The sequence below is a fragment of the Micrococcus sp. IITD107 genome (assembly GCF_041927415.1).
In the GTDB taxonomy this organism is placed as follows: domain Bacteria; phylum Actinomycetota; class Actinomycetes; order Actinomycetales; family Micrococcaceae; genus Citricoccus; species Citricoccus terreus.
In genome coordinates this window covers 168,164-225,568 of sequence record NZ_JBHFFN010000001.1, presented here as the reverse complement: position 1 = coordinate 225,568, position 57,405 = coordinate 168,164, and the positions used below count along the sequence as shown (strand labels likewise).

The 57,405-nt window shown below is 69.4% G+C and carries 50 protein-coding genes and 1 tRNA gene (2 of these 51 only partly in view); 11 read left to right on the top strand and 40 right to left on the bottom strand.

The features are described from left to right. The 3 genes in view from ACEXHE_RS01060 to ACEXHE_RS01050 are tightly spaced (each overlapping or abutting the next) and all read right to left on the bottom strand, a layout consistent with a single transcriptional unit that may run on beyond the window. Positions 1-244, bottom strand: the start of a protein-coding gene (locus ACEXHE_RS01060; protein ID WP_356965966.1) for a transglutaminase domain-containing protein. Its footprint begins 620 nt before the window's first position; the window shows 244 of its 864 coding nt (coding positions 1-244); its start codon is at positions 242-244; its stop codon lies beyond the left edge, outside the window. After that, on the bottom strand, positions 234-3,434 hold the full coding sequence (locus tag ACEXHE_RS01055) for an AAA family ATPase (protein WP_374784409.1): 3,201 nt from the start codon (positions 3,432-3,434) through the stop codon (positions 234-236). The genes ACEXHE_RS01060 and ACEXHE_RS01055 overlap by 11 nt, the downstream gene beginning before the upstream one ends. Next, a complete protein-coding gene (locus ACEXHE_RS01050; RefSeq protein WP_374784408.1) occupies positions 3,431-4,666 on the bottom strand; it encodes an exonuclease SbcCD subunit D in 1,236 nt (411 codons plus the stop codon). The genes ACEXHE_RS01055 and ACEXHE_RS01050 overlap by 4 nt, the downstream gene beginning before the upstream one ends. Positions 4,667-4,732: 66 nt before the next feature. On the opposite strand from ACEXHE_RS01050, the gene ACEXHE_RS01045 reads away from it, so the two are divergent. Further along, entirely contained in the window at positions 4,733-5,842 is a 1,110-nt protein-coding gene (locus ACEXHE_RS01045; protein ID WP_374784407.1) for an ADP-ribosylglycohydrolase family protein, read from the top strand. Positions 5,843-5,877: 35 nt separating this feature from the next. Here ACEXHE_RS01045 and ACEXHE_RS01040 read toward each other — a convergent pair whose 3' ends face one another. From ACEXHE_RS01040 to clpS, 7 genes are read right to left on the bottom strand one after another with little or no spacing between them, the layout of a single operon-like run. Next, entirely contained in the window at positions 5,878-6,942 is a 1,065-nt protein-coding gene (locus ACEXHE_RS01040) for an exonuclease domain-containing protein (protein ID WP_356965959.1), read from the bottom strand. Continuing rightward, positions 6,942-7,604: an RdgB/HAM1 family non-canonical purine NTP pyrophosphatase gene (rdgB, locus tag ACEXHE_RS01035; RefSeq protein WP_374784406.1), complete on the bottom strand. Its 663-nt coding sequence runs from the start codon at positions 7,602-7,604 to the stop codon at positions 6,942-6,944. The genes ACEXHE_RS01040 and rdgB overlap by 1 nt, the downstream gene beginning before the upstream one ends. Continuing rightward, the gene (gene rph / locus ACEXHE_RS01030; protein ID WP_374784405.1) at positions 7,601-8,383 is read right to left on the bottom strand and encodes a ribonuclease PH; all 783 of its coding nucleotides are present in this window, start codon (positions 8,381-8,383) and stop codon (positions 7,601-7,603) included. Before rph ends, rdgB begins: the two co-directional genes overlap by 4 nt. Before the next feature lie 19 nt (positions 8,384-8,402). After that, positions 8,403-9,218 carry an MBL fold metallo-hydrolase gene (locus ACEXHE_RS01025; RefSeq protein ID WP_374784404.1) on the bottom strand — a complete coding sequence of 272 codons (816 nt, stop codon included), beginning with the start codon at positions 9,216-9,218 and terminating at the stop codon, positions 8,403-8,405. Then, the gene (murI, locus tag ACEXHE_RS01020; protein WP_374784403.1) at positions 9,215-10,249 is read right to left on the bottom strand and encodes a glutamate racemase; all 1,035 of its coding nucleotides are present in this window, start codon (positions 10,247-10,249) and stop codon (positions 9,215-9,217) included. The genes ACEXHE_RS01025 and murI overlap by 4 nt, the downstream gene beginning before the upstream one ends. Positions 10,250-10,265: 16 nt before the next feature. After that, a complete protein-coding gene (locus ACEXHE_RS01015; protein ID WP_260061868.1) occupies positions 10,266-10,979 on the bottom strand; it encodes a DUF2017 domain-containing protein in 714 nt (237 codons plus the stop codon). Position 10,980: 1 nt separating this feature from the next. Beyond that, entirely contained in the window at positions 10,981-11,331 is a 351-nt protein-coding gene (gene clpS, locus ACEXHE_RS01010) for an ATP-dependent Clp protease adapter ClpS (protein ID WP_091694606.1), read from the bottom strand. 76 nt (positions 11,332-11,407) lie between these two features. Here clpS and ACEXHE_RS01005 point away from each other — a divergent pair, with 76 nt between their 5' ends. After that, positions 11,408-12,745: a nicotinate phosphoribosyltransferase gene (locus tag ACEXHE_RS01005; protein WP_374784832.1), complete on the top strand. Its 1,338-nt coding sequence runs from the start codon at positions 11,408-11,410 to the stop codon at positions 12,743-12,745. Positions 12,746-12,833: 88 nt separating this feature from the next. Next, positions 12,834-13,505: an isochorismatase family protein gene (locus ACEXHE_RS01000; protein ID WP_374784402.1), complete on the top strand. Its 672-nt coding sequence runs from the start codon at positions 12,834-12,836 to the stop codon at positions 13,503-13,505. A gap of 3 nt (positions 13,506-13,508) precedes the next feature. On the opposite strand, the gene ACEXHE_RS00995 is transcribed toward ACEXHE_RS01000, so the two are convergent. The 6 genes from ACEXHE_RS00995 to ACEXHE_RS00970 form a co-directional block, all read right to left on the bottom strand. Beyond that, a complete protein-coding gene (locus tag ACEXHE_RS00995; protein WP_374784401.1) occupies positions 13,509-15,350 on the bottom strand; it encodes a DEAD/DEAH box helicase in 1,842 nt (613 codons plus the stop codon). 229 nt (positions 15,351-15,579) lie between these two features. After that, entirely contained in the window at positions 15,580-15,930 is a 351-nt protein-coding gene (locus tag ACEXHE_RS00990; RefSeq protein ID WP_091694619.1) for a DUF3039 domain-containing protein, read from the bottom strand. Between the two features lie 50 nt (positions 15,931-15,980). Beyond that, positions 15,981-17,552: a hypothetical protein gene (locus ACEXHE_RS00985; protein WP_374784400.1), complete on the bottom strand. Its 1,572-nt coding sequence runs from the start codon at positions 17,550-17,552 to the stop codon at positions 15,981-15,983. Further along, positions 17,537-18,394: an ABC transporter ATP-binding protein gene (locus ACEXHE_RS00980; RefSeq protein WP_091694627.1), complete on the bottom strand. Its 858-nt coding sequence runs from the start codon at positions 18,392-18,394 to the stop codon at positions 17,537-17,539. Before ACEXHE_RS00980 ends, ACEXHE_RS00985 begins: the two co-directional genes overlap by 16 nt. 84 nt (positions 18,395-18,478) lie before the next feature. Further along, a complete protein-coding gene (locus tag ACEXHE_RS00975; RefSeq protein WP_374784399.1) occupies positions 18,479-19,441 on the bottom strand; it encodes a tetratricopeptide repeat protein in 963 nt (320 codons plus the stop codon). Positions 19,442-19,492: 51 nt separating this feature from the next. Continuing rightward, positions 19,493-21,229, bottom strand: a complete 1,737-nt coding sequence (locus tag ACEXHE_RS00970) for a hypothetical protein (RefSeq protein WP_374784398.1) — start codon at positions 21,227-21,229, stop codon at positions 19,493-19,495. A gap of 446 nt (positions 21,230-21,675) precedes the next feature. Here ACEXHE_RS00970 and ACEXHE_RS00965 point away from each other — a divergent pair, with 446 nt between their 5' ends. Continuing rightward, positions 21,676-22,773 (top strand): AI-2E family transporter, encoded by a 1,098-nt coding sequence (locus ACEXHE_RS00965; protein ID WP_285179191.1) that lies wholly within the window; start codon positions 21,676-21,678, stop codon positions 22,771-22,773. A 2-nt stretch (positions 22,774-22,775) separates the two neighbouring features. Here ACEXHE_RS00965 and ACEXHE_RS00960 read toward each other — a convergent pair whose 3' ends face one another. Beyond that, a complete protein-coding gene (locus tag ACEXHE_RS00960; RefSeq protein WP_091694643.1) occupies positions 22,776-23,138 on the bottom strand; it encodes a hypothetical protein in 363 nt (120 codons plus the stop codon). Between the two features lie 40 nt (positions 23,139-23,178). On the opposite strand from ACEXHE_RS00960, the gene nucS reads away from it, so the two are divergent. Then, on the top strand, positions 23,179-23,874 hold the full coding sequence (nucS, locus tag ACEXHE_RS00955) for an endonuclease NucS (RefSeq protein ID WP_091694646.1): 696 nt from the start codon (positions 23,179-23,181) through the stop codon (positions 23,872-23,874). A gap of 130 nt (positions 23,875-24,004) precedes the next feature. Here nucS and ACEXHE_RS00950 read toward each other — a convergent pair whose 3' ends face one another. The 20 genes from ACEXHE_RS00950 to argS form a co-directional block, all read right to left on the bottom strand. After that, positions 24,005-24,451: a DUF2550 family protein gene (locus ACEXHE_RS00950; RefSeq protein WP_177227816.1), complete on the bottom strand. Its 447-nt coding sequence runs from the start codon at positions 24,449-24,451 to the stop codon at positions 24,005-24,007. A 1-nt stretch (position 24,452) separates the two neighbouring features. After that, positions 24,453-24,740, bottom strand: a complete 288-nt coding sequence (locus ACEXHE_RS00945) for a F0F1 ATP synthase subunit epsilon (RefSeq protein ID WP_091694654.1) — start codon at positions 24,738-24,740, stop codon at positions 24,453-24,455. 3 nt (positions 24,741-24,743) lie between these two features. Next, positions 24,744-26,201 carry a F0F1 ATP synthase subunit beta gene (gene atpD, locus ACEXHE_RS00940; protein WP_091694657.1) on the bottom strand — a complete coding sequence of 486 codons (1,458 nt, stop codon included), beginning with the start codon at positions 26,199-26,201 and terminating at the stop codon, positions 24,744-24,746. A gap of 46 nt (positions 26,202-26,247) precedes the next feature. Next, positions 26,248-27,141 (bottom strand): F0F1 ATP synthase subunit gamma, encoded by an 894-nt coding sequence (locus ACEXHE_RS00935; protein ID WP_374784397.1) that lies wholly within the window; start codon positions 27,139-27,141, stop codon positions 26,248-26,250. A gap of 66 nt (positions 27,142-27,207) precedes the next feature. After that, positions 27,208-28,845 carry a F0F1 ATP synthase subunit alpha gene (atpA, locus tag ACEXHE_RS00930; protein ID WP_277244584.1) on the bottom strand — a complete coding sequence of 546 codons (1,638 nt, stop codon included), beginning with the start codon at positions 28,843-28,845 and terminating at the stop codon, positions 27,208-27,210. A gap of 89 nt (positions 28,846-28,934) precedes the next feature. Then, positions 28,935-29,744, bottom strand: a complete 810-nt coding sequence (locus ACEXHE_RS00925; RefSeq protein ID WP_091694669.1) for a F0F1 ATP synthase subunit delta — start codon at positions 29,742-29,744, stop codon at positions 28,935-28,937. After that, positions 29,744-30,313, bottom strand: a complete 570-nt coding sequence (locus ACEXHE_RS00920) for a F0F1 ATP synthase subunit B (RefSeq protein ID WP_091694672.1) — start codon at positions 30,311-30,313, stop codon at positions 29,744-29,746. The genes ACEXHE_RS00925 and ACEXHE_RS00920 overlap by 1 nt, the downstream gene beginning before the upstream one ends. A 67-nt stretch (positions 30,314-30,380) precedes the next feature. Continuing rightward, the gene (locus tag ACEXHE_RS00915) at positions 30,381-30,590 is read right to left on the bottom strand and encodes an ATP synthase F0 subunit C (RefSeq protein ID WP_091694676.1); all 210 of its coding nucleotides are present in this window, start codon (positions 30,588-30,590) and stop codon (positions 30,381-30,383) included. Between the two features lie 155 nt (positions 30,591-30,745). Continuing rightward, positions 30,746-31,558: a F0F1 ATP synthase subunit A gene (atpB, locus tag ACEXHE_RS00910; protein WP_091694681.1), complete on the bottom strand. Its 813-nt coding sequence runs from the start codon at positions 31,556-31,558 to the stop codon at positions 30,746-30,748. A gap of 240 nt (positions 31,559-31,798) precedes the next feature. Then, complete coding sequence (locus tag ACEXHE_RS00905) at positions 31,799-32,227, bottom strand: hypothetical protein (RefSeq protein WP_374784396.1); 429 nt, start codon at positions 32,225-32,227, stop codon at positions 31,799-31,801. Further along, on the bottom strand, positions 32,224-33,339 hold the full coding sequence (locus ACEXHE_RS00900) for an MraY family glycosyltransferase (protein ID WP_374784395.1): 1,116 nt from the start codon (positions 33,337-33,339) through the stop codon (positions 32,224-32,226). The genes ACEXHE_RS00905 and ACEXHE_RS00900 overlap by 4 nt, the downstream gene beginning before the upstream one ends. Continuing rightward, positions 33,336-34,076, bottom strand: coding sequence for an L-threonylcarbamoyladenylate synthase (locus ACEXHE_RS00895; protein ID WP_356965926.1), 741 nt, complete (start codon positions 34,074-34,076; stop codon positions 33,336-33,338). The genes ACEXHE_RS00900 and ACEXHE_RS00895 overlap by 4 nt, the downstream gene beginning before the upstream one ends. Beyond that, positions 34,073-35,014 (bottom strand): N5-glutamine methyltransferase family protein, encoded by a 942-nt coding sequence (locus tag ACEXHE_RS00890; protein WP_374784394.1) that lies wholly within the window; start codon positions 35,012-35,014, stop codon positions 34,073-34,075. Before ACEXHE_RS00890 ends, ACEXHE_RS00895 begins: the two co-directional genes overlap by 4 nt. Positions 35,015-35,017: 3 nt before the next feature. Then, entirely contained in the window at positions 35,018-36,109 is a 1,092-nt protein-coding gene (prfA, locus tag ACEXHE_RS00885) for a peptide chain release factor 1 (protein WP_091694693.1), read from the bottom strand. A gap of 132 nt (positions 36,110-36,241) precedes the next feature. Continuing rightward, on the bottom strand, positions 36,242-38,395 hold the full coding sequence (gene rho, locus ACEXHE_RS00880; RefSeq protein ID WP_374784393.1) for a transcription termination factor Rho: 2,154 nt from the start codon (positions 38,393-38,395) through the stop codon (positions 36,242-36,244). 317 nt (positions 38,396-38,712) lie between these two features. Then, a complete protein-coding gene (gene thrB, locus ACEXHE_RS00875; protein WP_374784392.1) occupies positions 38,713-39,699 on the bottom strand; it encodes a homoserine kinase in 987 nt (328 codons plus the stop codon). Then, entirely contained in the window at positions 39,699-40,811 is a 1,113-nt protein-coding gene (gene thrC, locus ACEXHE_RS00870) for a threonine synthase (protein WP_260062566.1), read from the bottom strand. The genes thrB and thrC overlap by 1 nt, the downstream gene beginning before the upstream one ends. 2 nt (positions 40,812-40,813) lie before the next feature. Next, positions 40,814-42,154: a homoserine dehydrogenase gene (locus ACEXHE_RS00865; protein ID WP_374784391.1), complete on the bottom strand. Its 1,341-nt coding sequence runs from the start codon at positions 42,152-42,154 to the stop codon at positions 40,814-40,816. Positions 42,155-42,180: 26 nt separating this feature from the next. After that, positions 42,181-43,665, bottom strand: coding sequence for a diaminopimelate decarboxylase family protein (locus ACEXHE_RS00860; RefSeq protein WP_374784390.1), 1,485 nt, complete (start codon positions 43,663-43,665; stop codon positions 42,181-42,183). Beyond that, the gene (argS, locus tag ACEXHE_RS00855) at positions 43,665-45,326 is read right to left on the bottom strand and encodes an arginine--tRNA ligase (protein ID WP_285180149.1); all 1,662 of its coding nucleotides are present in this window, start codon (positions 45,324-45,326) and stop codon (positions 43,665-43,667) included. The genes ACEXHE_RS00860 and argS overlap by 1 nt, the downstream gene beginning before the upstream one ends. 153 nt (positions 45,327-45,479) lie before the next feature. Between argS and ACEXHE_RS00850 the strand changes: the two genes are divergently transcribed. The 5 genes from ACEXHE_RS00850 to ACEXHE_RS00830 all read left to right on the top strand — a co-directional run bounded on the left by ACEXHE_RS00850 (position 45,480) and on the right by ACEXHE_RS00830 (position 50,219). Beyond that, positions 45,480-45,555 (top strand) — tRNA-Arg (locus tag ACEXHE_RS00850). A gap of 103 nt (positions 45,556-45,658) precedes the next feature. Then, on the top strand, positions 45,659-46,819 hold the full coding sequence (locus ACEXHE_RS00845; RefSeq protein ID WP_374784389.1) for a hypothetical protein: 1,161 nt from the start codon (positions 45,659-45,661) through the stop codon (positions 46,817-46,819). A gap of 64 nt (positions 46,820-46,883) precedes the next feature. Beyond that, positions 46,884-47,471 (top strand): DNA-3-methyladenine glycosylase I, encoded by a 588-nt coding sequence (locus ACEXHE_RS00840; RefSeq protein ID WP_218154304.1) that lies wholly within the window; start codon positions 46,884-46,886, stop codon positions 47,469-47,471. Between the two features lie 220 nt (positions 47,472-47,691). Further along, complete coding sequence (locus ACEXHE_RS00835) at positions 47,692-49,095, top strand: NAD-dependent succinate-semialdehyde dehydrogenase (RefSeq protein ID WP_091694723.1); 1,404 nt, start codon at positions 47,692-47,694, stop codon at positions 49,093-49,095. A gap of 182 nt (positions 49,096-49,277) precedes the next feature. Further along, positions 49,278-50,219 (top strand): N-acetyltransferase, encoded by a 942-nt coding sequence (locus tag ACEXHE_RS00830; protein ID WP_177227818.1) that lies wholly within the window; start codon positions 49,278-49,280, stop codon positions 50,217-50,219. Between the two features lie 100 nt (positions 50,220-50,319). Here ACEXHE_RS00830 and putP read toward each other — a convergent pair whose 3' ends face one another. Beyond that, positions 50,320-51,843: a sodium/proline symporter PutP gene (gene putP / locus ACEXHE_RS00825; protein WP_374784388.1), complete on the bottom strand. Its 1,524-nt coding sequence runs from the start codon at positions 51,841-51,843 to the stop codon at positions 50,320-50,322. 245 nt (positions 51,844-52,088) lie between these two features. Between putP and hrpA the strand changes: the two genes are divergently transcribed. Further along, complete coding sequence (hrpA, locus tag ACEXHE_RS00820; RefSeq protein WP_374784387.1) at positions 52,089-56,249, top strand: ATP-dependent RNA helicase HrpA; 4,161 nt, start codon at positions 52,089-52,091, stop codon at positions 56,247-56,249. A 31-nt stretch (positions 56,250-56,280) separates the two neighbouring features. Here hrpA and ACEXHE_RS00815 read toward each other — a convergent pair whose 3' ends face one another. Both ACEXHE_RS00815 and ACEXHE_RS00810 read right to left on the bottom strand, forming a co-directional pair. Next, positions 56,281-56,718 carry an HIT family protein gene (locus ACEXHE_RS00815; protein ID WP_091694739.1) on the bottom strand — a complete coding sequence of 146 codons (438 nt, stop codon included), beginning with the start codon at positions 56,716-56,718 and terminating at the stop codon, positions 56,281-56,283. A gap of 57 nt (positions 56,719-56,775) precedes the next feature. Then, positions 56,776-57,405 carry the 3' portion of a sulfurtransferase gene (locus ACEXHE_RS00810; protein WP_285180084.1) on the bottom strand. 315 nt of this gene lie beyond the right edge of the window, so the window shows 630 of its 945 coding nt (coding positions 316-945); the start codon falls outside the window, past its right edge; its stop codon occupies positions 56,776-56,778.

Genomic DNA, 57,405 nt, shown 5'->3' with positions numbered 1-57,405 from the left:
CGGGCTCGGACCCACGTGGCGGGCGGGGCGCTGCCTCGAAGTCCTCCGGAATGTCGATGACATGGAGCCGCCCCCCATGGTGGTCCTGCACTTCGACAGCCGAGATCTCACCGTGCGGAGAGATCACCCGCAGCGACTCCTGATCACAGGTCACGCCCTCGGCCTCGGCGACGGCGATGGCGAAGACCATGCGGGTGCCGGGACTGGGGCGGACGGTCAAGGTGGAGCGGACGTCACGAAGCATGCTGTCCAGGGTAGTCCTCCCCGCCCGTGGGCAGAACCACCGTCAGGTGTGATCCCTGGCGGGTCTTGGTGACCTCGAGACGGCAGGGGATCTCCTGGCGCATCCGGTCGACGTGGCTGACCAGTCCCAGCGTCCGGCCACCCGCCTGGAGACCGTCCAACACCTCCATGACCTGTTCCAAGGTCTGGGCATCCAGGGAACCGAAACCCTCGTCCACGAACAGCGTGTCCATCTCCACTCCCCCGGCCTCTGCCTGAACGGTGTCGGCCAGCCCCAGCGCCAAGGCCAGCGAGGCCATGAACGTCTCTCCCCCCGACAGGCTCGAGGCCGGGCGGAGCGTGTCCGTGTAGAGGTCCCTCACCACCAGGTCCAGGCCGCGACGACGTGCTCCGCCGGTGATGGAGTCATCATGGACCAGCTCGTAGCGGCCGTCCGTCATGGTCAGCAGCCGCTCGGTGGCGGCCTGCGCCACATCTTCGAGGCGTCCGGTCAGCACGTAGCTGGCCAGCCGCATGCTGTACTCGTTCTCACCGCCACCCCGGACCAGCTTGAGCAGCTCCTCGACCTCCACGGCTCGCGCACGCTGGTCGGCCGACCTCGCACCGACCTCCTGCAGGGTGCGGCACTGCTGGTCGATCTGCTGCTGCAGCGCATCCATCCCCCCGGCGGCGGACAGGGCGGCGTGTTCACGCTCGGTGGACTCCAGCGCGGACTGCCGGGCCGCTTCGATCTGCTCCGCTTCAGGAACGGCCACGCCCTGGCGCAGCAGCTCCTGCCCCTGGACCACATCGGCGGTTCGGGCCAGCTCGGCCAGGGCCGCACGCTCCTGGTCCCAGGCCTGGACCGCCGAGGACAGCTCCTGATGGAGCGGCTCGTCCAGCAGAGCAGCTCGAGCGTGGTCCAGATCGGTGTACCCACTGGCGGCGATGTCGCGTGCCAGCGAAGCCTGCTCCGTGCTCACGGTCGCCTCGCGCAGGGTCAGGTCTTCGCCCGCCGCCAGGGCGGTCTGCACTCGTCCGCGGGCCCGGATCAGCTCCTCACGCAGCTCAGCCAGGCTCGATCGTCCCTGGAGGGCAGCGCTGATCTGACGGCGCAGCCGATCCCGTTCCTCGCCCTGATGCTCCATGCGGGTCTGCAGCTGGGCCCGGGCCTGACCTTCCTGGTCCTGCCGTGTACGTCGCTCACCGAGCTGCGCCTCGAGCTGGCGCAGCTGAGCCTGCGTGCGGTCCAGCTCCGAGGCGGCCAGTTCGGCTCGCTGCTGGGCCTCCTGCGCGGCGGCAGCCTGCTCCTCGGCCTCATGCAGGCTCAGACCGGCGGCGACGACCTGCGTCTGCCCCACCTGACGTCGCAGATCGTCCAGCACGCGCTGGGCCTGCTCCCGCCGCGTCTCCGCTGTGCGCCAGGCATCGTGGGCACGCTCCTGTGCGGCACTGGACAGATCAAGAGCGGGGTGATGGGCGTCGTCCTCGGTGTCCTCCGGCGGGGTGGCACCCGACGGGTCGGGATGCTCGGCAGAGCCGCACACGGGACAGGGCTGGTCCGGCACCAGCTCTGCAGCGAGCAGGGCGGCCGCGTTGTCCAGGCGCCTCTGCACCAGATCCAGCCAGTGCTGTCTGGTGTCCTGTGCCGTGTCCGTCACCGATCGCAGCGACTGCTCGGCGTCCCTGACCTCGTCTGCAAGTTCCTGCATCCGCCGCGCAGCGGTCACCCGGCTGACGGCCTGAGCGGTGGTCTCCGCCGCCTGGTCCAGCCCGGCGGCGGTTCCGGTGAGCCCTTGCGCACTCTCCTGCAGGCCACTGACCCGGTCCTGCATCTGCTCGATCTCGATGCCCCATGCCTCGATCCGTGCGGCTGCCTCCTGATCCTGCTGTGCTCCGGTGGACAGCTCTGACTCGAGCTCGGCGGCCCGACGATCATCCGCCACGTGCTGGTCCGCGGCCTCCACAGCTCGGTCGGCCTGTGCCAGGACATCACGGAACCCGGCGACCACCCGCGCCAGGTCCTCACCACCCTCCTGTCCGCCTCCGGAGGCGCTCACGCCAGCCGCCTTCTCCCAGCCCACGCACAGCTCCTCGCCTCGCGCGGCGGCGACAGCCTCGTCCCACGTCTGGCGCGCCGTCTGGGCCGCCCCGGCAGCCCGTTCCACGTCCCGTGCCCGGCGCACCAACGGCGTAGCCATCCGGTGCCGCTCCAGCCGATCACGGCTGCTCTCGATCCGGTCTGCGGCGGCCCGGTGACGCTCGTCCCGCTCGGCCCAGGCCACGGCCGCCGTCACCGCCGTGCGGTGGGTCTCGAGCCGGGTGAGCTCCTCCCGGGCGTGTGCCGCCTGAACCCGGGCCGCCTCCACCTGCCGCTGGGCGGCCTCGACGGCACCGGCAACGGCTCGGGAGGCCCGGACGGACCAGTCTTCGTCCGTCCACTGCGTCCGGTCGAACGTGGCTGAGGTGGCCTCCTCCGACCGCTCCTCTGCGGCCTCGTCCTCACCGACGGCGACCCAGTCCACGCCCAACCGGCGCGTGAGCGCCTGATCGATCTCCTCCCGCAGCCGATCGGTGAGCTGCTGGTCCTGCCGGACGGCGTCGGCCAGCAGCTGGTGGCGTGCGGCCAGGTCCTTCTCCACGTGGTCGAACCGTCCGGTGCCGAAGAGACGGCGCAGCAGGATCTCCTTGTCCTTGGAGTCCGCGCGCAGGAACCGTGCGAACTCCCCCTGGGGCAGCATGACCACGTGCATGAACTGCTCCGAGTCCAGCGGCAGCACCGTGCCCAACAGCTGACCGATCTCATCCGCCCGCACGGAGAGCTCCGTCCAGGTGCCGTCCCGCAGCTCACGCAGCTGTGCACCGGCCTTCTCCTCGGTGTACTGGGACCCGTCGCTGCTGCGACGTTTCCGGGGGCGCAGGTACTTGGGCCAGCGCAGGATCTCGAATCTGCGGCCGCCCAGGGTCACCTCCAGCAGCACCTCCGGCCGGGTTCCCGGCGCGGCATGCGTGCTGGCCAGGGTGTCCACGGAGCGCCGCCCGGGAATGCTGCCGTAGAGGGCGAAGCACACGGCCGAGAGCACCGTGGACTTTCCGGCTCCGGTGGGCCCGTCCAGCAGGAACAGCCCTGCGTCGTTGAGCGGCTCCAGGTCCACGGTCTCCCGTCCGGCGAACGGGCCGAAGGCCTGCAGCTCGATGCGGTGGATCCTCATGCGCTCTGCTCCTGACGTGCGGCCGCGAGCGCCTGGCGCAGCAGCTCGGTCTCTCCGGACGTGGCGGGCCGGCCCCGCACGTGGTCCACGAACCCGGTGCAGAGGGCGAGGTCGTCTCCCTCGGCCCGCCGCAGCCGTTCGGCGTAGGTGCCGGCGGTGCGCCGAGGCCCTCCGGCGGGGGCCAGGATGAAGTTCAGCAGCCCAGGGAAGCGCTCCTTGAGCCGGGCGTAGGCCAAGGGCGGTCTGATGGCATCGGTGATGGTGATCTGACACCAGGCCTCCTCCGCCCACGCCAGGGTGGGATCGGTCAGCAGGGTCTCCACCTCTCCGCGCAGCACGGCCAGCCTCCGTCCGGCGCTCCAGTCCACCTCCTCTACCGCCGTCACCGTGCCCCCCGCCGTGGAGATCAGCAGGCCGCCCTTGCGGTGCTGGTGCTCGGAGAAGGAGTAGGGCAGGGGCGACCCGCTGTAGCGCACCGTCTCGGAGAGCCGCTGACGGCCATGCAGGTGCCCCAGAGCCGTGTAGTCGATCCCCTCGAACACCCGCAGGGGCACCTGGCCGAGCCCGCCCACCTGAGGTGCGTGGCCGCCGTCGGGCTCTGCTGTCCCTGTCACCTGGCCCTGAGGCGAGCCGGCCTCGGCGCCGATGTCCCGCTCACTGTCCGAACCCTCACCGCCGGCGGCGAACAGGTGTGCCATGACCACGGTGCACAGTCCCTCCGGATGGTCTGCGGCGCGGGCGGCGGAGTCAGCGCGCACCCGGTCCATGGCCTCCTGCATCACGGCGGTGTGGTGTGGCTCGACCTCCCACTGCTGGCCCTGGTGGCGGGGCTCGAGGTAGGGCACACCGTAGACGGCGACCGTGCCGCCGTCTGGGTCCGGCGCCAGCACCGGATCGGTGATCTGCTCGGCCCGGGTGCGCACGTGCACTCCGGAGGCGGCCATCAGCGCACCCCCGAAGCCCAGCCTGACCGCAGAGTCATGGTTGCCGCTGGTCAGCACCACCTGCGCCCCAGCTTCCCGCAGCTCCGCCAACGCCTCGTCCAGCACCTGGACGGCGTCCGCCGAGGGCAGCGCCCGGTCATACACGTCTCCGGCGACCAGCACGAGGTCGACCCCGCGGTCCCGCACGATCTGGGCCATCTGGGAGAGGACCTCACGCTGGGCGTCCAGCAGGCCGGTGCCGTGGAAGGAGCGGCCGATGTGCCAGTCGGAGGTGTGGAGGATCAGCATGCACACCACGGTAGCGGTGCCCCCGGACGCGTTAGCGTGTCCTGACTCCGACCTAGCATGGGGACCATGACCAACGGCACTGATCCTGACTATCCCTCCCGGGTGCTCGGCGTGCTCTTCGGCGGAGCCGCCGGTGACGCCCTGGGCTACACCGTGGAGTTCTCCGACCAGCAGCAGATCCTGGCCCGTCATCCGGAGGGCCTGTTCCGCCCGGACCAGGTCCAGGGAGTGCGGCTGGACGGCTCCGGCCAGCGGCTGCCGATCAGTGACGACACCCAGATGACCCTCTATGTGCTGGACGGGCTGCTGGAGTGGATCGAGTGGGCCAACGACGGCCAGATGGCCGACCCGGCCGCGAGTGTGTGGCTGGCCTGTCTGCGCTGGTGGAAGACGCAGAACGGCCGCTTCCCGGACGGGGCGCCGCAGCCGCCGGACCGGTGGATCGATGCCCACACGGAGCTGCATGTCCAGCGTGCTCCGGGCAACGCCTGCCTGTCCGGGCTGGACCGCCCGGACATGGGGCTGCTCGGCGACCCGAGCAACCCGGACTCCAAGGGGTGCGGGACGGTGATGCGCTCAGCGCCGTACGGCATGGTCCCCCGGCTGGAGGACCATCTGGTGGTCTCGCTGGCCCGGCAGGGCGCAGTGCTGACACATGGACACCCGGCGGCCTGGACGTCCTCGGCGGCGTTCGCGCTGATGATCTCTGCCCTGATGGGTGGGCGCTCCCTGCAGGACGCGGTCCGGGCCGGCCGGGACTGGCTCAGAGGACTCCCGGAGAAGGATCCCGACGGCGGCACGCTCGCCGCGCTGGAACGAGCGGTGACGCTGGCCGCGGGTGGGCAGGAAGGACCGGATGGGACCTCGCCGGAGGGGCTGCTGCCCGGTGAACTCGGCGAAGGGTGGGTGGCCGAGGAGGCGCTGGCGATCGCAGTGTACTCCGTGCTGGCCACCCAGGCAGGTTCGGCCACCGCACACGAGCACGCCGAGCGGGCGCTGCGTCTGGCGGTGACCCATGGCGGCGATTCGGACTCCACGGCCTCCCTGGCCGGGCAGCTGCTCGGTGCCCGCTACGGTATGGCGATCTTCGGGGAGGACGCTGAGGTGCCGGTCTGGATCACCGAGCACGCCGTGGTCGCCGAAGCCGCACGCCGCTGGGCCGCCGCCACCCACTGACGGGGTCCACTGGTCCGAGCAGCCCGCGCCCGGCGTCAGCGGGAGAGCTCGGGCCAGTTGCCGTCCAGCATCTGCAGGAACTCCGGTTCGGAGATCAGCTCCACGCGCTGTCCCCGGGCGCGCCGTGCGAGGGCCTCGCGGGTCTTGCGGTGCAGCACGGCACCGCCGACGGGCCGGTCGGCACCGCGGTCCAGATCCTCGGAGCGGAATCCGTCTCCCACCACCAGCAGGGTGGTGGCCGCCCCCACCCGGCTGGCCGGCCGGGCACCGCAGGCGGCGGCACGCACCTTGGCCTGCTGGCGGGGCATGCCCAGGTTCCCGGTGAAGACCACGTGGTGGCCGAACAGCGGATGCGACGGGTCAGCGTCCGGTGCGGGATCCGGGTTGGGCCCTTCGTCGGGCCAGTGCATCAGATCGGGCATTCGCGCCTCGTGCGGCAGTTCCACGGTCGCGTCGAACACCGGTCCCAGCTGCCGGGCCTGACGGGTGGCCCGGGAGAGGTGTCCCTGCCCGGCTGCCCGCGGGGTCAACTGCCGGCGCTGCAGCCCGTGGTCGGCCAGCAGGGCATCCAGGCTGCGCTGGGTCCCGTCCGTCCGGGACCGCCGTTCGATGTCGATCACGATCCACGCGCAGGCCTCCGCGTCGGCCAGGGCGTCATGGTGCCGGGCCACCGGGTGTCCGGCCTCCTCGGCGGCCCGGGGCAGCGCGTAGGAGGGCAGGTCGTACCCCTTGCGTGCCAGGACCAGGCTGCAGGCATAGTCCAGTGCCGGCACATCCCGTCCAGAGACCTCGAGCGCAGACTCGATCACCCCCAGGTCGAAGCCGGCGTTGTGGGCCACCAGCGGATCCTCGCCCACGAACTCCAGGAGCTGGTCGAACACCTCGGCGAACCGGGGAGCGCGGGCCACCTGTTCGGGGCGGATCCCGTGGATCATCACGTTGCGGGGGTCGAAACGGTCGAACCCTCGTGGCGGGCGCATCATCCAGTGCGCCCGCTCCACCGGTTCGCCGGCGCGCACCCGCACCACGCCCACCGAGCAGGGTGACCCCCGGAACCCGTTGGCGGTCTCGAAGTCCAGGGCGGTGAAGTCCAGTGACATCAGTGCGCGCTGGGTGCAGACTGCCCCTGGTCCAGGGCGTCCACCAGATGCGGGAGCAGGGCTCGGAAGGCCTGCCCCCGGTGGCTGATCCGGTTCTTGTGCTCAGCACTGATCTGAGCGCAGGACTCCTGCAGTCCGTCCGGCTGGAGAATCGGGTCGTAGCCGAACCCGCCGTCCCCGTGCGGTTCGGTCAGCAGGGTCCCGCTCAGTTCGCCCAGCTCCACGTGGTCACCGCCGCCGGGCACGGCCAGCGCGGCAGCACAGATGAAGGCCGCACCACGGTGGGCCGGGCCGATGTCAGCGAGCTGGGCGAGCAGCAGCTGCAGGTTCGCCTCATCGTCTCCATGCCGCCCCGACCACCGTGCCGAGAAGATGCCCGGCGCACCGCCGAGGATGTCCACGGACAGACCGGAGTCGTCGGCCACGGCCACCAGGCCGGTCTGCTCGGCCACCGCGCGGGCCTTCTTCAGGGCGTTCTGGGCGAAGGTGATCCCGTCCTCGAGCACATCGGACGCGCCCGCAGTGGCGGCGTCCACCACCTGGGTGTCCACGTCCAGCCCCGGGACCTGTCCGCGCAGCAGCTCGCGCAGCTCCCGCAGTTTGCCCTGGTTGTGGGTGGCCAGGACCACGAGAGGCGACGGGACGGTCTGGGCCCCGCTCACTGAGCGTCCTCGGAGGAGGTGGTCAGCGTCTGGCGCTGGATGGCCGCCAGCTCAGCGGTCCCGGTCAGGGCGAGGTCCAGCAGTGCATCCAGCTCCTCCCGGCGGAACGGTTCGCCCTCGGCGGTGCCCTGGACCTCCACGAAGTCCCCGGCCCCGGTGACCACCACGTTCATGTCCGTCTCGGCTCGCACGTCCTCCACATAGGGCAGGTCCAGCATGGGGGTGCCGTCGATGATCCCCACGGAGACGGCCGCCACCGAGTCCTTCAGCGGCTGGGCGTTCGCGGCGATCAGCTTCTGTCCACGGGCCCACTCGATGGCCTCGGCCAGGGCCACGTAGGCACCGGTGATGGAGGCGGTGCGGGTGCCGCCGTCGGCCTCGAGCACATCGCAGTCCAACACCACGGTGTTCTCCCCCAGGGCCTTCAGGTCAATCACCGCGCGCAGCGAACGGCCGATCAGGCGGGAGATCTCATGCGTGCGTCCACCGATCTTGCCCTTGACCGACTCGCGAGCGGACCGAGTGGAGGTGGCACGGGGCAGCATCGAATACTCGGCGGTGACCCATCCGGTCCCCTCGCCCTTCATCCAGCGCGGCACACCCTCGGTGAAGGTGGCGGTGCACAGCACGCGCGTCTGCCCGAACTCGATCAGGGCCGACCCCTCGGCCTGGCCGGACCAGCCGCGGGTGATGGTGATGGGGCGCAGCTCGTCCACGGCACGGCCGTCGGCACGGGATGCGGGCATGGCTGAAGAGGTACCAGAGGTGGGAGGGGTCATGGCCCCAGTCTACGTCCGGTCAGATCCGGTAGGTCACTCCGGAGACGGCCACGGCCAGGTGCCCGTCGTAGGTCTGCCGCGCCTCGATCGAGGCGGCCAGCGGCTCCGTCCACACCGGAAGGTGGGTCAACAGGAGACGGCGAGCGCCGGCGTCGGTGGCGGCCTGTCCGGCGCGCCTGCCGGTGAGGTGGACGCCGTCGATCCCATCGTCGCGCCCCTCCTGGAAGGCGGCCTCGCACAGGAACAGGTCGGCGTCCCGGGCGGCCTCGACCAGCCCGTCGCAGGAGTCCGTGTCACCGGAGTAGGTCAGGACCTTGCGCACGGTCTCCCCCTCCGGCCCGTCCTCCTCGGTCTCCACGCGCAGGGCGTAGGCCTCGTCGATGGGGTGCCGCACCGGATAGGGAGTGATGGTGAAGGGCCCGATCCGCACCGGCTGGCGGGCCTGCCAGTGCTGGAAGTCGAACTCCTCGGTCATCCCGGGGTCCTGCTCCAGCCCGTAGGCGGTGGCCATCCGTTCGGCGGTGACGGCCGGCCCGTGGACGGGGACGTGGACACCGTTCCAGCCGTAGGGGTTCCAGCGGATGGCCACATGCAGCCCGCACAGGTCCATGCAGTGGTCCGGGTGCAGGTGGCTGACGAGGACGGCGTCGATGTCCTCCAGCGCCATGTACCGCTGCAGGGTGCCCAGCGCGCCGTTGCCCAGGTCCATCAGGATCCGCCAGGTCCTGGTGCCGGTCCCGTCGCGGTCCGGCCCCTCGGCGGTCACCAGGTAGCAGGAGGCGGGCGAACCGGGTCCGGGGAAGGAGCCTGAGGCTCCGATGATGGTCAGCTTCACGGTGTCCTCCCGTCCTGCGCCGTTGCGGTCTGGGAGGGCCCGACGTCGGCCCCCTCGCCGTCCACTGTATCGGCCGGTGGGGTGCCCGGAGACGTCCGCGCCCCGCGGGCGCGCGCGAGCATGTCGGGGGTGATGCGAGCCAGCACGCCGGTGGGATACCGCTCGGCAATGTGGTCCACATGCTCCACGGCCAGCACCTCGGGGCCCAGGAATCGCCGGGCGAGCGCCTGGAAGTGGTCCGGGTCGCCGGTGGCGATGAACTGGTGGCCGGAGGGTGTGGCTCCCACGTCTCCCCCGGGGTTCTCCAGTCCGTGGCGCACCAGGGCCCGGTAGACGTCCTTGGCGGTCTCCTCGGCCGAGGAGACCAGGGTGACCTGCTCCCCCATGACCAGGGAGATGACGCCGGTGAGCAGCGGGTAGTGGGTGCAGCCCAGGACCAGGGTGTCCACACCGGCGTCCTTGAGCGGCTGCAGGTACTCCTCGGCGGTGGCCAGCAGCTCCGGCCCGGTGGTGATCCCTGCCTCGACGAACTCCACGAACCGCGGGCAGGCCACGGAGAGGACCTCGAGCTGGGGGGCGGCGGCGAAGGTGTCCTCATAGGCCCGTGATCCCACGGTGGCCTCCGTGCCGATCACTCCGATCCGTCCGTTGCGTGTGGCGGCCACGGCTCGGCGCACGGCCGGCTGGATCACCTCCAGCACGGGGATCCCGTACCGCGAGGTGTAGCGCTCCCGGGCATCGCGCAGCACGGCCGCTGAGGCGGAGTTGCAGGCGATCACCAGGACCTTGACCCCGGCGTCCACCAGTTCGTCCATGATGCCCAGGGCGTAGGCGCGCACCTCGGCGATGGACTTCGGTCCGTAGGGGCTGTTCTTGGTGTCCCCCACATACACGATCTGCTCGCTGGGAAGCTGGTCGATCACCGCACGGGCCACGGTGAGTCCGCCGACGCCGGAGTCGAAGATCCCCACGCGAGAGGTGGGCGAGATCTGGACGGCGGAGTTGGCGGCGTCGGTGCGGGGTGCGGTCATGGTTCCTTCGGGGGACTCAGTCCGGCAGGCGGGAGGACAGGGCGAGCATGAGGGTCTCCTGCAGCCAGGTGGTGAAGTTGTACAGCAGTGCCATGTAGGACTCCACGTCCTGGGCCAGCGCCCAGTCGTCGATCTCATGGACCCGGGCGGCGTCCTCCTCGTCCTGGATGTCGAGCCGGGCCGAGAGCACCAGACGGACGTCGTTCAGAGCCCGGGAGAAGCTCACCGCCGAGGACTCGTCCAGCACGATCAGCGAGGACTGCAGGGCGGCTGCGGCGCGTTGGAGGTCGGCGGTCTTGGCTGAGCGCACAGCGTCCTCGGTGGCGGCCCGGAACGCCCCGGCGGCGTGCTCATCGTCCTTCACTCCCGCCGGCAGCAGCCGGGCCAGGGCAGGGTCGGTCGGCGCCTGGCGCGTCGGCTCCACGGACAGACCGTCCTCGGGCAGCCGGCCCTGGGCATCCGGAGCGGCTGGGTCCCAGTCGCCGATGATGGACCAGAACGCGGCATCGTCATCGGTGGTGGAGGCCTGGCGGTCAGACGCCGCCGTGGTGAGCGGATCCGACTGGTCGCCAGCAGTCCGCGCGTCCTGTTCCGGTGTCACCGGGTGGACGGTCTCACCGGCCCCCAGCAGTTCGATGACGTCGTTGAACAGGGTGCGCAGCAGTCGGCGCTCGGGCCGGTTCAGTTCGGCCACGAAGCCGCGCGGTGTGCTCTTGAATCCGCGTGCCATCTCAGGTCTGCTCCTGCTGGAGGGTGGCCCAGAGACCGTATCCGTGCATGGCCTGCACATGGCGTTCAGCCTCTTCACGGGGTCCGGCGGCCACGACGGCCCGCCCCTCCTCATGCACCTGGAGCATCAGCCGGTGGGCCTTGTCCTGGCTGAACCCGAAGTAGGAGCGGAAGACATAGGAGACATAGCTCATCAGGTTCACGGGGTCGTTCCAGACCACCACCTGCCAGGGCCGGGCCACCGAGAGCTCCTCACGCTCCAGCAGGGCCGTGCCGGTGCCGGTCTCGGTTCCCCCGGGATGGGCCGATGAGGCGAGGGCGGCGCGGGGCGCAGCGCAGCGGGACGGGGACATGGCGTCCAGTGTAGTGCCGGGCCTGCACCCCTGCCGATCTGCGGCGATCGGGGCAGAGGGGTAGGGTGTCAGCGTGATCGATCAGACGAGTGCGCGGTCTCCGCGTCGGATCCAGCCCACGTCCCTGTTCACGGACCACTACGAGCTGACCATGCTCCAGGCGTCACTGAAGTCCGGTGCCGCCCACCGGCGCAGTGTGTTCGAGGTCTTCACCCGGCGTCTCTCCTCCGGGCGTCGATATGGCGTGGTGGCCGGAACGGGTCGTCTGCTCGAGGGACTGGCCGACTTCCGGTTCGGCCCCGAGGACCTGGACTTCCTGGCCCAGCACCACGTGGTGGATGAGGCCACTCTGGAGTACCTGGCCGACTACCGGTTCACCGGGGACATCTACGGCTACGCCGAAGGCGAGACGTTCTTCCCCCACTCCCCCATCCTGCAGGTCGAGTCCACCTTCGCCGAGGCCTGCATCCTGGAGACCTATCTGCTCTCCGTGCTCAACTACGACTCCGCGGTGGCCTCGGCGGCCTCGCGCATGACCTCCGTCGCCCAGGGCCGGCCCTGCGTGGAGATGGGGGCCCGGCGCATCAACGAAGAGGCCGCGGTGGCCGCCGCCCGTGCCGCCGTGATCGCCGGCTTCGCCTCCACCTCCAACCTGGAGGCCGGCCTCCGCTACGGGGTGCCCACCGTGGGCACCGCGGCGCACTCCTTCACCCTGCTGCATGACAGTGAGCGCGAGGCCTTCCAGGCCCAGGTGGACGCACTCGGCGCCGACACCACACTGCTGGTGGACACCTATGACGTGGAGCAGGGCGTGCGCACCGCAGTGGAGGTCGCCGGACCCCGGCTGCGCAATGTCCGCCTCGACTCAGGGGATCTCGTGGAGCAGGCCCATTGGGTGCGGCAGATGCTGGATGAACTGGGCAACACCGAGACCGGGATCATGGTGACCTCTGATCTGGACGAGTACGCCATCGCCCACCTGCAGTCCGCTCCGGTGAACTCCTATGGTGTGGGAACCCGTCTGGTGACCGGCTCCGGCGCGCCCACCGCCTCGATGGTCTACAAGCTCGTCTCCCGGCAGGGTGATGACGGCCAGTGGGTGGATGTGGCCAAGGCCGCCGCCGGCAAGGGCTCCACGGGCGGACGCAAAGTGGCCGCTCGCCGTCTGGATGACCGCCGTCGGGCCGTGGCCGAGCTGGTCGGCGTCAACGAGCAGCCTCCGGTGGACTCCAACGACCGTCCCCTCCTCCAGCCTCTGGTGCTGGACGGTGTGGTCCAGGAGGGATGGACCGGACCCGAGGCCGTGACCCGCGCGGCGCAGCGCCACCGGGCCTCCCTGGCCGAGCTGCCCCAGGCGGTGCGCAAGCTCCAGCCAGGCGAGGCCGCCATCCCCACCCTGTTCAACGGTCGCTGAGTCCCAGCCGACCGGGGAACCGTCCCTTCACCTCATCACCCCGTCGACCCGTCGTCGACCTCTGAATTCGCCCAAAGGACCTGACAGCATGCGCGCATTGATCATCGTGGATGTCCAGAACGACTTCTGCGAAGGCGGCTCCCTGGCCGTCGAGGGTGGAGCCGCCACGGCCGCCCGCATCACCGAGTACCTGGAGGACTCCGGTCACCGGTTCCACCAGGTGGCCGCCACGCGGGACTGGCATGTGGACCCGGGTCCCCACTTCGCCGCCGCCCAAGACAGCGATCCGGACTGGCAGGAGAGCTGGCCCGTCCACTGTGTGGCAGGCTCGGCCGGCGCTGACCTGCACCCGGACCTGGACTCCGAGCTGATCGACGCCCAGTTCCTCAAGGGCCGGTTCGAGGCCGCCTACTCAGGGTTCGAAGGACAGCTGGGCGATCCGGACACAGTGCGCTCCGATGCCCCCTCCGGGACGGTCGGACCCTACGGCGCCACCGCGGCGGCCTCTGCGGCGATGGAGGACGGCGCACCGGGCCTGGATGACTGGCTCAGGGATGCCGACATCTCCGAGGTGACCGTGGTGGGACTGGCCACGGACCACTGTGTGCGAGCCACGGTGCTGGATGCGATCGATGCCGGCTACGCCACCTCCGTGGTCACCGACCTGGTGCGCGGCGTGGACCCAGAGCGGTCCGAGGACGCCCTGTCCGAGATGGAGGATGCCGGAGCGGTCCTGCTGCACTGGCGCGAGTCCCGCTGAGCCTCAGCTCCGGCCGACGAACCAATTCTGCAGGGTCTGCAGCCGCACGGTGAGCTGCTCCTCCGTGGCCTGAGGAACGGCCGGTCCCCCGCTGATCTCCCGCAGCCGGGTGTGGATCACCCCGTGCGGGGTGCCGGATCGAGCAGACCAGGCCGACACGTTCTTGGACAGGGTCGCCCTCAGCTCCTTGAGACGGCGGTGGTCCACGACGTCGGCCGCGGCCTGGGATGCCCCGGTCTCCGTGCGCTTCGGTCGCCTCTTGAGCTGTTCGGCCTGGCGCTGACGCAGCAGCTCGCTCACCTGCTCGGCGTCGAGCAGGCCGGGGATACCCAGGAAGTCCAGCTCCTCGTCTGAGCCAACAGCCCCGCCCGTGCCGAACTCGCCACCGTCGAAGAGCACCTTGTCGAAGGACGCCCGAGACTCCAGCGCCTGGAAGGACTCCCGGTGCAGCGAGTCCGAGGCGCGATCCTCGCGGTTGGCCGCCGCCAGCAGATCCTCCTCCGGAGCCAGGGACAGGTCCTCCAGGTCCTCCACGCCCACGGCCCCGTCCGGCCGGTCCAGGGCATGGTCGCGTTCGGCCTCCATCTCATTGGCCAGCAGCATCAGCTGCGGGACGGAGGGCAGGAACACGCTCGCGGTCTCGCCACGGCGTCGAGAACGCACGAAGCGCCCGACGGCCTGGGCGAAGAACAGGGGGGTGGCCGTGGAGGTCGCATACACGCCCACGCACAGACGCGGCACGTCCACGCCCTCGGAGACCATCCGCACAGCGACCATCCATCGCTGCTCGCCCTCGGAGAACTGCTCGATCCGGTCCGAGGCCTTCTTGTCGTCGGAGAGGACCACGGTGACCTTCTCACCGCTGATCCGTTCCAGCTGGGCGGCATAGGCCCGGGCGTCCTCATGGTCGGTGGCGATCACCAGTCCGCCGGCGTCCGGGACGTTGCGCCGCACCTCGGTCAGTCGCCGGTCGGCGGCCTGCAGCACCGAGGGGATCCACTCTCCCACCGGGTCCAGGGCCGTCCGCCACGCACTGGAGGTGATGTCCTTGGTGGCCGCCTCCCCGAGCTGGGCCTCCATCACCTCACCGGTGCTCGTCTTCCACCTCATCTGCCCGGAATAGGCCATGAAGATGACCGGACGGACCACATGGTCCCGCAGTGCCGGCCCATACCCATAGGTGTAGTCGGCCGTGGAGCGGCGGATCCCGTCCGGCCCCTCGGCATACTCCACGAACGGGATGGCCGCGGTGTCGGAACGGAACGGGGTGCCGGTCAGGGCCAGTCGGCGGGTGGCCGGCTCGAAGGCCTCACGGATGCCGTCACCCCAGCTCAGGGCATCACCGCCATGGTGGATCTCGTCCAGGATGACCAGAGTGCGGGCCGCCTCCGTGCGGTTGCGGTGCAGGATCGGCTTGGAGGCGACCTGGGCGTAGGTCAGGGCGACGCCGATGTACTCCTGGCCGTGTCGCCCGTCGGCGTTCTTGAAGTTGGGGTCGATCGCCAGCCCGATCCGCGCAGCGGCATCAGCCCACTGGCGCTTGAGGTGATCGGTGGGGGCCACTACCGTGATCCGCTGGACGGTGCCAGCCGTCATCAGCATCTTGGCGATGCGCAGTGCGAAGGTGGTCTTGCCCGCGCCGGGGGTCGCCACGGCCATGAAGTCCTGGGGCTGCTTCTGCAGGTAGAGCTCCAGTGCCTCCTGCTGCCACTGACGCAGCTTGGGTGCGGTGCCCCACGCAGCACGCTCGGGCAGTGCGGGCGGGATGTCCTCGCCCACATGGAACAGAGCCCCTTCGGAGGGAGCCTCCGGTGCTGCAGCGGCGCTGAACAGGTCATCGGTCATGGACGGGCACCTCCTCCAGGTCAGGACGTGTGCGGGGCACCGCACACAGCACGGGACAGCGCACGGCAACGCGCTGTCCAGCGAGTCTTCACATCATCACGTGGTGACACGCCGGCAGGCGTGACACGGCACCACATCCGTCACTCGGATCCTCCGGTGCCCTGGACGACCATCTGGTGTGGCCGTCGTCGGGAATCATCCAGGCCTGCCCGGCAGGCCCGGACCAGGCTCAGCCCTTGCCGCGGCCGCCGAACCAGCCTCGCCGGCCCCCGCCGGACTCGGAACCGGAGTCATCCCCGGAACGCAGCCCCTCGTAGATCTCCTTGCACTCCGGGCAGACCGGGAAACGCTCCGGGTCACGGCCGGGAGTCCAGACCTTGCCACAGAGGGCCACCACCGGCTCACCGGTGAGTGCCGACTCCATGATCTTCTCCTTGCGCACGTAGTGCGAGAAGCGCTCGTGATCGCCCGGTTCGGCGTCCTGGAGCTGCTCCTGGCGATCCAGCACAGCCGCGCCGGCCGAGCCGGGACCCTGGGGCGCACCGGGTGAGAGGTGATCGGGATCAGCAGGCAGACTCATGCCCACGAGTCTATCGCCCTCACGCCGGCGCGGTGGGCCCAGCCCCTGGGTCAGGCGTGCCGCAGCACCTGCTGGTAGGTCTCGGCCTGGGCTCGGTCGAACCACCGCCCACCCAGGCGGATCCCCAGCCACACCAGCACCGCGCCGAGGACCAGTCCCACACCGAGGGTGAGCCAATGGAACAGCGGGTCGCCGGTGACCAAGGCCACGATGAACAGGACCAGCTCGGGCAGGACCAGCACCACCGTCACGGCCATCGAGGCCAGCTGGACGAGCATGATCCGCATCATCGCCCCCTGCGGCGTGGCGAAGGGACTGGATCCGGGTGGCGGCACCGGATAGATGAACCGGGCCGAGACGAGGGCCGAGACGGCCGCGCCGGCCAGCAGCGCACCGAAGGCCAGTCCCAGCAGACCCGGCAGCGGAGCCCATTCGTTGGCCAGGGCACAGGAGCCGAGGGTGATCAGCAGCGTGGCCGGCACCGCCCACACCAGCAGCGCGGCGATCCGGCCGATCCGATCGTCCCGCCCGGACACTCCAGAGGTCACATGCAGGGCGAAGGCGGATCCGTCATAGCTGATGTCCGCGGAGATCGCGTAGCCGAGCATGAATCCGGTGATGGGCCCCAGCGCCAGGAGCAGCCCGTAGGTCCCGTCCTGCTGACCCAGGAACCAGAACAGCAGCAGCAGCGCCGGCAGCATCACCAGAGACGCCGAGTAGCGGGGGTCCTTGAACCAGTAGATCAGTGACCGGGCCATCACGGCGCCGGCCGGGGTGGCCGGGGTCCGACCGATCAGACCCAGACCGGTGCTGCGAGCGGCTGTGGCCCCCGCACCGCCGCGGGACTCCACGCTGCGACGGATCGCCAGCATCCACAGTCCCAACGCCCCGGCAAGCCAGAGCAGGCACAGGCCCAGCAGGGCCGCCGCCTCGCCGAGCCGTCCCTCGGCCACTGCCCAGGGCAGTCCGGTGAAGGAGCCCAACGGTGTCCAGGCCAGCACCGAGGCGATCTGCGGCAACTGGTCCCAGACCTGGGCGATGGAGTCAGCGACCTGGCTGATGATCAGCCCGGCCAGCACCAGCGGGACCATGGCGATCAGCGACAGGGTCTCCCGCACCCGACGATGGCCGGCCAGTGAGGCGAGCAGGCCGGTCACCGCGTAGGACATCGCCACGCAGAACAGTGTTCCGAGCACGGCTCCGAGCACCGCGGCCGCCGCCGCCCCCGGGTGGTCGCGCCAGGCGGCCACGGTGGCGAGCAGACCCAGTGCCGTCCCCAGGCCGGCCAGAGTGATGGTGCCGGCCACCAGCAGTCCGACCACCAGGGTCCGGGGCGGGATGCCGAAAGTCACGAAGTTCACCGGGTCCAGCGTGGGATCCACCCCCGAGACGAAGACCGGGATGACCAGCCAGAGCACGACCGCCACCGACATGGCCAGCACGAGGGCGGTTCCTCGCACCTGCACGCTCTCCCCTGCCAACGCGAACATCCCGACGGAGAGCACTCCGAGCATCCCGGCCAGATAGGCCAGTCCGATGACCGTGAAGACCAGCTGCATGGTGCTGCGGCGCCAGCCATTGACCATCAGGCGCAGCTTGAGACGGATCAGGTGCGCAACCATGACAGCCCCTCTCCGCTGCTGCGGCCGCCCACCAGCTCCACGAAACGGTCCTCCAGGGACTGCTCCCCGCGCACCTCGTCCACGGTGCCGGCGGCCAACAGGTTCCCCTGGGCGATGACCGCCACGTGGTCGCACATGCGTTGGACCAGGTCCATCACATGACTGGAGACGATCACGGTCCCCCCGTTAGCCACGTACTGGGCCAGGATCTCGCGGATGTTCGCCGCCGACACCGGGTCCACGGCCTCGAAGGGCTCGTCCAGCACCAGCAGATGCGGTGCATGGATCATCGCCGAGGCCAGGCCGACCTTCTTGGTCATGCCGGCGGAGTAGTCGGCCACGAGCTTGCCTGCGTCGGCCTCCAGGTCCATCACCCGCAGCAGATCGCGGGTGCGCTCGGCCACGGTGTCACGGTCCATGCCGCGCAGCAGTCCCGCGTAGGTGACCAGCTGTTCTCCGGTGAGGCGATCGAAGAGTCGGACCCCGTCGGCCAGCACGCCCATCCGTCGCTTCGCCGGCAGCGGGTCCTGCCACACATCCGTGCCGTGGATCCAGACCTGCCCCTGGTCCGGACGCAGCAGTCCGGTCGCCATGGACAGCGCCGTGGTCTTGCCGGCGCCGTTGGGCCCGACCAGGCCGTAGAACGATCCTGCCGGCACATCCAGCGAGATGCCGTTCACGGCGACTTTCTCACCGAACCGTTTGGCCAGGCCTCGCATCACCAGCGCGTGGTCTGGATCCGGCAGGGGCTGACGGCCCTGCTCCTGGCCGCGTGGGTCTGCACCGAGGACTGCAGGTGGGGCCTGGGGACGAGCGGGAGGGGTCTGACCGAGTTCATCCATGCACCTCACGCTAGCAACGCCGCGGTGCCGGCTCCTCCCCCTCGGGGAGGAGATCGTCAGAGTCACTCTCCCCCCCGCGTCGGGTCAGAACAGGGCGGTGGCCAACGATCGCCGTGAGGCAGCCGTTCGCGGGTCCTGATCACCCACCACGGAGTAGAGCTGGACCAGGTGCGCCCGAGCTGTTTCACGGTCCTCACCGGGGTGGAGGGCAATGAAGCGGACGAGCCGCGCGAAGGCGTCCTCCACGTGGCCGCCGACCAGGTCCAGGTCGGCCACCCGCAGCTGTGCCTCCAGATCATCGGGCGAGTCCGCTGCGGCCCGGCGCACGGCATCGGCGTCCAGCGTGGCAGTGCGCTGCATCAGCTCCACGCGGGCCAGGCCGACAGCGGCCTCGTCATCTCCCGGGTTCTCCTTCAACGCCTGGCGGTAGGCCTGGATCGCAGCATCCGGATCTCCCTGCGCCAAGGCGTCCACAGCCTGCTGATGCAGCGGGGGCAGAGCCGGAGGCGCCGGCGGGGCGTCGGCCGGAGCCTGCTCCTGCGGACCGAGCGGCGGCACCGTGCCCGTCAGTCCGTTCTGGGCGGCCACCTGCAACAGCTCATCCAGCAGGGAAGCGAGCTGGTCCGCACCCACCGCCTGGTTCAGCAGAGGAACCGGCTGAGCCGAGAGGATCCCGATCACGGCCGGCCCTGACGTCAGGCCGAACACCTGGAGCAGCTGAGGATGGGCGTCCACATCGACCTCGGCCAGCACCAGGCGCCCCTGCCGGCCGTTGACGGCGGGCGTGAGCAGCTGATCCAGCTGGTCACTGACCGGAGTGGCTGAGGTGCGCAGATGCACCAGCACCGGAACCCGGGCGGAGAGCTGAATCAGCTGCTGCAGCTCCCCTTCCCCGACGCCGCGGACGATCCAGCTGCCGGAGGCCTGCTCGGCGCCGTCCGGTCCCGCGGTGGAACGCGAGGCTCCCGTGGTCGGCCGGGCGGCCAAGGATGACAGGTCGACCGCACCTCGCAGGTGCGACGGTGCCTCGTGCGGCTGCTGCGTCATGGACGATCCTTCCTGATGCGGTTCATCGGTACCGGTGCGGTGTCTCTGCGGTCACTGATAGTCCACGACGTACAGCTCGTCCTCGAAGCCGTCCAGGGACACCTGGGCGTCTGCGTCGTCGCCGCCCTCGGCCGGCACGCGCAGCACCATCAGCTCGCGGTAGCGCATGGACAGGTCCTTGGTGGTCTCCGTCTCCGACTCGCCGGCCACCTCGGCCACCAGGTCACTGGCGATGACCGTGCCGCCCTCCTCCTTGGGTGAGACGTAGACGTTGGCGTAGACGGAGGCGAACACGAGGGCGGAGCCGTCCGGCAGGCGGAACGCCATGGTCTCGCGAGGACGGGGGTGCCTCTTGAGGCTGACGTCGGTGTCCTTGGCGGACTCAGCGACGTCCTTCTGATAGTCCTGGATCGCGGTCGCATAGGCGCTCGGGGCCATCTTGTCCTTGAAGTCATCGTCCTCATCGGTGAGGTAGGCCGTCACACCGGCCACCGCCTCCGACGGCGACATCATCAGTCCGTCCGCGTCCTTCAGATCGATCCGCGACAGGCCCTGGTCGGTCATGCTCATGCCCGGCAGCGTGGCGCCCGGTGCCATGGGGACGGCATAGACGAGCTGGTACTGCTGACGGGGGGCTCGCTGACGCAGCACCGAGAGGTGAGGGGTCTCGTTCTGTTCGCCCTCAGTCACCACGAGCACCGTCCGCGGGAACGAGCCGTCCTCCGTGCCCACAGCGGACAGCACGGGAGCCGCCGCCAGCGGTGCAGGCTCCGCCTGGTCCTCGTCGATCGCCCGGTTGCGGTAGTTCAACTCGCGCATGGTCCGGGCCATGCCGCTGACCCGATTGCCGAACTGCTCGGCGTCCTGCTCGGCGTCGCCTTGCTGTACTCGCCCCTCGATGCGCCCCAGGATCCGTTCCAGCTGCTGGTCCACCAGGAGCGGGATGAACTCCCCCTCCTCCGTCGCAGACTGGTCTGCACCGCCCTCGGCTGAAGGCGAGGCAGTGGCCGGCCCGGGCAGGGAGACGGTCAGGGCCAGCAGGCCCACGGCCGCTCCGGTGCCGACTCGGCGGGCCGTGCTCGACCCCTGACCGGAGGCCGCTTCGGCCGCGCGCCGTCCGCTGCGCCGAGAGGTCTGCTCGGCCGAGTGCGGGGACTGCCCGCCGTCCCGACGCTTCCGGAGCCAGGCCCAGAGCAGAAGGCCCAGGCCGATGAGGATGAGCAGGGGGCCGATGACCAGCAGAGGGACGATCCACGGGCTGTCCCCGACGCGATTGGTCCAGGTGACCGTGACATCGGTGGGAGCCGGCGCCGTTCCGTCCACGGCGATCAGCAGCGCCGTCTGGTCCTCCTCCGGCAGCGTCCAGCGCTGCTCGAGCGTGCCTGAGGCCTCATGCGTCTCGATCCACAGATCGGAGTCGACCGGGTTGGGCACCGTCATCTCGCCTTCGGCATGCTCCACGATGACGTGCGGCTGCTCACCCTCCGGGACATCGGTCTGGATGCCCTTCACCGTGTTGTGCGCCGCGTCACCGATCCATGCCTGGATGTCGCGCTCCCGTCCCAGCATCACGGTGTAGTCGCCGTCACCGGTGAGCGTGTACTCCACCGGGTCCTCATCGATCTCTGCGAACTCACCGGTGATCACCGTCAGCGGCGCCTCGGTGGGGTCGTCGCCCACCTCGGCGGTCAGAGTCAGCGGAGGCGCCCAGATCGTCTGGAGACCGATGCCGCCCAGCAGGGCGGCAAGGCCCAGCAGGAGGGCCAGGAGACCGGAAACAATGCGCACGCGAAGAGCCGTTCATTCGGGGACAGAGTGAATCGGGCCGGTCGCGGGAGCGGAGAACTCCTGGACACAGCCCGAATCGCAGTATACGGGGAAAGGTCACCGAATGATAACGACGACGTCCGCCCGGCAGACGCTGGAGGGCTCAGCTGTGCCGTACCCTGAGCAGTGTGTCGCACCCTACATCTCCCAGCGAGGGCCGGGGACTCGGCCCAGACGTCGGTCCCGACGAGCATCACGGCCCGTCGTCCGCACCTGCACAGGACGCCTCCGGCGCAGAGTCTGCCCCTGTCCCCCCGGCCACTGAGAGCGGCCAGATCGAGTCGAGAGCCGTTCCTCACCCCACCGCGGTCTCCACGGAGAGGTCGCGGTTCGCTCGGCTCCGCAGCCGTCTGAGCGGACGGTCCCTGCCGGGCGCCAGACCTCGCCGTCGATTTGAGGTCAGCCAGATGGAGCCGGCACAGCCGCCGCTCGCGACCGATGAGGTGCCGGAGCCCCGTGAGGTGCAGGTCGCACCCAGCCACCCGATTCAGATCGGATTCCTCTTCACGGTGGGCGTGGGACTGGCCCTGGGCCTCTACTGGGTGTTCACCAGCAACGCCCAGCTGCTGATCTGGATCGCCGCAGCGCTGTTCATCGCCCTGGGCCTGGACCCTGTCGTCCGCAGGATCGAGGGCTGGGGTGCTCCGCGCGGTGTCGGCGTCGCCGCCTCCGTCCTGATGCTGGCGGCACTGTTGGCGGCGTTCTTCTCCATGCTGATCCCCACGGTGGTGGATCAGACCACCCAGTTCGTGCAGAGTCTGCCGGTGCTGGTCTCGGAGTTCATGGACTCGGAGTTCTTCCAGGACCTGGACGAGCAGTTCGGGGTGCGCGACCTCGTGGACTCTGAGATCGCCAACTTCGTCAGCAACTCGGCGAACATCACCGGACTCTTCGGCGGGATCTTCGGCGTCGGCACGGTGATCGTCAACACCGGCTTCTCCATTCTCATCGTGCTGGTGCTGACCCTGTACTTCCTGGCCTCGCTGCCGTCGATGAAGTACTGGGCCTACCGGCTGGCCGCCCGATCCCGCAGGGCACGCGTGCAGTACCTGGGAGATGAGATCACCTCGTCCGTCGGCCACTACGTGATCGGCCAGTCGATCGTGGCCGGCCTGAACGGCCTGGTGGCCTTCATCGCCATCACTGTCGCGGGGGTGCCCTTCGGCGCCCTGTTGGCCTTCTTCGCCGGGCTGATGGCGTTCATCCCCCTGGTCGGCGCCATGATCGGCGGGACGATCATCACGTTGGTGGCGCTCTCAGCCGGCTGGCAGACCGCCTTGATCTTCGCGGTGATCTATTTCGCCTACCTGCAGATCGAGGCCTACTTCGTCTCCCCGAGGGTGATGAGCAAGGCCGTCGCCGTGCCTGGGGCCGTCGCGGTCATCGCCGTGATCGCCGGCGGCACGCTGCTCGGCGTCCTGGGGGCCCTGATGGCCATCCCGGCTGCCGCTGCGGTCATGCTCATCGTCAAAGAGGTGCTCATCCCCCGGCAGGACCGTCTCTGAGGTCAGCGACCGTCGTGGCGCCGGGTCCGCCAGCAGATGGGGTGCCAGTGTCTGCGGTCCTCACCGGCACGATCATCGCCGAAGATCCAGTCGCTGCGCCAGGCCACCAGATGTGCCGCCCCAGCGCGGATGCTCCGGCCACACCCCGGACAGGTGTAGTCCTTGACGGCACGCCACGACGGGATCTGGCGCACATGCCAACCGCCGTCATGGTGATCCTGCTGCTGATAGCCCGTGTCCAGTCCCAGCAGCGCCTCCACCGCGTCCGGCTCCCCTGGACGGCGCTGAGACCTCTGGTCGCCGGCGCCACCCTTGCGTGCACCGCTGACACGGGCGGTGCGACGGGGCCTGTTGGAGCGGGGCATGAGTCCATGGTGTCACAGGGCCACCGGTACACTGCCGGGTGTGCGTCTTGTCATTGCTCGTTGCTCCGTCACCTATGAAGGCCGTCTCCGCGCGCACCTTCCCCCTGCCGTCCGTCTCCTGATGGTCAAGGCCGACGGCGCGGTCCTGATCCATTCCGACGGCGGCTCGTACAAGCCGTTGAACTGGATGAGCCCCCCGGCCACGCTGCGCATCGCGGAACCGTCCGCTGAGCTGGCCGAGGAGGGTGTGGTCCAGGTGTGGTCGGTGCAGGCCACGAAGTCCGATGATCGACTGGTCATCCACGTCTTCGAGATCCATCAGGAGATGAGTCAGGACCTGGGCCTGGATCCCGGGCTGGTCAAGGACGGTGTGGAGGCGGATCTGCAGCGCCTGCTGGCCGATCAGATCACCACGCTGGGCGAGGGATACACCCTGGTGCGGCGAGAGCACATGACCGCGATCGGCCCCGTGGACATCCTGGCACGGGACGCGGACGGCGCCACGGTGGCGGTGGAGCTCAAACGACGAGGTGACATCGACGGCGTGGAGCAGCTGACGCGCTACCTCGAGCTGATGAATCGGGATCCGCTGCTCGCCCCGGTGCGGGGAGTCTTCGCGGCTCAGCAGATCAAGCCTCAGGCACGCACCCTGGCCGAGGACCGCGGGATCCGTTGCGTCACCCTGGACTATGACGCGCTGAGGGGCGTCGATGACGCCGACTCCCGGCTGTTCTGACCACCGCCTCGGGACACAGCAGATCGGCTCGTTCCGATCCCGGGCCATCCACTGACCGGGATCGGAACGAGCCGATTGACTGTCTTCACTTCTCTGGCGCCACGGCGGGAGCATCAGCGGCGGGCCGAGATCACCAGCCATTGCGGCGCGGCCGCCGTCCCAGTGGCTCCCGCCACGTTCCGAACCCGGTCACCGGACCGGATTCGATCCAGGCGCTCACTCCAGAGCACTCCTCGTGACTGAGCTCCAACAGGACGGGACTCCTGCCCCCGGAGAGACGGGCCAGGACATATCCCTCACGGGACCCGGGCCCCTCGCGCCGGATCTCGGCCTGGTGGCGGGCCGTGCTCCAGCAGGGACGGGGATCGATGGACCGGACCTTCATCAGGTCCAGGCTCACCTCGTTGTACCGGCCGATCACCGAGGCTCCCCTGCTCGATCCCCCGACCTCCCGCACCTGCGCGCGAAAGGTCCCGGGGGTCCGAAGGAGAGTCCGCCGGCGCCACCACATCATCAGTGCGACCATGAGGACGACGCCCGCCAGCGCGCCGATCAGGGTCCACCAGATCGGTGACATCTCAGGCCGCGCTGTCTCCGCGCGCCTCGCCGTCCAGGGTGGCGGAGCCGGCGACGATCTCCACGCGGTCATGGTTGACCGAGAAGAAGCCGCCTTCGGCGCGTGCCGTCACGGTCTGACCGTCAGCGGTGGTGACCACGACGTCGCCGTCGCCCAGGACAGCCAGCAGGGGCGTGTGCCCCGGCAGGATGCCGATCTCACCGTCGATGGTCCGGGCGCTGACAGACTGTGCCGGCCCGGACCACACGAAGCGGTCCTCTGCAACGATCTCGACTTCGAGCTCGGCCATGGATCAGTTGTCCTTCTGGATCTGGGCCCAGTTGCGCTCGACATCGTCCAGACCGCCGACGTTGTAGAACGCCTGCTCGGACACGTGGTCCAGGTCACCGTTGGCGATGGCGTTGAAGCCCTCCACGGTGTCCTTGATCGGGACAGTGGAGCCCTCCACGCCGGTGAACTGCTTGGCGGTGTAGGTGTTCTGGGACAGGAACTGCTCGATGCGACGTGCACGCGAGACCACGATCTTGTCCTCTTCGGAGAGCTCGTCCACACCGAGGATCGCGATGATGTCCTGCAGTTCCTTGTTCTTCTGCAGGATCTGCTTCACGCGAATGGCGGTGTCGTAGTGCTCCTGGCCCACGTACTGCGGGTCCAGGATGCGCGAGGTCGAGGCCAGCGGATCCACAGCCGGGTACAGGCCACGGGAGGCCAGATCGCGGGTCAGGTTGGTGGTGGCGTCCAGGTGCGCGAACACGTTGGCCGGTGCCGGGTCGGTGTAGTCATCCGCAGGCACGTACACGGCCTGCATGGAGGTGATGGAGTGACCACGGGTCGAGGTGATGCGCTCCTGGAGCACACCCATCTCGTCGGCCAGGTTCGGCTGGTAGCCCACAGCGGAGGGCATGCGACCCAGCAGGGTCGAGACCTCGGAGCCGGCCTGCGAGAACCGGAAGATGTTGTCGATGAACAGCAGCACGTCCTGGTTCTGCACATCGCGGAAGTACTCCGCCATGGTCAGAGCCGACAGGGCCACGCGCAGACGGGTTCCCGGCGGCTCATCCATCTGGCCGAACACCAGGGCGGTGTCCTTGAGCACGTCGGCCTCGTCCATCTCGACCCAGAGGTCGTTGCCCTCACGGGTGCGCTCACCCACACCGGCGAACACCGACGTGCCGCCGAAGTTGCGGGCCACGCGGGTGATCATCTCCTGGATGAGCACGGTCTTGCCCACGCCGGCGCCGCCGAACAGGCCGATCTTGCCGCCCTTGATGTACGGGGTCAGCAGGTCGATGACCTTGATGCCGGTCTCGAGCATCTCGGTGGAGCCCTCGAGGGAGGCGAAGCTCGGGGCGACGCGGTGGATCGGCCAACGCTCCTGCACGTCCAGCTCGGAGGTGGGCACGTCCAGCGACTCGCCCAGCACGTTGAAGATGTGGCCCTTGACCACATCGCCCACGGGCACGGAGATCGGGGCACCGGTGTCGGTCACCTGCGCGCCGCGGACCAGGCCGTCGGTGGACTGCAGCGAGATGGCGCGCACCAGGTTGTCACCCAGGTGCTGTGCGGTCTCGAAGGTGATGGTGCGGGTCTCGCCGTTGAGGGTCAGCTCAGCGGTGAGGGCGTTGTAGACGGCGGGCATGGCATCGGCCGGGAATTCGGCGTCGATCACGGGGCCGATGACACGGGCGATACGACCGGTGGCTCCGCCGGTGGCGGTGCCGGAGGCCTGCTCGTTGAAGGTGGCAGTCATCTCTCTCACTTCGTTCTGTGGATGGCGGATGTCGTGGGGTGGCGGGTCAGGACGCGTTCAGGGCGTCCGCGCCCGCGATCAGCTCGGTCAGCTCCTGGGTGATCTCCGCCTGGCGGGCGTTGTTCATCAGCAGCGTGTACTCCTTGATCAGGTCGGAGGCGTTGTCGCCGGCGGACTTCATGGCGCGCTGGCGGTTGGCCAGCTCAGAGGCCGCGGCCTGCAGCATCGCCGAGAAGATCCGGGACTCGATGTACTTCGGCAGCAGCGCGTCCAGGACGTCTTCCGGAGCCGGCTCGTACTCGTACAGCGGAAGGAGCTCGGTGTCCTCGGTGATCTCCTCCTCCACCACCTCCAGCGGCAGCAGTCGGACGACGGTGGGACTCTGCTTCACTAGGGAGTGGAACTCCGTGTAGACCACGTGGATCTCGTCCACGCCGCCCTCGTCGGTGTTCTGCAGGAACGCGGAGACCAGTGCCTCGCCGATCACCTTGGCCGTCTCGAACTGCGGCGCATCGGTGTTCCCGGTCCAGACCTTCTTGTACTCCCGGTGCCGGAAGTCGAAGTAGCCCTGTGCTTTGCGGCCGACCAGGTAGGTGTCGACCTCCTTGCCCTCGCTGCGCAGCTTCTCCAGCAGCTCTTCGGCGTGACGCAGCACGTTGGCCGAGTAGGCGCCGGCCATGCCACGGTCCGATGCCATGATCAGCACAGCGGAACGGCGCGGGTTGTCTGACTCGGCGGTCAGCACGTGGTCGATGTCCTGCTGCGATGACACGGCGGACACGGCGCGGGTGATCGCGTTAGCGTACGGCATCGAGGCGGCGACACGGTCACGTGCCTTGCCGATGCGGGACGTGGCGATCAGCTCCATCGCCTTGAAGATCTTCTTCATCGACGAGGTCGATGCGATCTTCTGGCGGTAGACCCGGATCTGGGCTCCCATGGTGGTCCTTTCCTTCGACCGGGTGGGCCGGCTCGACGTCGCGTCGATCCGGCCCACTCCGACGGGTCAGCGCTTCTGCTTGACGATCTTTTCCTGGGTGACCTTCTCGTCGGCCAGAGGGTCGTGCTCCTCATGGCCTGCGGCCACCAGCTGGTTGTCGCCCTCGCCGAAGAAGCCCTTCTTGAACTCTTCGATCTCGGTCTCCATGGCCTCCAGCGTGGAGTCCTCCAGCTTGCCGGTCTCAGCGATCGGGCCCAGCACCACGTTCTTGCGACGCAGGTGGTCGATGAACTCCCGCTCGAAGCGCAGCACATCCTCCACCGGGACCTCATCCAGGTGGCCCTTGGAGCCGGCCCAGATGGAGACGACCTGGTCCTCGACCGGGTACGGGGAGTACTGGGGCTGCTTGAGCAGCTCCATCAGACGCTCACCGCGCTGGAGCTGACGGCGGGTGGCCGGATCCAGGTCCGAGGCGAACATGGCGAAGGCCTGCATGTCGCGGTACTGCGCCAGATCCAGCTTCAGCGTGCCGGAGACCTTCTTCATGGCCTTGACCTGAGCCGCGCCGCCCACGCGGGACACCGAGATGCCCACGTCCACGGCGGGGCGCTGGTTGGCGTTGAACAGGTCCGACTGCAGGAAGATCTGTCCGTCGGTGATGGAGATGACGTTGGTGGGGATGTAGGCCGAGACGTCGTTGGCCTTGGTCTCGATGATCGGCAGACCGGTCATCGAGCCGCCGCCCATGTCGTCGGACAGCTTGGCACAACGCTCCAGCAGCCGGGAGTGCAGGTAGAACACATCGCCCGGGTAGGCCTCGCGTCCCGGCGGACGACGCAGAAGCAGAGACACCGCACGGTAGGCCTCAGCCTGCTTGGAGAGGTCGTCGAAGATGATCAGGACGTGCTTGCCGCCGTACATCCAGTGCTGGCCGATGGCCGAGCCGGCGTACGGTGCCAGGTACTTGAAGCCGGCGGGGTCCGATGCCGGGGAGGCCACGATGGTGGTGTACTCCAGGGCGCCGTGCTCCTCCAGGGTGGCGCGGACGCCGGCGATGGTGGAGGCCTTCTGACCCACAGCCACGTAGACGCAGCGGACCTGCTTGGTGACGTCGCCGCTCTCCCAGTTGGCCTTCTGGTTCAGGATGGTGTCCACGGCGATCGCGGTCTTGCCGGTCTGGCGGTCACCGATGATCAGCTGGCGCTGGCCACGGCCGATCGGGATCATCGCGTCGATGGCCTTCATGCCGGTCTGGAGGGGCTCCTCCACCGACTTGCGCTGGGTCACGGTTGGAGCCTGGAGCTCCAGGGCGCGACGTCCCTCGGCCTCGATCGGGCCCATGTCGTCCAGCGGCTGACCCAGGGGGTCCACCACGCGGCCCATGAAGCCATCACCGACCGGCACGGAGAGGATCTCCCCGGTGCGGTGCACCTCCTGGCCCTCTTCAATGTTCTTGAACTCGCCGAGAACGACGACACCGATCTCACGGGTGTCCAGGTTCTGGGCCAGGCCCAGGGTTCCGTCCTCGAAGCGCAGCAGCTCGTTGGCCATGACGGAGGGAAGACCCTCCACCCGGGCGATGCCGTCTGCTGCGGACACGACGCGACCGACCTCTACCCGCTCGGCTCCGGCCGGCTCGTAGGATGCCGCGAACTCGTTCAAGGCATTGCGGACGTCGTCAGCGTTGATGGTCAAGTCGGCCATCTGCAGTCCCTGCTCTCTTGATAGGTGATCATCGACGCGAAGTGCAGGTCGACGACCGGATGATTTCGTCTGGATTCGTCAGTGCCGGCTCAGCCGGCCATCTTCCGCTGGAGGTCATGCAGCCGGGTGGCCACCGTGGAGTCGACGACGTCGTCTCCCACCTTCACGCGCACCCCGCCCACCAGGGCAGGATCCACGGTCACGTCCAGCTTGAGGTCACGGCCGAAGGTCCGGCGCAGGCCCTCGGCCAGTCGCCGCTGCTGCTCATCGCTCAGCGGTCGCGCGACGGTGACGTCGGCGATCCACTGGCGCTGGCGCCCGGCGACGGCCGCGGCGAAACGACGCACCAGCTCGGCGGGCTTGTGCCCGCGGGGGTTCTCCACCGCCTGACGGACCAGGAGGCGGACCTCCTCGGACCCGTTGCCGGTGAGCCGCTCAGCCAGGTTCCCCCGCGACTGCGCGGGAGCCTGCTGGTCGGTGATGGCCCGCTGGACCTCGTGGGACTCCTCCACGACGTGGTGGAAGGAGAGCAGCTCCTGGGAGAGGCGGTCCAGCCCTGAGAGGCCGTCGCGCTCGGCGGAGGCGGCCACAGCGGTGCCGGCCAGCTGTTCCACGGCGTCACCGAAGTCACGCTCGCCGGACCAACGGCGACCTGCCAGGTCGGTCAAGACCTGCAGCGCCTGCTCGGAGAGCCGACCGCTGAACAGCGAGCGGAGTACACCGGACCGGCGCTCCACCGTCCACGAGGGATCGGTCAGGGCCCGGCGCAGCGGTCCGTTCTCGTCCAGCACGTCCAGCGTGGAGAAGAGGTCGCGTGCCAGCTGCAGTCCGCCGGAGGCCAGCGTGGGCTCCAGAGCCTGCCGTGCGGCGGCCAGTGAATCGCTCGATGCTCCTGCCATTACTCAGCAGCACCTGCACTGGTCGTGCGAGCGGACTCGCTGCGCTCCAGGTCGGCGAGGAAGCGGTCCACCACGCGCTGGGAGCGGGCGTCGTCGTCCAAGGACTCCCCGACGATCTTGCCGGCCAGGGAGGTGGCCAGGGTGCCCACCTCGGACCGCAGCGAGGACACGGCCTGCTGGCGCTCCGCGGCGATCTGCGCCTGGGCCTGCTCGGTCATGCGAGCGGACTCGGCTGCCGCCTTCTCCTTGAACTCGGCCAGGATCTGAGCGCCCTCGGTGCGGGCCTCCTCGCGGATGCGGTTGGCCTCCACGCGGGCGTCCTGCAGCTGCTGCTGGTAGTCGGCCATCATGGCGTTCGCCTCGGCCTGGGCCTTCTCGGCCTTCTCCAGTCCGCCCTCGATCGCGTCGACGCGATCCTGGTAGGACTTCTCCAAGGCAGGGGCGATGAACTTCACCACGATGAACATCAGCACGGCGAAGCCGACTGCGGTGACGAGCACCTCCCACCAGTTGGGAACCAGCGGGTTTGCGCCCTCGCCTGCAGCGAGGATCACGTCAGTCCCGATCATTGATCAACCATCCTTCGGTGATGTGTTCCAGTCATTCCTGTCCGGGCACTGCCCGGGCGGGGCATGATCAGAGGACGAACGCGAACACCAGGCCCAGGATGGCCAGGGCCTCGGCGAGGGCGAAGCCCAGCAGGGCGATGGGCTGCAGGATGCGCTGAGCCTCGGGCTGACGGGCCACACCGTTGATGTAGGCGGCGAAGATCAGGCCCACGCCGATGGCGGAGCCGATGGAGGCCAGGCCGTAGCCGATCAGGTTCAGGTTGCCGGTGATTTCCATGGTGTTCCTTTCAAGATGCCGGTGGGATCCGGCAGGTTGTGAGGTAGTCCCTCCCACGACCCGATGGAGGCCGGATCAGGAAGTCTGGTGGTGCGGTGGACGGGGTCCGGTCACCGCGGTCTCGCCGCCGTCGCCGGCGCCGAGGAGTCTGTGGGTCAGTGGTCGTTCGCCGAGATCGCGCCCTGGATGTAGATGGCGGTCAGCAGGGTGAAGACGAAGGCCTGGAGGTACATGATCAGCAGCTCCAGGAAGTACATGGCCACCGAGCCGAGGATCACCAGGATGCCGGTGCCCTGCAGGGCCAGGTTGCCGGTCTCGGTGATCAGGTAGGCGGCGCCGGCACCGGCCAGCATCACGATCATGTGGCCGGAGAGCATGGTGGCCATCAGACGCAGGGAGTGGGTCAGCGGGCGCACGATGAAGGTGGAGATGATCTCCAGCGGCACCAGGAGCGGCAGGATCCATCCGGGGACACCGGAAGGGACCACGGCGAGCTTGAAGTACTTCAGCCCGTGGTGGCGGATGCCCACGCCGATCCAGATGATGTAGACGATCAGCGCCAGCGCATAGGCCGAGCCGGCATGCGAGAAGGAGGGCAGCTGCAGGAAGGGGATGGCGCCGAAGATGTTGTTCAGCAGCACGAAGAAGAACAGGCCGAACAGCAGGGGGACCCAGGGGCGGAAGTCCTTTTCACCGATGATGTCGCGGCCCATGCCGTTGCGGACGAAGGAGTAGCCGGACTCGGCCAGCCACTGCATCTTGGTGGGGACCAGCTTGGGCCGACGCATCGCGATCATGAAGAACGCCGAGATCAGGATCACCGAGAGGATGACCATGAGCATCTGCTTGCCGAAGCCGGTGCCGTATTCGGCCGCCCAGGGCAGGATGTCGGGCAGGTGAGCATCACTGATGGTCGGGGGCGTGAATCCGCCCTGGTCAGTGGTGCTGGCGAGCACGATCGGGAGCACGCTGGTCCTCTCTGGAAGTGTTCGTCAACGGAACATGCACAGCGGCGCCGTTGCTGCTTCAGTGAAGGTCGCGGCAGCCCGTCCTGGCCGTCGTTATGAATCCTTGATGATCCTATCAAACAGCGGGCAGTGGTCCTGACCATGTCGCGGCGAGATCCAGCGCAGAATCCGTGCGATCACGGCCGGTCAGAACGTGCGCTCAGCTCCGGCTCGAGACATCACGGTCGGATCACGGTCTGCTCACCGGGAGGGGGCGTCGTCGTAGATCTGCTGCCGGGTGTGCATGAAGGCCAGCACCTCCGCGGCCTGCCAGGCCAGGATGCCCACCAACGCGCCGATTCCGGCCGGCACGGCCTGGATCCACTCCGGCCGCGGCACCACGGTCAGCAGCAGACCGAACAGCACCACCTTGGCCACGAAGGCCCCCAGCGAGACCACTACGGCCTGGTCGCGTGATCTGTCCCACTCCCAGGCGGTCACGGCCAGGGTGAGCGCCGAGAGGAGCACGACGACGGCTCCGCCCAGTCCCAGTGAGGCGGCGGCCTGGCCTCCCCCGGCGCCACGCATCGACCAGGTGGCCACCACGCCGATCAGGACAGCGGGGACGCTCACGACCAGGCAGCGGTTCAGGATCCCCCACCAGCCGTTGCGGTTGGTCCAGCGGCTCATGCGCTCTCCTCACGTTCCACGGCCGACCCCCGGCGCACCCAGGGGTGCAGGGTCAGCCAGCCGGCCCCGAGCAGCAGCACGCCCAGGACCGGCAGGACGAAGACATCGTCGAAGAAGTTCAGGGACACCACACCGTAGGCCACCAGGAAAGACCACAGGTAGAGCAGCAGCACGGCCTGACGATGGGTGTAACCGCCGTCCACGAGCTTGTGATGCAGGTGTCCGCGGTCCGCCGAGAACGGACTGGACCCGCGGGCGGTGCGTCGCAGCACGGCCATGCTCAGGTCCAGCAGCGGCAGCAGCAGCACGGCGATCGGCAGCAGGATGGGCATGTAGGCCGGGACGTTGCGGAAGCGGAAGCCCTCCATGGCCCCCACGTCGGCGGTGACCGCCACGGCAGCGGTGGCCATCAGCATCCCGATCAGCAGGGCACCGGTCTCCCCCATGAAGATCCGGGCCGGGTGGAAGTTGTGCGGCAGGAAGCCGATGCACACGCCCACCAGCATCGCCATCAGCAGGGTGGCCAGATTGGAGTAGTCGAACTCGTTGATCGTCCGGGTCAGGACATAGGTGTAGATGAAGAACGCCGAGCCGCCGATCGCAGCCATGCCCGCCGCCAGCCCGTCCAACCCGTCCACGAAGTTGATGGCGTTCATGGTCAGCACCACCACGAACACCGTCAGCCCGATCTGCACCGGCTCGGCGCCCACGGGGATCCATCCCACCGGCATGGCCTCCACCCGGATGCCGTGCAGGGCGATCATCAGCCCGGCGGCGATCTGGCCGGTCAGCTTCAGGCTCCAGTGCAGGTCCCAGAGATCGTCCGCCACCCCCACCACGGTGATGGTCAGCAGCGCCAGCAGCACACCGCGCAGCGGCATCGGGTCGGTGTAGATCCCCTCCAGGAACGGGATCAGCCCACCCAGGCCCAGGGCCACGACGACGGCCACCACCATGGCCACTCCGCCCAGCTTGGGGATGGGCTCGCGATGGACATCGCGCTTGCGCCGCGGCGTGAAGACCTCGCCCCGGATGCCCAGCGCGCGTACCGCCGGGGTCAGCGCGAAGGTGACCAGGGCGGTGAGGGCGAGCAGGATCAGGTAGACCTTCACGGAGTGGAGCGCTCTCCTGACTGCGGTGCGGACTCGGCGTCCTCAGCTGCATCAGCGGCCTCGGCGGACTCGGCGTCCGGGGCATCCACCGTGTCCGCCTCGAAGGCCTCCGGCACCACGCCCCGCAGCGTCTCCTCGGGGATCGCACCTTCGCGCACCACGCGGAAGGGCTCCACCGTGCAGTCCACGATGGTCGAGGGCTGCTGGCTGGAGCGCTCGCCGCCGTCCAGGTAGACGGCCACGGACTCGCCGAGCATCTGCTGGGCCTCGTCCACGGTGGTGGCCGCCGGCATGCCGGTCCGGTTGGCGCTGGAGACGGCCAGCGGGCCGGTGGCCTGCAGCAGTCCCCGGGTGATCTCATCAGCCGGCACGCGCAGGGCCACAGTGCCCCGGGTCTCCCCCAGGTCCCAGGTCAGGGTCGGCTGAGAGTGCACGATCAGCGTCAGCGCGCCGGGCCAGAACTCCCGGGCCAACTCCCGCGCCGCCTCAGGCACATCCATGGCCAGTCCATCCAGCACATCGGCACTGCCCATCAGCACGGGCGGAGGCATGGTGCGCCCCCGGCCCTTGGCGGCCAGCAGCACGGCCACGGCCTGCGGGGAGAAGGCGTCGGCGCCGATACCGTAGACGGTGTCCGTGGGCAGCACCACGCACTCTCGCCGGGACAGGGCCTCACGGGCAGTCTCGATCCCCTCGGCCAGCCGTTCGGGGTCGGTGCAGTCGATTCGCTCACTCACGCTGACATTCTCCCATCCACAGGGTGCTGCTCCGGTCCCGGCGAGGCGATCCGCCGGGCCGAGGTGCTGCGCGGCCGCCCGGCCAGGTCTGCATGCCCGGTGATCCGGGTGAACATCCCGGTGTGCTCCAGGGCAAGCGCCACCGTGTCCTCCTGGGTATCGTCGTGCTCCATCACGAAGAACCCGCCCGGTCGCAGCAGCCGTGCAGCGGTGGTGATGATCGCCGTGGGCATTTGCATGCCGTCCGCTCCCCCGCCGTAGAGCGCCAGCGCCGGGTCCTGGGCGGCCTCGGCCTGAGTGGGGATCCGTCCGTCCGGGACGTAGGGAGGGTTGGACACCACGACGTCCACCTGGCCAGTCAGGCCGGGAAGTGCGGTCCGCGCGTCCTCCAGGTGCAGGGCGACACCGCGGCGTTCCAGGTTCGCCGCGGCCCACCGGGCGGCCTCGGCGTCCAGTTCCACGGCGTGCACCACGGCAGCCGGGACCTCATCGGCCAGGGCCGCGGCGATCGCTCCCGACCCGGTGCACAGGTCCACGGCCACGACGCTGTGCTGCGGTGCCCTGCGACTCGACTCGAGCAGGGCGTCCACGGCCAGTCCGGCCACGTCCTCGGTCTCCGGGCGCGGCAGGAACACTCCGGGCCCCACGTGCAGCAGGGACTGCCGGAAGATGACCTGTCCGGTGAGGTGCTGCAGCGGTACCCGCGCCGCGCGGAAGGCGAGCAGCTCGTCCAGGCGGGTGACGTCGTCGGGAGGCAGGGAGTGGCCCATCACGGCCAGGGAGGCGACCCGGCCGCGGGAGACGCCCAGGACGTGCCCGGCGAGCAGTTCGGCGTCCGCGCGCGGCGAGTCCACACCGGCCTCGGCGAGCCTGCGCTCTGCATGCCGGATCCACGGGCCCAGCTCCAGCGGTGCCGGCTGCGCTTCAGAGGTCTGCACGGCTCAGGCCTCGTCGGAGGAGCCCAGTGCCTGCAGGCGGTGGGCCTCGTCCATCTCGATGCAGGACTGCAGCACCGGGCCCAGGTCGCCGTCCAGCACGGCCTCCAGGTTGTAGGCCTTGTAGCCGGTGCGGTGATCGGCGATCCGGTTCTCCGGGTAGTTGTAGGTGCGGATCCGCTCGGAGCGGTCCATGGTGCGCACCTGGGAATGGCGGGTGGCGGCGTTCTCCGCGTCGATCTGCTCCTGCTGATGGGCCAGCAGGCGGGAACGCAGCACGCGCATGGCCGCCTCGCGGTTCTGGATCTGGGACTTCTCGTTCTGCATGGCCACCACGATCCCGGTGGGCAGATGGGTGATGCGCACGGCGGAGTCGGTGGTGTTCACTGACTGTCCGCCCGGTCCTGAGGAGCGGTAGACGTCGATCTTCAGCTCATTCGCGGCGATCTCCAGCTCTTCGGGCTCGTCCACCTCGGGGAAGACCAGCACGCCGGCGGCCGAGGTGTGGATCCGCCCCTGGGACTCGGTGACGGGCACCCGCTGGACCCGGTGCACCCCGCCCTCGAACTTCAGATGCGCGAACACGCCCTCGGCCGGGTCGGTGGAGGAGGCCGGACGCTTCACTGCCAGCTGCACGTCCTTGTAGCCACCCAGGTCGGACTCCGTGGAGGAGAGGATCTCGGTCTTCCAGCCGCGGGACTCGGCATACCGGGTGTACATGCGCAGCAGGTCCCCGGCGAACAGGGCCGCCTCCTCGCCGCCCTCACCGCCCTTGATCTCCAGGATGGCGTCCCGGCCGTCGTCCGGATCACGCGGGATCAGCAGCCGGCGCAGCCGCTCGGCCGCCTCCGCCTCGACCTCGGTCAGACGGGGCACCTCGGCGGCGAAGTCGGCGTCCTCCTGGGCCAGTTCGGTGGCGTCGGCCAGGTCCTCGGAGGCGGCCTGCCAGGCGCGGTGGGCGGAGACGATCCCGTTGAGCTCGGCGAAGCGCCGGCCCAGACGGCGGGCCAGACCCTGGTCCTGGTGGACGGCGGGATCGGCCAGCTGGTCGGTGAGCTGGCGGTGCTCATCCAGCAGCTCCTGCACGGAGTCGAACATGCTCACGGGGATCACTCCTGGGAGGGGGTCGGGTCAGCGGGATCTGCAGAGACGGGTCGACCCCCGTCCCTCCGCGGTGACCACCGGTGGAGCCGGTGGGTCTGCGGAAGGCCGGGGGCCGCCGTCGGGGTCCTAGTCCTCGCCCTTGAGTCCCAGAGTGGTCTTGGAGACCAGCATGAGGAACTCGGCGTTGGACTGGGTGTCCTTGATCTTGTTGGTGAGCAGCTCCAGCGCCTGCTGGGTGTCCAGACCCGAGAGCACGCGACGCAGCTTCCACATGATCTTGACCTCTTCGGAGGAGAGCAGGTTCTCCTCGCGCCGGGTGCCGGAGGCGTTGACGTCCACCGCCGGGAAGATGCGCTTGTCCGCCAGCTGACGGGACAGGCGCAGCTCCATGTTGCCGGTGCCCTTGAACTCCTCGAAGATGACCTCGTCCATCTTGGATCCGGTCTCCACCAGAGCCGTGGCCAGGATGGTCAGCGAGCCGCCGTTCTCGATGTTGCGGGCGGCGCCGAAGAACCGCTTGGGCGGGTACAGGGCCGAGGAGTCCACACCGCCGGAGAGGATGCGGCCCGAGGCGGGAGCGGCCAGGTTGTAGGCACGGCCCAGACGGGTCATGGAGTCCAGGAGCACGACGACGTCACGCCCCATCTCCACGAGTCGCTTGGCGCGCTCGATGGCCAGTTCCGCCACGGTGGTGTGGTCATCTGCAGGGCGGTCGAAGGTGGAGGCGATGACCTCGCCCTTGACCGAACGCTGCATGTCGGTCACCTCCTCCGGACGCTCGTCCACCAGCACCATCATCAGGTGCACCTCAGGGTTGTTGGTGGTGATCGCGTTGGCGATGGACTGCAGGATCATGGTCTTGCCCGCCTTGGGGGGCGAGACGATCAGACCGCGCTGGCCCTTGCCGATGGGCGCCACCAGATCGATCACGCGCGGACCGATCTTCTTGGGCTCGGTCTCCAGGCGCAGCCGCTCCTGCGGGTACAGCGGCACCAGCTTGGAGAAGTCCTGACGAGTGGGGTTCTCCTCGGCCGGCTGCCCGTTGACGCTGGTCAGCTTGATCAGCGCATTGAACTTCTGGCGGTTGGAGTTGTTCTGGCTCTCGCCCTCACGGGGTGCACGGATGGCGCCCATCACGGCGTCGCCCTTGCGCAGCCCGTACTTCTTGACCATGGACAGCGAGACGTAGACGTCGTTCTGACCGGGCAGGTAGCCGGAGGTGCGGACGAAGGCGTAGTTGTCCAGCACGTCCAGAATGCCGGCCACGGGCAGCAGGACATCATCCTCGGTCAGCTCGGTGTCATCCACCTCGGGGCCGCCGCGGCCACGACGGTTGCGTCCGCGCTCGTTGCGATCCTGGCGATCGTTGCGGTTGCGGTTGCGGCGGTTGCGGCGCGAGCCGCCCTCGTCGTCGCGGTCGTTGCGGTTCTGACGGTCGTTGCGGTCACCGCGGTTCGAGGAGCCGCCCTGATCGCTGCGGTCATGGCGATCCTGACGATCGTCGTTGCGCTGGGAACGCTCGCCGCGGTCGTTCCGGTCGGACTTCTCGTTGCGGTCCTGGCGATCCTGACGGTCATCCTGGCGATCGCCCCGGTTCGACCGGTCGTTGCGGCTGCGGCGTTCCCCGCGCTCGCCGCGGCCGCGGCCGTTCTGGTCCTGCTCGGAGGACTCCCCGCCGGTGTTCTGGTCCTGTCCGCCCTGCTCCTGCGGAGCGGACTGCTCCTGACCGGACGGGCCGGAGCCCTGCTGGTCCTGCTGACCACGGGAGGAACGCCCACGGCGGCTGCGGCCGGAGGGCTGGGCCTGACCACCCTGCTCCTCGGTCGAGGCGGCCTGCTGGTCCCCAGCGGTGGACTCGGAGCCGGACTCCTGGGCCGGAGCGGACTCGGCCGCACCGGCGGGCGACTCGGCCCGGCGTCCGCGCGAACGGCGGCCCCGAGTGGGAGCGGACTCGCCCTCACCGGCGGATTCGGCCAGAGCAGACGATGCGGGAGCGGACTCGGCCCCGCCCTGGTCGGCGGTCTTCTCGGCGGAGTCCTCGCTCGAGGCGGCGGAGCTGCGCTGGGCGGCCTCACGGTCGGCGACGGCGCCGCCGCGCTGATGACGTGAGATGGCCTCGACCAGATCGGACTTGCGCATGCGCGAGCCGCCGGTGATGCCGAGCTGCGAGGCCAGAGCCTGCAGCTGGGCCAGCTTGAGGCCGGCCAACCCGTTCGAGGCGGCCGGGCGCTGCGCGGCAGAGTCCTCGGTGCTCACGGGGGTGTCAGTGGTGTCGGTCACGAAGGTTTCCTTCTCCCTCGTCAGGCAGGTCTGTCGCACGGAGCGAGCCTGCTGGTGTTGTCCGGCCGCCGCACAGGATCGTGCTGCAGAAGACCGGGATGCAGATCCACCCATCCGGCGGTCCGGACGGTGGGGGCGGCACCGGCTGGTGCCTGTTCAGACCACAGGAGCGCCTGCTGGCGCGTGCCGGGTCTGAGGGGAATGACGTTCACACGGGACTCCGTGGCCAAGGGGCCGACACCGAGAAGAGGTGCAGTGCGGATCCCGTCAACGTCCCCGCTGCTCTCCGGAGTGGCGCAGGGCCGACCGGTTCGTTCTCAGCGGTGTCCCTTCACCTTAGCACCCGTGCGGTCCACGGGCAGAACGCTGACACGCCACTGCTGTTCCGAGCCGGCGGTGGCCTCGCGGATATGCCGCTCGGCCCGCTCGGCCTGCTCTGCGCCCGAGGTCAGCACCAGCACGGTGGGCCCGGCACCGGACACCACGGCGGCCAGCTCCTCCGCCCTCAGGGAATGCACCAGGGCCAGGGACTCGGGCATGGCGGGAGCTCGGTGCTCCTGGTGCAGCCGGTCCTCGGTGGCTGCCAGCAGCACGCTGGGGTCTGTGGTCAGCCCGTGCACCAGCAGGGCGGCACGGCCGGCGTTGGCGGCGGCGTCAGCATGCGGGACCTGAGCCGGGAGCAGTCCACGGGCGGTCTCCGTGCTCAACGGCTCCGAGGGCACAGCGACCACCGGGACCAGCTGTGCGTGCGGCTCCAGCCGCACGGAGCGGTACCCGGCCGGATCCTGCCAGGACAGGGCCAGGCCCCCGCTCAGGGCGGGCGCCACATTGTCCGGGTGGCCCTCCAGTTCGGAGGCGGCGTCCAGGACCTGTTCCTCGGTGGATCGATCCTCCAGGGGCAGCAGCGCCTGGGCGATCAGCACCGCCGTGGCGTGGGCGGTGGCCGAGGAGCCCAGTCCACGCCCGTGGGGAATCCGATTGTGGGCGGTCAGCTGCAGTCCGCCCAGGTCCCATCCCGCGCCCGCCAGCTGCGCACGCACCGTGGTGATGATCAGGTGCCGGCCATCCGTGGGCAGGTGGCCGGCGCCCTCCCCGGTGATCTCAGCGTGGAAGCCCTCGCCGGCCTCCATGGTGCGCACGGTGACCTCATCGCGCAGCTCCAGTGCCAGGCCCATGGTGTCGAATCCCGGTCCGAGGTTGGCCGAGGTGGCCGGAACGGAGACGGTGACCTCGATCCCGGCCGGCAGCGTGCGCCGTCGTCGGGACTCTGCTGGGGGGCCCGGCACCGCTGGTGAGGTGCCCATCAGACCAGCCCCAGGGCCTCGGCCACCGAGACGACGTCATAGTCCACCTTCTGGGGGGTGACATCGGAGCCGTCCGCGTTCTTCAGCGCCCACTGGGGGTCCTTCAGACCGTGCCCCGTGACGGTGATGACCCAGCGCTTGCCGGCCGGGACGTTGCCCAGGGCATGGTGCTTGATCAATCCGGCCACGCCTGCGGCCGAGGCGGGCTCGACGAAGACACCCTCCTTGGAGGAGAGCCAGCGGTGGGCCTCCAGGATCTCCTCGTCGGTGACGGAGTCGATGATGCCGCCGGACTCGTCACGGGCGGCCTCGGCCTGCTCCCACGAGGCCGGGTTGCCGATCCGAATGGCGGTGGCCACGGTGTCCGGCTCGGTCACCGGGTGACCCAGCACGATCGGTGCGGCACCGGCGGCCTGGAAGCCCCACATGACAGGGGTCTTGGTGGACACGGCCGGGAGCTCCTCGTCCGAGGTCCCCTCATGAGGGTTGACGTAGGGGGCCGCGTATTCGCGGTAGCCCTTCCAGTAGGCGGTGATGTTGCCGGCATTGCCGACGGGCAGCAGGTGATAGTCCGGGGCGTCGCCGAGGGCGTCCACCACCTCGAAGGCACCGGTCTTCTGCCCTTCGATGCGCGCCGGGTTCACCGAGTTGACCAGGAACACCGGGTAGTTCTCGGCCAGCTTGCGCGCCACGTCCAGGCAGTTGTCGAAGTTGCCGTCCACCTGCAGCAGGGTGGCGCCGTGGGCGATGGCCTGGGAGAGCTTGCCCAGGGCGATCTTGCCGTCCGGGACCAGCACCGCGCAGGTCAGACCGGCCTGGGTGGCGTAGGCGGCGGCCGAGGCAGAGGTGTTGCCGGTGGAGGCGCAGACCACGGCCTTCGCCCCCTGCTCCACGGCGGCGGTGATGGCCATCGTCATGCCCCGGTCCTTGAAGGAGCCGGTGGGGTTCATCCCCTCGAACTTCACCCAGACCTCGCCCTGGACCAGCTCAGACAGCGCCGGTGCAGGGATCAGCGGGGTGCCGCCCTCGCCCAGGGTGACGATCCGGGTCTGCTCGGTCACGGGCAGACGATCGGCGTATTCGCGGACCACTCCGCGCCACTGGTGTGCCATGGTCAGTTGCCTTCCACTCGCAGGACGGAGATCACATCGGTGACCACGTCCAGGGCCGTCAGTTCGGCCACGGTCTGCTCCAGGTCCCGCTCCAGGGCCCGGTGGGTGATGAAACGCAGGGAGGACTCGGCCTCGGCATGCCCGGAGTGTCCCTCCGGCAGCGGCACCTGGCGCATGGCCTCGATCGAGACGCCGTGCTGGGCGAAGACACCGGCGGTCTGAGCCAGCACACCGGCCTGGTCCTTGACCTCCAGCACCACCAGGTAGCTGGTGGTGGCCTCCCCCACCGGCAGCGCCGGAAGGGTGGCCTGCGGGGTGTGGGTGCGGCCCGGTCCCCCGCGCACCAGACGACGGGCGATGGAGACGGTGTCCCCCATGACGGCGCTGGCGGTGGGCGCTCCTCCGGCCCCGGGGCCGTAGAACATCAGCTCGCCGGCGTTCTCCGCCTCCACGAACACGGCGTTGAACGCCCCGTGGACCGCGGCCAGGGGGTGCTGACGGGGCAGCAGCGTGGGATGCACGCGCAGCACAGCTCCCTCCGTGGAGTCAGCTCCGTCCCCGCCCGGCGTGGTGATGCGCTCGGCAATGGCCAGCAGCTTGATGACATAGCCGGCCTCAGCGGCCGCCTCGTTGTCTGCGGCGGTGATGGCGGTGATGCCCTCGCAGTGGACCTGGTCCAGGGTGAACGGCGCATGGAAGGCCAGGTTGGCCAGGATGGCGGCCTTGGCGGCGGCGTCATGCCCCTCCACGTCCGCCGTGGGATCGGCCTCGGCGTAGCCCAGGCGCTGGGCCTCGGCCAGGGCGTCGTCGAAGGTCGCCCCGGTGGTGTCCATCTGGTCCAGGATGTAGTTCGTGGTGCCGTTGGCGATGCCCATGATCCGTGTGACGCGGTCGCCGGAGAGGGAGTCCCGCAACGGACGCAGGATGGGGATGGCACCGGCCACGGAGGCCTCGAAGGACAGCTGGGTGCCGGCCTCGGCCGCGGCCCGGTACAGTTCCGAGCCGTGCTGGGCCAACAGAGCTTTGTTGCCGGTCACCACGGCGGCGCCGCGGGAGATGGCCCGCTGGATCAGCGACTTCGCCGGCTCGATCCCGCCCAGCAGCTCGATCACGATGTCCGCCTGGTCCACCAGGGCCTCGGCGTCGGTGGTGTAGAGCTCACCGGGCAGCTGATACTCGCGCTCGGCGTCGGTGCGGCGCACGAACACGCCGACCAGCTCGAGACGTGCCCCGACGCGGGCCTGGAGCATCTCGGCGTCCTCGGTGAGGATCCGCGCCACCTGGGAGCCGACGTTGCCGGCACCCAGCAGGGCGATCTTGAGGGGCTCGTGCGTGGTGGTCAATGGTCCTCCGTAGGAATCGGTCGGTCTCACTCGGTCTCGCGGGCGAAAAGGTCGTCCTCGGTCTCGCGGCGGATGATCAGCCGAGAGACACCGTCCTTGACGGCGACGACGGCCGGCCGGGTGAGCAGGTTGTAATTGCTGGACAGGGCATGGCAGTAGGCGCCGGTGGCAGGCACGGCCAGCAGGTCACCGCGCTGCAGGTCCTCCGGCAGGTAGGCGTCTCGCACCACGATGTCCCCGGACTCGCAGTGCTTGCCGACCACCCGTGAGAGGACGGGGGTCGCCTCGGTGGTCCGTGAGGCCAGGACGGCGGTGTAGTCGGCGTCGTAGAGCACGGGACGGGGGTTGTCGCTCATCCCGCCGTCCACGGCCACGTAGCGCCGGGGGAACGTCCCGTCCGCATGGTCCACGGCCACGGTCTTGCGCACGCCCACGGTGTACAGGCTCAGTCCGGCCGGACCGGAGATGGCCCGGCCCGGTTCGATCGAGATCCGGGGGCAGCGCATCTGCAGCCGCTCACAGACCGCGCGGACCACCGCGGCCAAGGCCGTGGCGATCTGCTCGGGTGCACGAGGTTCGTCGGCGCTGGTGTAGGCGATGCCGTGGCCGCCGCCCAGGTCCAGCTCCTCCAGCTCCACCCCGTGGTCCTGGCGGATGGCGGCCAGGAAGGTCAGCAGCCGTTCGGCGGCCAGGGCGAAGCCGTCAGCCTCGAAGATCTGGGATCCGATGTGGCAGTGCAGGCCCCGCAGCTCGATCGAGGGAGCGGCCAGCGCCTGGGCCACGGCCTGGGCCGCCGGAGACTTTCCAGGGATCGGCCCGTCCCACCGCTGCGCATCGGCGGAGAGGTCCGGGTCCTGCCCCTCGGTGAAGGAGGAGTCGGCCATGGACAGACCGAACTTCTGGTCCTCGTGGGCGGTGGCGATGAACTCGTGGGTGTGCGCGTGCACGCCCGGTGTCAGCCGCAGCATCACCGGTGCGGTGAGACCTGCCTCCTGCGCCAGCTCGGCGAGACGGGTCAGCTCATCCAGGGAGTCCACCACGATCCGGCCCACCCCGACCTCCAGGGCGCGGCGCAGTTCGTCATCAGACTTGTTGTTGCCGTGCAGGCCGATGCGAGCGGGGTCCACCCCGGCCCGCAGCGCCACGGCCAGCTCCCCGCCGGAGGCGGTGTCCAGACACAGGCCCTCCTCCGCGATCCAGCGGGCCACCGGGGTGGCCAGGAAGGACTTGCCGGCGTAGTAGACGTCCACTCCCCCGCACAGGTCCTCGAATGCGGCGTCGAAGGCATCACGGAAGCATCGGGCACGGGCCCGGAAGTCGTCCTCGTCCACCACCAGCAGCGGGGTTCCGTAGTCGGCTGCGAGCTGGGAGGCGGGGATGCCCTGCACCGCCAGCTGGCCGTCGTCGTGCCGGCTCACTCCGGAGGAGAAGATCACCGGGTCCAGGGCGTTGCCGTCCTCGGGGACCTGCAGCCAGTCCGGTGCCAGGGGCGAGGCGGCGTGGGCGGCCATCACATCCGCTCCGGGGCGGAGACGCCCAGCAGCGCCAGGCCATTGGCCAGGACCTGGGCGGTGGCCTCGTTGAGCCACAGACGGGTGCGGTTCAGATCCGAGATCTCCCCGGGGCCGTCCTCACCGGCCACCGGGACGATCCGGCAGGCCGCATACCAGGAGTGGTAGGCCGAGGCCAGCAGCTCCAGATGCCGGGCCACCCGGTGCGGCTCGCGCAGCTTGGCGGCCTGGCCCACGACCGAGGGGAACTCGCCCAGACGGGCCAACAGCTCGGACTCGGTGGGGTCGGTGAGCAGCGCGGCGTCGAACGCCCCCCGGTCCACGCCGGCGGCCTCTGCGGTGCGCGCGGCACCGCGGGTGCGGGCATGGGCGTACTGCACGTAGAACACCGGGTTGTCATTGGTGCGGGACTGCAGCACCTCGGGATCGATGGTGATCGGCGAGTCCGCGGGATACCGGGCCAGCGAATAGCGCAGCGCGTCCTTGCCCAGCCACTGGACCAGGTCCTTGAGCTCGATGATGTTGCCGGCACGCTTGGAGAGCTTGGCGCCGTTGACCGAGATCAGTTGGCCGATGAGGATCTCGATGTTGTGGTCTGGGTCGTCGCCGGCGCAGGCGGCGATGGCCTTGAGCCGTCCCACATAGCCGTGGTGGTCGGCGCCGAGCAGATAGATCTTCTCCGGGAAGCCGCGGTCCTTCTTGGAGAGGTAGTACGCGGCGTCGGCGGCGAAGTAGGTGGGTTCACCGTTGGCGCGGATCAGCACGCGGTCCTTGTCATCGCCGAAGTCAGTGGTGCGCAGCCAGACGGCGCCGTCCCGGTCCTCGATGTGGCCCTGCTCCCGAAGCCGGGCCACGGCGTCCTCGATCGCACCGGACTCGTGCAGATCCTTCTCCGAGAACCAGACGTCGAAGTGGACGTCGAAGGCATCCAGGGTGTCCCGGATGTCCTGGAGCTGAAAACGGTAGGCGGACTCCCGGATGACCGGCAGGGCGGCCTCCTCGGTCAGATTGCGCACGTCCGGGTGCTCGGTGAGCACCTGATCGGCCAGCTCCTGGACGTAGGCGCCGGGGTACCCGCCCTCCGGCACGGGCAGGCCGTGCAGGCGGTTGTAGACAGACTGGGCGAAGACGTTCATCTGCGAACCGGCGTCGTTGATGTAGTACTCGGCAGTGACATCCGCGCCGGAGGCCGCCAGCAGGCGTGCGATCGAGTCACCCAAGGCCGCCCAGCGGGTGTGGCCGATGTGCAGCGGACCCGTGGGGTTGGCGGAGACGAACTCCATGTTCACGGTGCGTCCGGCCAGCACCGCGTTGCGGCCGTACTCCGCTCCGGCCTCCACGATGGCCCGAGCCAGCTCGCCGGCGGCGGCTGCGTCCAGGGTGATGTTGAGGAACCCGGGTCCGGCGATGTCCACCGAGGCGATGCCGTCACGGTCCTGCACACGGGTGGCCAGCACGGTGGCGAACTCGCGCGGGTTCATCCCCGCCTTCTTGGACAGCTGCAGCGCTACATTGGTGGCCCAGTCTCCGTGCTCGCGGCTCTTGGGTCGCTCCACCTTCACGGTGGCCGGGACGTCAGCGGCGTCCAGAGAGATCTCGCCGGCGTCGATGGACTCGCGCAGGCAGGCAGAGAGCAGGGAGGAGAGTTCTTCGGGGGTCACCTGCCACATTCTAGGGTTCTGGCGCTGGCCCTCCCCAATCCGATGCCTCCCGTGACGCGGCCGGGATGCGTCCGCCCCCGCGATCCCTCCGCGTCGATTCGGTGCCACCGGGCGCGACGGTGTACTGTGGTCGAGTCCCGTCACGGGACCCCCGCCTCCGTAGCTCAGGGGATAGAGCGTCTGCCTCCGGAGCAGAAGGCCGCAGGTTCGAATCCTGCCGGGGGCACCATTCTCTGACCTTCCCCTCCCTCACCTCCGTGCAGCCGTGGGCTGCCGACCGAGCTGACGTGGCCGTCGTCGGGATGGCCCTCAACAGTGGCAGAGTGGAGGGAATGACCTCCACCGCAGCACCGCACTCCTCCGCCCTCGCGGGGCGCCCCCTCTCGACGACAGGCATGGTCCTGGGCGTGGCGGCCACGTTCATCGGCACCACGATCGGTGCTGGCTATGCCTCGGGTCAGGAGATCCTGCAGTACTTCGTCAGCTTCGGTGTGTGGGGCGGGATCGGAGCCCTGCTGATCGCCGGCCTGCTCTTCTTCGTGCTCTCGGCCACAGTGCTCACCCTGGCCCACCGGCTGCGCACCCAGGACATCCACGATCTGGTCAATCCCACCTCCAGCCGCTGGCCCACTCGGTTCGCGGACCTGTGCATCACGGTCTCGCTGCTGGGCACCCTGGTGATCATGCTCGCCGGGGCCGGAGCCGCCCTGACCGGGCCGTTGGGCGTGCCGCCCCTGATCGGCGCGCTGATCATGGCCGGGGTCTGCGTGCTCAGCGTGCTGGCCGGGGTGACCGGGCTGGTGCGCGTGCAGCAGGCCGTGGTGCCGGTGATCATCGTGGTGGCCCTGGGAGTGGCGATCTGGGCGATCCTGACACCGGAGGCGCCCACTGGCCAGGACGCCACGGCCCTGGTGAACTCCTCCCCGCTGATCAACACCTGGTGGATGTCCGGCATCCTCTACGTGGCGTTCAACATCCAGCTGGCCTACGCCGTGCTCGCCCCGGTGGGCGCCGCAGCGGTCTCCGGCCGGGGTCTGCGCCGCGGCGCGCTCCTCGGGGCGTTGGCCCTGGTGGCCATGGCGGGGGCGATCATGGCGGCACTGAGGGTCAATGCCTCGGTGGTGGGCCAGGCCGAGCTGCCCATGGTGGATCTGGCGGCGCGCATCGGCCCGTGGGCCTCCTTCCTGTTCCTGGCCGTGCTGCTGCTGGCACAGTTCACCACCGCGGTCTCCTGCCTGTTCGGCTCCGTCCAGCGTCTGCGCCGAGTGCACGCCCTGCGCCGGCTCCCGGTGTGGACCGTGGCGGCCGGCACGGCCCTGGTCACGGCGGTGCTCTCCGGCGTGGGCTTCTCCCAGCTGGTCGGGATCGTCTATCCGCTGCTGGGCTACGCGGGGATCGTGATCATCGTGATGCTGCTGGTCACCGCAGCCCTGCACCGACGGCGCCGGCGGGCGTCCTCCACCTCCGCACCGGAGCCCACCCGTGCCGGCTGAACAGGATCCTCAGACCGCTCCGGTCTCGGTTCCTTCCCCTGCCTCCCCGGTCTCCCCTGACCTGGTGAGGGGCGACGACGGCCGGCTGCGTCCGGCATGGGCGTCCGGGGACGCTCTGCTCCGGGAGTACTACGACACCGAGTGGGGCATGCCGGTGCGCGATGAACGGGGACTGTTCGAGCGGCTGAGCCTGGAGGCGTTCCAGTCAGGCCTGAGCTGGGCGATCATCCTGCGCAAGCGCGAGGCGTTCCGTGCCGCCTTCACTGGTTTCGACCCCGAGGCGGTGGCGCAGTTCGGCGACGCCGACGTGGAGCGGCTGCTGGCCGACGCCGGGATCGTGCGCAACCGGGCCAAGATCCTGGCCACCATCGGCAATGCCCGAGCCACCCTGGCCCTGCGCGAGGACCCTGACCTGCCCGGTGACCTGCCCCAGCTGCTCTGGTCCTTCCAGCCTGCCAGCACCCCGGCGCCGATGACCGTGGCTGAGGTCCCCACGCAGTCCGCGGAGTCGGCCGCGCTGGCCCGGGAGCTCAAGCGCCGGGGGTTCCGCTTCGTCGGCCCCACCACCGCCTACGCACTGATGGAAGCCGTGGGGATGGTGGACACCCATCTGGTGGGGTCCTGGAGGCGGGGCACCTCCGGGGTGTGGTGACGGGGCCGTCGTCGGGAGTCCGCCCCAGCGCCCGGCCCTCCCCGTGGTTCAGGTTCCGCAGCGTCCACTGACAGCGAAAATGAACGCCGTTCACCGTGCGCTGGTTCACTTCACCGGCCAAAACGGCAAGGATGGACCTTGATGGGAGAACCGCTGTGCGGCGACTCCCTCCCCCGTCCGGATCACCCCGGGCGCCGCTGGACCCATCAAGGAGTGACACATGAGCGCACCATCCACTGCAGACCTGGGCTACCGCACCCAGAACCCCGCCACCGGCGAGGTGGAGAAGCAGTTCGACACCGCCACGGACGAGCAGATCCAGCAGGCGCTGGAGAAGTCCCAGAAGGCCTACCAGGAGTGGTCCAAGCGGCCCATGTCCGAGCGTGCGGCCATCGTGAAGAAGGTCGCCTCCCTCTTCACCGAGCGGCGCAAGGAGCTGGCCCAGCTGGCCGCCCGCGAGATGGGCAAGCCGGCCAATGAGGGCAGCGGCGAGGCTCGGTTCTGCGACGCCATCTTCTCCTACTACGCCGACAACGGCGAGGAGCTGACCAAGGACCAGGTCGTCAAGGACATCGACGGGCAGAAGGCCGTGATCGAGCGGCTGCCGATCGGCCCGCTGCTGGGCATCATGCCCTGGAACTACCCCTACTACCAGGTGGCCCGCTTCGCTGCACCGAACCTGGTCCTGGGCAACACCATCATCCTCAAGCACGCTGAGATCTGCCCGCAGTCGGCCCTGGCCATCCAGCAGATCATGGACGACGCCGGAGTGCCCGAGGGCGTGTACCAGAACGTCTTCGCCACCCACGACCAGATCTCCACGATCATCGCCGACCCGCGCATCCAAGGCATCTCGCTGACCGGCTCTGAGCGTGCCGGTGCCTCCGTGGCCGAGCAGGCCGGACGCCACCTGAAGAAGGTCGTGCTGGAGCTGGGCGGCTCCGATCCCTACGTGGTGCTCTCCGCCGAGGACCCCAAGGCCGCCGCCGAGGAGGCCCTGGCCATCCGTCTGGAGAACACCGGCCAGGCCTGCAACTCCAACAAGCGCATGATCGTCATGGATGACATCTACGACGACTACGTGGCCGGCCTGGTGGAGAAGGCCAAGGCCCTGAAGCCCGGCGATCCGCTGAACCCGCAGGAGGGCACCTACGGGCCGCTCTCCTCCGAGGCCGCCGCGAACGCCCTGGTGGAGCAGATCGAGGACGCCGTCAAGAACGGCGCCACCCTGCACGCCGGCGGCAAGCGCGTGGACGGACCCGGCTACTACGTGGAGCCCGCTGTGCTGACCGGAGTCACCAAGGAGGCTCGCGCCTACTACGAGGAGCTGTTCGGTCCGGCCGCCGTGGTCTACCAGGTCACCTCGGATGAGGAGGCGCTGGAGCTGGCCAACGATACCCCCTTCGGTCTGGGCGGTGCCGTGTTCGCCACCGAGGACGGCCGCGCGGAGAAGCTTGCCTCGAAGCTGCAGGTGGGCATGGCCAACGCCAACGCCTACGCCGCAGAGGGCGCCGAGATGCCCTTCGGCGGTGTCAAGCGCTCCGGCTACGGCCGCGAGCTCGGCCCGCTGGGCATGGAGGAGTTCGTGAACAAGCGCCTCTATTACGTGGTGGACGAGGACTGACCCTCCCTGCCCCATGGAGGGGTTCCGTTCCCCCGGCCTGACCGGCCGGTGCGGATTCCCGACGACGCCCGGTGCCTTCCAGCAAGAAGGCACCGGGCGTCGTGGCGTCCGGAGGCGTCGAGATGTCCGGGAGGCGCGGGTCACCGAAGGCTGCGGACACGGCGCGTGCCAGAATGAGGACCATGAGCGACTCCGAGACCTTCGCGCTGACCTCACCCGCCGAGGGACCTGTTGCCCTGAACCAGTCCTGGCTCGGCTCGGATCGGCTGCTGGAGTGGATCATCGCCTGCCAGTCCGATCCAGCCACGGGCACCGCCTACCTCGGGGGCACCGCGGAGGGGGTGCGGGCCGAGCTGGAAGGCCTGGACCAGGACTGGACGGACACCGTCCGCGTGGTCACCGTCCAGGGCCAGCCGGTGGCCGCGTGCGCCGTGGAGTGGGACGAGGAGCCCGCCACCGCGTGGATCCAGGGCCCCTGGGGCAGCGAGGATGCCGTAGAGACCTGGGGTGAGCCACTGATGGCAGCCATGGTGGAGCAGCTGCCCGCTGAGATCACCACCCTGGAGATCTGCGGCGAGGTCCGCAACTCAGCCATGGCAGACCTGGCGGATCGGTTGGGGTGGCAGCCCACGGAGGTGAACCACGCCATGGTGCTGCCGGTGGAGGCTGCACGGTCTGTGGTGAAGGAGCTGGGCAGTGTCCTGTCGACCGTGACCGTACGGGATGTCCTCGAGGATGACCTGCCCAGTCTGGCGCATCTGCATGAGTCCGAGTTCCCGGACGCCTATGCCACCACCTCGCAGCTGCTGACACGCCACCTCACCGTGGTGACCACGCAGGACGAGCAGGTGCTCGGATACGCCAGCGGACAGATCCAGGACGACGGCCAGGCCTACATCGACTTCACCGCGGTGGATCCTGCCGCACGCCGCCGAGGACTGGGGCGGACCTTGATCCTGGCGCTGACCGGTCGCCTGGTGGAGACGGCTGATCCTGATCGCCTGACCCATGTGCACCTGACCGTGCAAGAGGAGAAGACCTCCGCCCGTGCGCTGTATGAGTCCGTGGGATTCAGAACCGATGTCTCCCTCCGCGGCTACCGAGGCCCCCGGCCGCTGGACTGACCTCGGCCATCATGCCGGCCCCGGCACAGCAGTGGCCCGCTCCCCCGAGGAGAGCGGGCCACTGCTTCGTGGTGGCGGGTCAGCCGTCCGAGCCAGTGGATCAGACGGCGCGCGTCGGCTCGTTGCCGGCGGCGATGGAGGCCGCCTCGTCGAACTCGGCCTCCACGCCGGGCTGGTGCTTGAAGGTCACCAGGGAGACCAGGACACCGACGATCAAGGCCAGCAGGAATCCGGGGACGATCTCGTAGAGGGCGAAGCCCTCCCAGACCTCGTCCGAGACGTTGCCCCAGATCGCCACTACGACGGCGCCGACCACCATCGCGGCCAGGGCGCCCATGGCGGTGAAGCGCTTCCAGAACAGGGAGAGCAGGATGACCGGGCCGAAGGCGGCACCGAATCCGGCCCAGGCGAAGCCGACCAGCTCGAGCACGCTGGACTCCGGGTCCAGGGCGAGCAGTCCGGCGATCACGGCGACCACCAGCACACCGCCGCGACCCATCCACATCTGGCGCTGGGGGGTGGCCTCCTTGCCGAAGATCTTGTACAGGTCCTCCACCAGGGCGGAGGAGCAGACGATCAGCTGCGAGGAGACGGTGGACATGATCGCGGCCAGCACGGCGGCCAGGACGAAGCCGGCGACCAGCGGGTGGAACAGCACCTGGCTCAGCACCAGGAAGACGGTCTCAGGGTCGTCCAGGGTGGTGGGGTTGGCCTGGAAGTAGGCCAGTCCGACCACGGCGGTCATCACGGCGCCCAGGGCGCAGATAGCCATCCAGGCCACGCCGATGCGACGTCCGACGGCGGCCTCCTTGGCCGAGCGCAGGGCCATGAAGCGCACGATGATGTGTGGCTGACCGAAGTAGCCCAGGCCCCAGGCCAGAGCGGAGATGGTGCCGATCCAGGTGGCGTTGGCGAAGAGCGAGAGGTGGTCCACACCCTCGCCGGAGGCGGCGTCGACCGCGCGGACCGAGTCCACGATGGCATCCCAGCCGCCCATGGTGACGATGGTGGCCACCGGCACGGCGATCAGTGCCAGCAGCATCATCAGCCCCTGGACGACATCGGTCAGGGAGGCACCCAGGAAGCCGCCGAACAAGGTGTAGGCCACGGTGATGGCAGCGACCAGCAGCATGCCGAAGAGGTAGGTGGAGCCGAAGGAGGACTCGAAGAACTTGCCGCCGGCCACCATGCCCGAGGAGACGTAGAAGGTGAAGAAGGCCAGGATGATCAGTCCGGAGACGATCCGCAGGAGGCGGGTGCGATCACGGAAGCGGTTCTCCAGGAAGGAGGGCACCGTGATCGAGTTGTTGGAGACCTCGGTGTAGGAGCGCAGGCGCGGAGCCACGAACTTCCAGTTCAGCCAGGCGCCGACGGTCAGGCCGATGGCGATCCAGGCCTCCACCAGCCCGGCGGCGTAGACCGCGCCGGGCAGGCCCATCAGCAGCCAGCCGGACATGTCCGAGGCGCCGGCGGACAGCGCGGCCACCCCCGGGGACATCCTGCGTCCGGCCAGCATGTAGTCGTCCAGGTCGTTGTTCTTCCGTGAGGCCCACAGCCCGATGCCCAGCATCGCGGCGAAGTACAGCCCGACGGCGATGATCTTGAAGATCTGATCCTGATCCATCAAGGATTCCTCTCGCGTCGTTCAGTTCTGTCTGGTCTGTCTCGGTGCACTGTCGCCCGGGGTTCCGGGCACAGGTCGGCCCGGGGACAACAGGATTTGACGTCTACCGTTCCATGATTCTTTCTCGATGGCTAATCGGGCAGATCGGATCACCTGATCAGAATCAATGCAGATTTCGTGCTGACTCGGCCCTGTCAGGTGACGGCAGAGCCCAGGGCACCGGCCACCGTAGACTGGCCGGTGCCATGTCACAGCCTGCGATCGCACCCCAGATCACCTATCCCGAGCACCTGCCGGTCTCTGCCCGCCGGGACGAGATCAAGGAGGCGATCGAGCGTCACCAGGTGGTCGTCGTCGCCGGTGAGACCGGGTCCGGCAAGACCACCCAGCTGCCCAAGATGTGCCTGGAGCTGGGCCTGACCGAGCACGGGATGATCGGGCACACTCAGCCCCGCCGTATCGCGGCACGATCTGTGGCCGAGCGCCTGGCCCACGAGCTGGACACCGAGATCGGGCGCACGGTCGGCTATCAGGTCCGCTTCACCGCCGAGACCTCGAAGCAGACCCAGGTCAAGGTGATGACCGACGGCATCCTGCTGGCCGAGATCCAGCAGGACCGGATGCTCTCGCGGTACAGCGTGATCATCATCGACGAGGCTCACGAACGCTCTCTGAACATCGACTTCCTGCTGGGCTACCTGCAGCGGCTGCTCCCCCAGCGTCCGGATCTGAAGGTCATCATCACCTCGGCCACGATCGATCCAGACTCCTTCGCCCGCCACTTCGGCCGGCCCCTGACCGAGCAGGACTCCGGGCAGGACCGCGAGCGCGCGGTGGACGGGGTCGTCCCCGCCCCGGTGATCGAGGTGTCCGGCCGCACCTTCCCCGTGGAGATCCGCTACCGTCCCCTCTCCGCACCGGCGGAAGCGGATGACGAGTACGAGGAGACCGACGACGCCGAGGAGACCCGCGACCCGGTGGACGCGGTCTGCGATGCCGTGGACGAGCTCTCCCGGGAGGCACCGGGAGACATCCTGGTGTTCTTCCCCGGCGAGCGCGAGATCCGAGATGCGGCCGAGGCCCTGGCTCCGCGCGTGGCGGCCAATCGGCGACTGGCCGGCACCGAGATCCTGCCGCTCTACGGTCGGCTCTCCATGGCCGAGCAGCACCGGGTGTTCAGCACGGGAACGACACGGCGGATCGTGCTGGCCACGAATGTGGCCGAGACGTCGCTGACCGTGCCGGGCATCAAGTACGTGATCGACACCGGCACCGCGCGCATCTCCCGCTACTCACACCGCACCAAGGTCCAGCGGCTGCCGATCGAGCGGATCAGCCAGGCCAGTGCCAACCAGCGCTCGGGCCGCTCCGGCCGCACCAGCGACGGCATCGCCATCAGGCTGTACTCGGAGGAGGACTTCGCCTCCCGCCCGGAGTTCACCGACCCGGAGATCCTGCGCACCAATCTGGCCGCCGTGATCCTGCAGATGTGCGCCATGGGCGTGGCCCGGACCCCAGCGGATGTGGCCGACTTCCCGTTCCTGCAGCCCCCGGACACCCGTCAGGTCACCGACGGCGCCACCCTGCTCACCGAGCTGGGCGCCCTGAACTCCGGTCAGCCGGAGCGGGATGCGCAGGGCCGGACCCGCACCTTCCCCAAGGGCACCATCACTCCGGTGGGGCGGAAGCTGGCACGGCTGCCCGTGGACCCCCGTCTGGGCCGGATGATCCTGGAGTCCGGCACCCAGGGATGCGTGCGCGAGGTCATGGTCCTGGCAGCGGCGCTGACCATCCAGGATCCCCGCGAGCGTCCCACCGAACAGCGGGCCGCCGCGGATGAGCAGCACGCGCGCTTCACGGATGCGAACTCGGACTTCACCGGGCTGCTGAACCTGTGGGCGTATCTGCGCGATCAGCAGAAGGAGCTCTCCGGCAACCAGTTCCGCAGGATGTGCCGCGCCGAGCACATCAACTATCTGCGGGTGCGCGAGTGGCAGGACCTGGTCCAGCAGCTGCGCCAGCTGGCGAAGTCCGTGGACATCTCGGTCTCGGCCGGCCCCGTGGACCCGGTGGGTCAGCATGAACCGGTGCACCGCTCCATCCTCACCGGCCTGCTCTCGCACATCGGCTCCTGGGACGAACGCAGGCGGGAGTACGCCGGCGCTCGGAACACCCGGTTCGCGGTGTTCCCCGGCTCGGCGCTGTTCAAGAAGAGGCACCCGTTCGTGATGGCCGCCGAACTGGTGGAGACTTCCCGGCTCTGGGCCCGCATGGTGGCCAGGATCGAGCCGGAGTGGGCGGAGGAGGCCGCCGGGTCCCTGGCCAAGCACACCTACAACGAGCCGCACTGGTCCCGCCGCGCCGGCTCCGTGGTGGCCCGGGAGAAGGTCACGCTGTTCGGGGTCACCCTCATCCCGGACCGCGCGGTGCGCTACGGGAGGATCGACCCGGGCCTCTCCCGTGAGCTGTTCATCCGGCACGCCCTGGTGGAGGGCGACTGGCGCACCCGGCACCGCTTCTATGCCCGCAATCAGCAGGCCCTGGCCGAGGTGGAGGAGCTGGAGTCCCGGCTGCGCCGGCGTGACCTGCGCATCTCAGACGAGGACCTCTTCTCCTTCTACGATGAGCGCGTCCCAGCCCATGTGGTCTCCGAACGGCACTTCGACTCCTGGTGGAAGAAGGCTCGGCATCAGACCCCGGAGCTGCTGGACATCAGTACCGAATCCCTGCTCGCTGCTGACGCCGAGGAGCTGGACACCGATCAGTTCCCCACCACCTTCCACCACCCCACGGATGGCGGTGGGATCGAGCTGGACCTGGAGTACCAGTTCAACCCGGCCGCCGGGCCGCAGGAGTCGGACGGCATCACGGTGACCATCCCGGTGCTGCTGCTGAACCAGATGGACCCCGAGCGATTCCGCTGGCTGGTGCCGGGGCTGCGCACCGAACTGGTCACCGCACTGATCCGTTCCCTGCCCAAGGCGGTGCGCAAGAACTTCGTGCCCGCCCCGGACGTGGCCCGCACGGCCGTGGAGCAGCTGGACCAGGAGGCAGATCCCCTCCACGACGATCTGCTGCCCGCCCTGGAGCTGACCCTGCGCCGGATGCGCGGCGTGGTCATCCCCCCGGACTCCTGGAACCTGACCACCGTCCCGGACCACCTGCGGATGGACTACCGCGTGGTGGACTCCCGCGGAGCCGTGGTGGGCGCCGGTCCTGACCTGGCCGCACTGCAGGATCGTCTGGCCCAGGCCAACCGCACGGCCATCGCCGAGTCCCTCGCCCAGGCCGGTGGCACCGGCCTGATTCCCGACGGCGGCGCACCGGTCCCAGCGCCCTCTCCCGGAGGGCGTGGGCCGGGCACCGGTGCCGGGCGCCGCGGTGGGAAGAACGCTGCAGGTGCCGCGGGCTCCGTGCCGGGGGGCACCCCCGGTGACCGGGGAGGCCGAGAGGCGGGGCCGTCGTCGGGAGCTCATCCAGGGGCCGGCACCTCCGCGGTGGCCGAGCGTCACGGGATGACCGCCTGGGAGGTCGGGGATCTGCCGCGCAGGGTGGAGAGCACCGTGCGGACCGGGCAGAGCGTGCAGCAGATCACCGGGTACCCGGCGCTGGTGGCCGAGACCCTGCCGGACGGATCCCCCGCGGCAGGCCTGACCGTGATGCGCACACCAGAGGACCAGCGCACCGCGCACCGTGGCGGAGTGGGCGCGCTGCTGCTGGCCCAGGTGCCCAGCCCGCAGCGCTACGTGCTGGACCACCTGGACAACCGAGAGAAGCTGACCTTCACCCAGAACCCCCACGGGTCCGTGGACCAGCTGGTGGCCGACTGCACCCGTGCGGCGATCGACCGGCTGCTGCCAGAGGATCTGCCGTACACCGAGGCCGAGTTCCGCCGGCTCTTCGAGCGGGTGCGGGCCGAACTGATCGACACCGTGTTCGCGGTGACCGCCGTGGTCGAGCGGATCCTCTCTCGGGGCGTACAGGTGCGCAAGGCCCTCAAGGGCACCGTCTCACTGGCCATGGCCCCGGCACTGAACGACATCAAGTCCCAGCTGGGGCAGCTGCTCTTCCCCGGGTTCGTGGCCACCACCGGATGGGCCCATCTGCAGCATCTGCCCCGCTACCTGGAAGGGATGCAGAAGCGGATCGAGAAGCTTCAGGCCGGCGGTGCCGTGCAGCGCGATGCCCGGGACATGGCCGTGGTCCAGGAGCTGGAGGACGCCTTCGACGCCGCCGTGCAGCAGGTGCGGGCACGCCGTCCGGGGCAGCCGATCCCGGCCGCGTTGGACCAGGTCCGATGGATGATCGAGGAGCTGCGGGTGAGCTACTTCGCCCAGGAGCTGGGCACCGCGGTCTCCGTGTCCGAGAAGCGGGTGCGCCAGGCGCTCAAGGCAGCCGCCGGCTGAACAGAGGATCGGAGGAGGCGGACAGCCCGGATCAGGCCTCGGGGACGAACTCGGCGTGACCGGCCACCCGTAGCCCGGCGCGGATCTTCTCTGCGGCGGCGTCCAGATCCGCAGGGTCCGGGTTGTTGTCCACGCGGCTCAGGTCGAAGTCGTCCAGGGAATTGGACGGCCAGACATGCACGTGCAGGTGCGGGACCTCGTAGCCGGCGATCATCAGTCCGGCCCGGCGGGCGCCGAACGCCTCCACCTGGACCCGGCCGATGGTCTGGGCCACGCGGGCCAGGTGCCCCACCAGCTCTGGGTCGGCGTCCGTCCACAGGTCCACCTCGGCACGGGGCACCACCAGGGTGTGTCCGTGGGCGATCGGCCCGATGGACAGGAAGGCCACACAGGACTCGTCCTTCCAGACGAACCGGCCGGGCAGCTCTCCGTTGATGATGCGGCTGAAGACGGTGGTCGAGGGGCTCATGGGCTTCTCCTTCGGTCGGTCTGTCTGGAATGGGGGTCGTGCGGTCTGCGACGCAGTTCAGTCCCCGGTGGCCACGGGCCGTCCGGGTGTGTGGGACCAGGCGGACCAGGACCCGGGGAACAGCGCCGCGCGGATGCCGGCGATCTGCAGGGCGGCCACCACATGGGCCGCCGTCACGCCCGAGCCGCAGTAGGCGCCGACCTCGGTCCGTCCGTCCTGACCGGCACCGAGCGCGGCGAACCGTTCTGCCAGCATCTCGGCCGGCAGGAAGCGGCCGTCCTGCCCGAGGTGAGAGGTGGCCGGGGCGTTCAGCGCGCCCGGGATGTGTCCGGCCTGTGGGTCCAGGGGCTCCTGCTCGCCGCGGAACCGTTCGGGCGCGCGGGCGTCCAGCAGCAGACCGTGCTCCGGCAAGGCGGCGGCGGCGTCGATGTCCAGCACCGGCATCCCGTCCCACCGGGTCCGGGCGGACCCGTGCACGGGGATGACCTCCCCGGCCTGCAGCGGCAGCCCGGCCTCCCGCCAGAGCTGCAGTGCCCCGTCCAGCAGATAGGCCGTGCGAATGCCCGCGTGGCGCAGCAGCCACCAGGCCCGTGCCGCCGAGGTTCCGGCGGAGTCGTCGTAGACCACCACGGTGTCGCCGTCGTCGATCCCCCACATGCGCACCGCCCGGCTGACGTCCTCGGGGCT

Coding starts and splice junctions, on each gene's coding strand:
- ACEXHE_RS01055 (WP_374784409.1), bottom strand. CDS start 3,434: ATGAGGATCCACCGCATCGAGCTGCAGGCCTTCGGCCCGTTCGCCGGA.
- ACEXHE_RS01050 (WP_374784408.1), bottom strand. CDS start 4,666: ATGCTGATCCTCCACACCTCCGACTGGCACATCGGCCGCTCCTTCCAC.
- ACEXHE_RS01045 (WP_374784407.1), top strand. CDS start 4,733: ATGACCAACGGCACTGATCCTGACTATCCCTCCCGGGTGCTCGGCGTG.
- ACEXHE_RS01040 (WP_356965959.1), bottom strand. CDS start 6,942: ATGTCACTGGACTTCACCGCCCTGGACTTCGAGACCGCCAACGGGTTC.
- rph (WP_374784405.1), bottom strand. CDS start 8,383: ATGACCCCTCCCACCTCTGGTACCTCTTCAGCCATGCCCGCATCCCGT.
- murI (WP_374784403.1), bottom strand. CDS start 10,249: ATGACCGCACCCCGCACCGACGCCGCCAACTCCGCCGTCCAGATCTCG.
- ACEXHE_RS01015 (WP_260061868.1), bottom strand. CDS start 10,979: ATGGCACGCGGATTCAAGAGCACACCGCGCGGCTTCGTGGCCGAACTG.
- clpS (WP_091694606.1), bottom strand. CDS start 11,331: ATGTCCCCGTCCCGCTGCGCTGCGCCCCGCGCCGCCCTCGCCTCATCG.
- ACEXHE_RS01000 (WP_374784402.1), top strand. CDS start 12,834: ATGCGCGCATTGATCATCGTGGATGTCCAGAACGACTTCTGCGAAGGC.
- ACEXHE_RS00995 (WP_374784401.1), bottom strand. CDS start 15,350: ATGACCGATGACCTGTTCAGCGCCGCTGCAGCACCGGAGGCTCCCTCC.
- ACEXHE_RS00990 (WP_091694619.1), bottom strand. CDS start 15,930: ATGAGTCTGCCTGCTGATCCCGATCACCTCTCACCCGGTGCGCCCCAG.
- ACEXHE_RS00985 (WP_374784400.1), bottom strand. CDS start 17,552: ATGGTTGCGCACCTGATCCGTCTCAAGCTGCGCCTGATGGTCAATGGC.
- ACEXHE_RS00980 (WP_091694627.1), bottom strand. CDS start 18,394: ATGGATGAACTCGGTCAGACCCCTCCCGCTCGTCCCCAGGCCCCACCT.
- ACEXHE_RS00975 (WP_374784399.1), bottom strand. CDS start 19,441: ATGACGCAGCAGCCGCACGAGGCACCGTCGCACCTGCGAGGTGCGGTC.
- ACEXHE_RS00965 (WP_285179191.1), top strand. CDS start 21,676: ATGGAGCCGGCACAGCCGCCGCTCGCGACCGATGAGGTGCCGGAGCCC.
- ACEXHE_RS00960 (WP_091694643.1), bottom strand. CDS start 23,138: ATGCCCCGCTCCAACAGGCCCCGTCGCACCGCCCGTGTCAGCGGTGCA.
- ACEXHE_RS00950 (WP_177227816.1), bottom strand. CDS start 24,451: ATGTCACCGATCTGGTGGACCCTGATCGGCGCGCTGGCGGGCGTCGTC.
- ACEXHE_RS00945 (WP_091694654.1), bottom strand. CDS start 24,740: ATGGCCGAGCTCGAAGTCGAGATCGTTGCAGAGGACCGCTTCGTGTGG.
- atpD (WP_091694657.1), bottom strand. CDS start 26,201: ATGACTGCCACCTTCAACGAGCAGGCCTCCGGCACCGCCACCGGCGGA.
- ACEXHE_RS00935 (WP_374784397.1), bottom strand. CDS start 27,141: ATGGGAGCCCAGATCCGGGTCTACCGCCAGAAGATCGCATCGACCTCG.
- atpA (WP_277244584.1), bottom strand. CDS start 28,845: ATGGCCGACTTGACCATCAACGCTGACGACGTCCGCAATGCCTTGAAC.
- ACEXHE_RS00925 (WP_091694669.1), bottom strand. CDS start 29,744: ATGGCAGGAGCATCGAGCGATTCACTGGCCGCCGCACGGCAGGCTCTG.
- ACEXHE_RS00920 (WP_091694672.1), bottom strand. CDS start 30,313: ATGATCGGGACTGACGTGATCCTCGCTGCAGGCGAGGGCGCAAACCCG.
- ACEXHE_RS00915 (WP_091694676.1), bottom strand. CDS start 30,590: ATGGAAATCACCGGCAACCTGAACCTGATCGGCTACGGCCTGGCCTCC.
- ACEXHE_RS00905 (WP_374784396.1), bottom strand. CDS start 32,227: ATGAGCCGCTGGACCAACCGCAACGGCTGGTGGGGGATCCTGAACCGC.
- prfA (WP_091694693.1), bottom strand. CDS start 36,109: ATGTTCGACTCCGTGCAGGAGCTGCTGGATGAGCACCGCCAGCTCACC.
- thrB (WP_374784392.1), bottom strand. CDS start 39,699: ATGGGCACCTCACCAGCGGTGCCGGGCCCCCCAGCAGAGTCCCGACGA.
- thrC (WP_260062566.1), bottom strand. CDS start 40,811: ATGGCACACCAGTGGCGCGGAGTGGTCCGCGAATACGCCGATCGTCTG.
- ACEXHE_RS00860 (WP_374784390.1), bottom strand. CDS start 43,665: ATGGCCGCCCACGCCGCCTCGCCCCTGGCACCGGACTGGCTGCAGGTC.
- ACEXHE_RS00845 (WP_374784389.1), top strand. CDS start 45,659: ATGACCTCCACCGCAGCACCGCACTCCTCCGCCCTCGCGGGGCGCCCC.
- ACEXHE_RS00835 (WP_091694723.1), top strand. CDS start 47,692: ATGAGCGCACCATCCACTGCAGACCTGGGCTACCGCACCCAGAACCCC.
- ACEXHE_RS00830 (WP_177227818.1), top strand. CDS start 49,278: ATGAGCGACTCCGAGACCTTCGCGCTGACCTCACCCGCCGAGGGACCT.
- putP (WP_374784388.1), bottom strand. CDS start 51,843: ATGGATCAGGATCAGATCTTCAAGATCATCGCCGTCGGGCTGTACTTC.
- hrpA (WP_374784387.1), top strand. CDS start 52,089: ATGTCACAGCCTGCGATCGCACCCCAGATCACCTATCCCGAGCACCTG.
- ACEXHE_RS00815 (WP_091694739.1), bottom strand. CDS start 56,718: ATGAGCCCCTCGACCACCGTCTTCAGCCGCATCATCAACGGAGAGCTG.